Source organism: Pontibacter actiniarum (genome assembly GCF_003585765.1).
Taxonomy (GTDB): Bacteria; Bacteroidota; Bacteroidia; order Cytophagales; family Hymenobacteraceae; genus Pontibacter; species Pontibacter actiniarum.
In genome coordinates this window covers 3,968,204-4,025,358 of the sequence record NZ_CP021235.1, presented here as the reverse complement: position 1 = coordinate 4,025,358, position 57,155 = coordinate 3,968,204, and the positions used below count along the sequence as shown (strand labels likewise).

General features: G+C 52.3%; 51 protein-coding genes (1 of these 51 cut by a window edge). 18 read left to right on the top strand and 33 right to left on the bottom strand.

Annotation, left to right across the window (positions count from 1 at the left end):
* Window positions 1-258: 258 nt before the first annotated feature.
* Window positions 259-735: a hypothetical protein gene (locus tag CA264_RS21930; protein WP_157593733.1), complete on the top strand. Its 477-nt coding sequence runs from the start codon at window positions 259-261 to the stop codon at window positions 733-735.
* A gap of 234 nt (window positions 736-969) precedes the next feature.
* Here the strand turns inward: CA264_RS21930 and CA264_RS17345 are convergent, their stop codons facing one another.
* The 9 genes from CA264_RS17345 to CA264_RS17305 all read right to left on the bottom strand — a co-directional run bounded on the left by CA264_RS17345 (window position 970) and on the right by CA264_RS17305 (window position 11,516).
* The gene (locus CA264_RS17345) at window positions 970-2,580 is read right to left on the bottom strand and encodes an Ig-like domain-containing protein (protein WP_025608660.1); all 1,611 of its coding nucleotides are present in this window, start codon (window positions 2,578-2,580) and stop codon (window positions 970-972) included.
* 74 nt (window positions 2,581-2,654) lie between these two features.
* The gene (locus CA264_RS17340; protein ID WP_025608659.1) at window positions 2,655-3,542 is read right to left on the bottom strand and encodes a class I SAM-dependent methyltransferase; all 888 of its coding nucleotides are present in this window, start codon (window positions 3,540-3,542) and stop codon (window positions 2,655-2,657) included.
* Window positions 3,543-5,405: a tRNA uridine-5-carboxymethylaminomethyl(34) synthesis enzyme MnmG gene (gene mnmG / locus CA264_RS17335; protein WP_025608658.1), complete on the bottom strand. Its 1,863-nt coding sequence runs from the start codon at window positions 5,403-5,405 to the stop codon at window positions 3,543-3,545.
* A 68-nt stretch (window positions 5,406-5,473) separates the two neighbouring features.
* Entirely contained in the window at window positions 5,474-5,902 is a 429-nt protein-coding gene (ybeY, locus tag CA264_RS17330) for an rRNA maturation RNase YbeY (RefSeq protein WP_025608657.1), read from the bottom strand.
* Window positions 5,886-6,311: an ATP-binding protein gene (locus CA264_RS17325; protein ID WP_025608656.1), complete on the bottom strand. Its 426-nt coding sequence runs from the start codon at window positions 6,309-6,311 to the stop codon at window positions 5,886-5,888. Before CA264_RS17325 ends, ybeY begins: the two co-directional genes overlap by 17 nt.
* A gap of 31 nt (window positions 6,312-6,342) precedes the next feature.
* The gene (locus tag CA264_RS17320) at window positions 6,343-9,654 is read right to left on the bottom strand and encodes a DUF4175 family protein (protein WP_025608655.1); all 3,312 of its coding nucleotides are present in this window, start codon (window positions 9,652-9,654) and stop codon (window positions 6,343-6,345) included.
* Between the two features lie 139 nt (window positions 9,655-9,793).
* A complete protein-coding gene (locus tag CA264_RS17315; RefSeq protein ID WP_025608654.1) occupies window positions 9,794-10,555 on the bottom strand; it encodes an exodeoxyribonuclease III in 762 nt (253 codons plus the stop codon).
* 158 nt (window positions 10,556-10,713) lie between these two features.
* On the bottom strand, window positions 10,714-11,076 hold the full coding sequence (locus tag CA264_RS17310; protein WP_025608653.1) for a hypothetical protein: 363 nt from the start codon (window positions 11,074-11,076) through the stop codon (window positions 10,714-10,716).
* Window positions 11,077-11,162: 86 nt separating this feature from the next.
* Complete coding sequence (locus CA264_RS17305) at window positions 11,163-11,516, bottom strand: carboxymuconolactone decarboxylase family protein (RefSeq protein WP_025608652.1); 354 nt, start codon at window positions 11,514-11,516, stop codon at window positions 11,163-11,165.
* Between the two features lie 95 nt (window positions 11,517-11,611).
* On the opposite strand from CA264_RS17305, the gene CA264_RS17300 reads away from it, so the two are divergent.
* Window positions 11,612-12,298: a ComF family protein gene (locus tag CA264_RS17300; RefSeq protein WP_025608651.1), complete on the top strand. Its 687-nt coding sequence runs from the start codon at window positions 11,612-11,614 to the stop codon at window positions 12,296-12,298.
* Window positions 12,299-12,433: 135 nt separating this feature from the next.
* A complete protein-coding gene (locus tag CA264_RS17295; RefSeq protein ID WP_025608650.1) occupies window positions 12,434-13,948 on the top strand; it encodes a malate:quinone oxidoreductase in 1,515 nt (504 codons plus the stop codon).
* Window positions 13,949-14,246: 298 nt separating this feature from the next.
* Here the strand turns inward: CA264_RS17295 and CA264_RS17290 are convergent, their stop codons facing one another.
* The 3 genes from CA264_RS17290 to CA264_RS17280 form a co-directional block, all read right to left on the bottom strand.
* Window positions 14,247-14,723 (bottom strand): DUF4265 domain-containing protein, encoded by a 477-nt coding sequence (locus CA264_RS17290; protein WP_025608649.1) that lies wholly within the window; start codon window positions 14,721-14,723, stop codon window positions 14,247-14,249.
* A gap of 66 nt (window positions 14,724-14,789) precedes the next feature.
* Window positions 14,790-16,019, bottom strand: coding sequence for a gliding motility lipoprotein GldJ (gene gldJ, locus CA264_RS17285; RefSeq protein ID WP_025608648.1), 1,230 nt, complete (start codon window positions 16,017-16,019; stop codon window positions 14,790-14,792).
* Between the two features lie 63 nt (window positions 16,020-16,082).
* Window positions 16,083-17,102: a PorP/SprF family type IX secretion system membrane protein gene (locus CA264_RS17280; protein WP_025608647.1), complete on the bottom strand. Its 1,020-nt coding sequence runs from the start codon at window positions 17,100-17,102 to the stop codon at window positions 16,083-16,085.
* A gap of 137 nt (window positions 17,103-17,239) precedes the next feature.
* Here CA264_RS17280 and CA264_RS17275 point away from each other — a divergent pair, with 137 nt between their 5' ends.
* Window positions 17,240-20,242, top strand: coding sequence for an AsmA family protein (locus CA264_RS17275; RefSeq protein ID WP_025608646.1), 3,003 nt, complete (start codon window positions 17,240-17,242; stop codon window positions 20,240-20,242).
* A 174-nt stretch (window positions 20,243-20,416) separates the two neighbouring features.
* Complete coding sequence (locus CA264_RS17270) at window positions 20,417-21,208, top strand: DUF4382 domain-containing protein (protein WP_025608645.1); 792 nt, start codon at window positions 20,417-20,419, stop codon at window positions 21,206-21,208.
* Window positions 21,209-21,366: 158 nt separating this feature from the next.
* Here CA264_RS17270 and CA264_RS17265 read toward each other — a convergent pair whose 3' ends face one another.
* The 4 genes from CA264_RS17265 to msrA form a co-directional block, all read right to left on the bottom strand.
* Entirely contained in the window at window positions 21,367-21,843 is a 477-nt protein-coding gene (locus CA264_RS17265; protein WP_025608644.1) for a DinB family protein, read from the bottom strand.
* 5 nt (window positions 21,844-21,848) lie between these two features.
* Entirely contained in the window at window positions 21,849-22,253 is a 405-nt protein-coding gene (locus CA264_RS17260) for a DUF6970 domain-containing protein (RefSeq protein ID WP_025608643.1), read from the bottom strand.
* Window positions 22,254-22,325: 72 nt separating this feature from the next.
* Window positions 22,326-22,724, bottom strand: a complete 399-nt coding sequence (locus CA264_RS17255) for a diacylglycerol kinase (RefSeq protein ID WP_025608642.1) — start codon at window positions 22,722-22,724, stop codon at window positions 22,326-22,328.
* A 161-nt stretch (window positions 22,725-22,885) separates the two neighbouring features.
* Entirely contained in the window at window positions 22,886-23,431 is a 546-nt protein-coding gene (gene msrA / locus CA264_RS17250; protein ID WP_025608641.1) for a peptide-methionine (S)-S-oxide reductase MsrA, read from the bottom strand.
* 167 nt (window positions 23,432-23,598) lie between these two features.
* Here msrA and CA264_RS17245 point away from each other — a divergent pair, with 167 nt between their 5' ends.
* A complete protein-coding gene (locus CA264_RS17245) occupies window positions 23,599-24,273 on the top strand; it encodes a peptide-methionine (S)-S-oxide reductase MsrA (protein ID WP_025608640.1) in 675 nt (224 codons plus the stop codon).
* A gap of 7 nt (window positions 24,274-24,280) precedes the next feature.
* On the opposite strand, the gene CA264_RS17240 is transcribed toward CA264_RS17245, so the two are convergent.
* Complete coding sequence (locus CA264_RS17240) at window positions 24,281-24,604, bottom strand: peptide-methionine (R)-S-oxide reductase (RefSeq protein ID WP_025608639.1); 324 nt, start codon at window positions 24,602-24,604, stop codon at window positions 24,281-24,283.
* 38 nt (window positions 24,605-24,642) lie between these two features.
* Window positions 24,643-25,041, bottom strand: coding sequence for a methionine-R-sulfoxide reductase (locus tag CA264_RS17235; protein ID WP_025608638.1), 399 nt, complete (start codon window positions 25,039-25,041; stop codon window positions 24,643-24,645).
* Between the two features lie 341 nt (window positions 25,042-25,382).
* Between CA264_RS17235 and CA264_RS17230 the strand changes: the two genes are divergently transcribed.
* Window positions 25,383-25,823, top strand: a complete 441-nt coding sequence (locus CA264_RS17230; RefSeq protein ID WP_025608637.1) for a hypothetical protein — start codon at window positions 25,383-25,385, stop codon at window positions 25,821-25,823.
* A 210-nt stretch (window positions 25,824-26,033) separates the two neighbouring features.
* Here the strand turns inward: CA264_RS17230 and rlmF are convergent, their stop codons facing one another.
* The 9 genes from rlmF to CA264_RS17185 form a co-directional block, all read right to left on the bottom strand.
* A complete protein-coding gene (gene rlmF / locus CA264_RS17225; protein ID WP_025608636.1) occupies window positions 26,034-27,026 on the bottom strand; it encodes a 23S rRNA (adenine(1618)-N(6))-methyltransferase RlmF in 993 nt (330 codons plus the stop codon).
* A 131-nt stretch (window positions 27,027-27,157) separates the two neighbouring features.
* Window positions 27,158-27,688 carry a GNAT family N-acetyltransferase gene (locus CA264_RS17220; protein ID WP_025608635.1) on the bottom strand — a complete coding sequence of 177 codons (531 nt, stop codon included), beginning with the start codon at window positions 27,686-27,688 and terminating at the stop codon, window positions 27,158-27,160.
* Between the two features lie 208 nt (window positions 27,689-27,896).
* Window positions 27,897-28,826: an alpha/beta hydrolase gene (locus tag CA264_RS17215; protein ID WP_025608634.1), complete on the bottom strand. Its 930-nt coding sequence runs from the start codon at window positions 28,824-28,826 to the stop codon at window positions 27,897-27,899.
* Window positions 28,827-29,403: 577 nt separating this feature from the next.
* Complete coding sequence (locus CA264_RS17210; RefSeq protein WP_025608633.1) at window positions 29,404-29,754, bottom strand: nuclear transport factor 2 family protein; 351 nt, start codon at window positions 29,752-29,754, stop codon at window positions 29,404-29,406.
* Between the two features lie 617 nt (window positions 29,755-30,371).
* On the bottom strand, window positions 30,372-31,703 hold the full coding sequence (locus CA264_RS17205; protein ID WP_025608632.1) for a hypothetical protein: 1,332 nt from the start codon (window positions 31,701-31,703) through the stop codon (window positions 30,372-30,374).
* 124 nt (window positions 31,704-31,827) lie between these two features.
* The gene (locus CA264_RS17200) at window positions 31,828-32,271 is read right to left on the bottom strand and encodes a hypothetical protein (protein ID WP_157593732.1); all 444 of its coding nucleotides are present in this window, start codon (window positions 32,269-32,271) and stop codon (window positions 31,828-31,830) included.
* A gap of 400 nt (window positions 32,272-32,671) precedes the next feature.
* A complete protein-coding gene (gene fumC, locus CA264_RS17195; protein ID WP_025608630.1) occupies window positions 32,672-34,069 on the bottom strand; it encodes a class II fumarate hydratase in 1,398 nt (465 codons plus the stop codon).
* Window positions 34,070-34,438: 369 nt separating this feature from the next.
* A complete protein-coding gene (locus CA264_RS17190; RefSeq protein WP_025608629.1) occupies window positions 34,439-35,155 on the bottom strand; it encodes a hypothetical protein in 717 nt (238 codons plus the stop codon).
* A gap of 24 nt (window positions 35,156-35,179) precedes the next feature.
* The gene (locus tag CA264_RS17185; protein WP_025608628.1) at window positions 35,180-35,662 is read right to left on the bottom strand and encodes an Mpo1 family 2-hydroxy fatty acid dioxygenase; all 483 of its coding nucleotides are present in this window, start codon (window positions 35,660-35,662) and stop codon (window positions 35,180-35,182) included.
* Between the two features lie 270 nt (window positions 35,663-35,932).
* Here CA264_RS17185 and CA264_RS17180 point away from each other — a divergent pair, with 270 nt between their 5' ends.
* The 6 genes from CA264_RS17180 to CA264_RS17155 all read left to right on the top strand — a co-directional run bounded on the left by CA264_RS17180 (window position 35,933) and on the right by CA264_RS17155 (window position 45,573).
* Entirely contained in the window at window positions 35,933-38,854 is a 2,922-nt protein-coding gene (locus tag CA264_RS17180) for a CHASE domain-containing protein (protein WP_025608627.1), read from the top strand.
* 195 nt (window positions 38,855-39,049) lie between these two features.
* Complete coding sequence (gene radA / locus CA264_RS17175) at window positions 39,050-40,429, top strand: DNA repair protein RadA (RefSeq protein WP_025608626.1); 1,380 nt, start codon at window positions 39,050-39,052, stop codon at window positions 40,427-40,429.
* A 189-nt stretch (window positions 40,430-40,618) separates the two neighbouring features.
* Entirely contained in the window at window positions 40,619-42,037 is a 1,419-nt protein-coding gene (locus CA264_RS17170) for a TlpA family protein disulfide reductase (protein WP_025608625.1), read from the top strand.
* Window positions 42,038-42,252: 215 nt separating this feature from the next.
* Window positions 42,253-43,443, top strand: a complete 1,191-nt coding sequence (locus tag CA264_RS17165; protein WP_025608624.1) for a baeRF3 domain-containing protein — start codon at window positions 42,253-42,255, stop codon at window positions 43,441-43,443.
* A gap of 119 nt (window positions 43,444-43,562) precedes the next feature.
* The gene (locus CA264_RS17160; protein ID WP_025608623.1) at window positions 43,563-44,585 is read left to right on the top strand and encodes an SPASM domain-containing protein; all 1,023 of its coding nucleotides are present in this window, start codon (window positions 43,563-43,565) and stop codon (window positions 44,583-44,585) included.
* Between the two features lie 55 nt (window positions 44,586-44,640).
* On the top strand, window positions 44,641-45,573 hold the full coding sequence (locus tag CA264_RS17155) for a mechanosensitive ion channel family protein (RefSeq protein ID WP_025608622.1): 933 nt from the start codon (window positions 44,641-44,643) through the stop codon (window positions 45,571-45,573).
* A 63-nt stretch (window positions 45,574-45,636) separates the two neighbouring features.
* Here the strand turns inward: CA264_RS17155 and CA264_RS17150 are convergent, their stop codons facing one another.
* From CA264_RS17150 to CA264_RS17125, 6 genes are all read right to left on the bottom strand, one after another.
* Window positions 45,637-45,975: a hypothetical protein gene (locus CA264_RS17150; protein WP_025608621.1), complete on the bottom strand. Its 339-nt coding sequence runs from the start codon at window positions 45,973-45,975 to the stop codon at window positions 45,637-45,639.
* A gap of 109 nt (window positions 45,976-46,084) precedes the next feature.
* The gene (locus CA264_RS17145; protein WP_036777221.1) at window positions 46,085-46,264 is read right to left on the bottom strand and encodes a FeoB-associated Cys-rich membrane protein; all 180 of its coding nucleotides are present in this window, start codon (window positions 46,262-46,264) and stop codon (window positions 46,085-46,087) included.
* Window positions 46,265-46,295: 31 nt separating this feature from the next.
* Entirely contained in the window at window positions 46,296-47,099 is an 804-nt protein-coding gene (locus tag CA264_RS17140) for an inositol monophosphatase family protein (RefSeq protein ID WP_025608620.1), read from the bottom strand.
* A complete protein-coding gene (locus CA264_RS17135) occupies window positions 47,096-48,328 on the bottom strand; it encodes an Lnb N-terminal periplasmic domain-containing protein (protein ID WP_036777220.1) in 1,233 nt (410 codons plus the stop codon). Before CA264_RS17135 ends, CA264_RS17140 begins: the two co-directional genes overlap by 4 nt.
* A gap of 1 nt (window position 48,329) precedes the next feature.
* Window positions 48,330-49,040, bottom strand: a complete 711-nt coding sequence (gene rsmI / locus CA264_RS17130) for a 16S rRNA (cytidine(1402)-2'-O)-methyltransferase (protein ID WP_025608618.1) — start codon at window positions 49,038-49,040, stop codon at window positions 48,330-48,332.
* Between the two features lie 127 nt (window positions 49,041-49,167).
* Window positions 49,168-49,422, bottom strand: a complete 255-nt coding sequence (locus CA264_RS17125; protein WP_025608617.1) for a 4a-hydroxytetrahydrobiopterin dehydratase — start codon at window positions 49,420-49,422, stop codon at window positions 49,168-49,170.
* 119 nt (window positions 49,423-49,541) lie between these two features.
* Here CA264_RS17125 and CA264_RS17120 point away from each other — a divergent pair, with 119 nt between their 5' ends.
* The 5 genes from CA264_RS17120 to CA264_RS17100 all read left to right on the top strand — a co-directional run.
* Window positions 49,542-50,408, top strand: a complete 867-nt coding sequence (locus CA264_RS17120) for an SDR family oxidoreductase (protein ID WP_025608616.1) — start codon at window positions 49,542-49,544, stop codon at window positions 50,406-50,408.
* An 81-nt stretch (window positions 50,409-50,489) separates the two neighbouring features.
* Entirely contained in the window at window positions 50,490-50,792 is a 303-nt protein-coding gene (locus CA264_RS17115) for a hypothetical protein (RefSeq protein WP_025608615.1), read from the top strand.
* An 82-nt stretch (window positions 50,793-50,874) separates the two neighbouring features.
* Complete coding sequence (locus CA264_RS17110) at window positions 50,875-51,114, top strand: hypothetical protein (RefSeq protein ID WP_025608614.1); 240 nt, start codon at window positions 50,875-50,877, stop codon at window positions 51,112-51,114.
* Between the two features lie 105 nt (window positions 51,115-51,219).
* On the top strand, window positions 51,220-51,915 hold the full coding sequence (locus tag CA264_RS17105) for a metallophosphoesterase family protein (protein WP_025608613.1): 696 nt from the start codon (window positions 51,220-51,222) through the stop codon (window positions 51,913-51,915).
* A 439-nt stretch (window positions 51,916-52,354) separates the two neighbouring features.
* Window positions 52,355-57,155, top strand: partial view of an IPT/TIG domain-containing protein gene (locus tag CA264_RS17100; protein ID WP_084196276.1) — the 5' portion only. The gene runs 1,049 nt beyond the window's last position; the window shows 4,801 of its 5,850 coding nt (coding positions 1-4,801); the start codon lies at window positions 52,355-52,357; its stop codon lies off the right edge, out of view.

The window sequence follows — 57,155 nt, the reverse complement described above, 5'->3', positions numbered from 1 at the left end:
AAAAAAAGATCAGCCCGAGACTTGGCCGAGGCATTTTCTTCACTGCAGCGACTTTCCCTACAGGTGCTCCTGCCGGCTAGCCATGCCGGCAAGTCACAGTAGCTGTTCTGGCTTTTTGAACTTGTGGAGAAACTATCCTAGGTGGCCGACAGTTTGGCCGTCTTTATGGCGCTGCGGGAGCAGTTTGTAAGGGCTCCGGTACAGGGGAGAAGCCTTCGGAAAGGAAACATCTGCAGAAGGAAGTAAATGCCGCCTTAGGTGAGCCAAGAGCTTTGCCGCGAGAAAAATGTTTTTGAGAGGCCTTTAGGTTGGCTCAAGGAGATGAGGCGTTTTCCTGTAGATCCGGTAAGCTCGCTGATAGCTTTCTGGCTTTCTTGCGACTGGCCTTTATACGATTCTGTCTTCAACTTATTTTTGCAGACACAGCTTGGCTTTCTCGTGGCTAACCGGAGCGCCGCTTTTTTGGGGAGTTGTTTACTTTTTTTGCTGATCTTTTTCTCTTGTACTGCCGGTGCCGCTCTTATGCGCTTTTGCCTTTCTGATCTTTTCCTGTCGAATTTTTCAGCAGCTTTTTGTTTCTCTATTTGTCGGTTTTCTGTGCTGTCGCTTTGGCTATCTTCAGCTACGATACGTGCCTTTTTGCTGCTGTCGTGTATGGAGATTTTTATTCCTTTCTTTTATCCTCTGCTCTTTTGTAGTTGGTTTTCCACCAGCATTTCTGCTCTTATCGGTTGAGCTTTCCACAAGTTCTTTTCGCCTTGTTCCTCGTCATGTCTTACTTAAGCTAATACACCTTTTGATTCTTTTACTTTGTGGATTTGTTCCTCTTTGCTTCTAAACCTTCTCCTCCTTTTTCTTCCATTTAATCACTTCTTGGGGCTTTCTTGTTTAGTTATGCACAGGTACTAAATAAAAAAAGGAGGCAGACTGGTGCCTCCTTTTCCTTGTGTTACTAGTTGCTCTTTTGGTTTAGAATTCCAGGTTCAGGTCTTCTATTTCCCAGTTCGCACGCACTTCTACTGGGCTAGGATAAATGTATACTGGCTCCGGCTTCTGCTTAAACTCTGGATCCGCCTTCTCCCATTTGCCATTGTTGTTTTCGTCTATCAGCACCCGCAGGATATAGTTACCCGGCGCCACATTTCTAAACTTGAATGTGCTTTTCCCCGGTTGCTGCTCTATAACTTTGTACTCGCTGTTTAGGAGCTGCAGTGTGTACGACTTGTATTCCGTGTTAATCTTGCCGCTCAGGCTTCCGGTGCCGCGGCCTTCTGCCACGCTTAACTGCAGTTGTGGAAAGGAGAGAGGCTCGCCCTCCAGCGGCTGAATTGCCGTGCTGTCCAGCACCACCGTTACCTGTTTTATGCGGTTGTTTATGTTCGGTAGATTAAAGCGGAGCTCTGTGTTTGTTCTGTCGAGGCTTACCTGTTCAGGATAGCGCAGCTCCTGTACTACGGTTGTGTCGGCCATTAGCTTTAGCGGTGCATTGCCTGTTATCCTTATAGGTGTCTGTAGCTCCAGCATTACCTCCTGCCCTATTCGGTATCCTCCGTTCTGCCCCGTGTTGATAACCTTCAGTTGCGCGCCCTTTACACGCTGTGATCTTTTCCCTTCAAACGCGATCACAAGAGTGTCTACCGCTATATTCCCTGAGGAATCCACAGCCGTAAGGATGGCTTTGCCTCCGCTGAAGCCAGGCGTTTTAAACAAGGATGCGACCTTTCCGTCCGTGCCTACCTTTGTCGTTAGGGTGTCTTGTGTAGCAAGATCTGTAGCTCTTACCTGCTGCACTCCCTCGTTGTAATTTGCCACAAACCGATCTGTATACTTTTCCCGTGCCAGTAGTATGGGCTTCTTTGTATCGATCCGAACCGTTTGCAGCCTTACAGAATCTGTTGTGGGCGTAATGGTAATTGGTTCCGTCAGGTAGGCTATTCTTTCCTCCTCTGTGTCATAGTAGGTGTTGTTGTTCTTATCTACCAGTGCGTACATGCGGTAGCTTCCTTCCTTCACGTTTTGCAGCGTAAAGTTTCCCTGTGCGTCTGTATTGGCCAGGTAGTAGGGTCTGTTCTTTCGGATGCTCAGCGTATCGCCTGCCTGGTAAAGCGCTACGATTGCATCCTTCTCCGGTGTCTGCTTCAGCAGGCTCACCACGCTGCCGCTCACCCGGCTCGAATCAATAAATGTGCCGGTGCTGAATGAAAGCCGCAGGCCCTGCGCTTTGTTCTTCTCTGTAATATCTGTTATGCCCTCCCTGAAGTTAAAGGTATAGGTCGTGCTATCCATCAGAGGCTTTTCGAACTCCAGGGTCAACGTGTTCTTATCTGTTTTTACCTGGTACGGGTTGTTGATATTCGGGGTGATGAGCAGCTCTTTCTGTAAGCTATTCTGCTGAACCTCTTCATCAAACGTCAGGCTTACCGTGCGTGTATCCACATTCAGCTGCTGGTCTTTCGGGGTGCTGCTTACCAGTGTCGGGGGCGTCTCGTCCTTGGGCCCTCCCTGTGGAGGGTTTTGGGTAGCGCAGGAGGCCATGCCTGTCACCACACCTGCTGCTACAAGTACTTTTAATAGCTTCATGAGTTTTGGGTCTATAAATCAAAATAGGCAAACTCGCGTCTGCCTATTTCATACTGCACGTAAAGTTGGTGCTATTATTTTCTTTTTGCTATAAAAATCAGGCTCGAATAATCGTTGCCGTTCTTTTCTGCATAGCTGTTGGATCGGTAACCGTTCACCACACTGTTAAGCATCTTAGTCTTTCCCTCCTTGTGTTTCTCGCTTAGCATGCTCACGTAGTACGCGTCAAACTTCATCGGGAGTACTTCCTCCAGCTTCATTTTATGCTTCTTCAGGAAGCGCTTCATCGTTCCCTGCGTGAAGTGGTACAGGTGGCGCGGCACATCATAGGCCGCCCAGTTTTCCTTGTACTCCTGCGCATCGTGGGAGTCTGCATTGGGCACCGCTATAATCAGTGTTCCGTCTTCCTGCAGGCACTCCAGTAACTGGGCCATTGTCTCGTTCAGCGTATGGATGTGCTCCAGCACGTGCCACAGCGTGATCACTTCGAACTTCTCGCCCTGTATATCGTCCAGGCTGGCGGCTATGATCTCTCCCGTTTCTTCTGAGGCTATTTCCCTGGCCTTCTGGTTTGGTTCTACCCCCCTTATTTCCCATCCGTCTTTTTTACAAGCGGACAGGAACGTGCCGGTGCCACAGCCATAGTCTAGAATGCTTCCCTTTGCCGGAGACTGCCTGTTGATAAGTTCGACCTTTTGCTTTATGGTAATAGAGCGTACCACGTGGTACGCTCTGTTGATAATTCCCGTTTTGATGTTGCTGTGCGAAATGTAATCCTCAGAGGCATAGTACTGTCCTATGCTTGCGGCTTCTGGCCTTGGATTGGTGAATTTGAACGAGCAGTTCTCGCACTCCACAATCACAAAGCTCTCTTTCGATACAGCGTTGTCATTTACTACTAAAAAATTTTTGAACTCTTCTTTGCCGCAGATTGGGCACTGTTCCAGTCTTTCGTAGCTCATCTATTTTCCTAGGTATACCATTAGCACCGATATGTCTGCCGGCGAAACGCCGCTTATTCTGGAGGCCTGGCCAATTGTTTCAGGCTCTACTTTGAGCAGCTTTTCCTTCGCCTCTTTAGATAACGCAGGTATGTCGCGGTAGTTAATCTTGCCTTTGATGTTATAGTTCTCCAGCTCGCTCATCTTGGCAGCCATGGCGTACTCTTTCTCAATGTAGGTTTCATACTTCACTGAGATACCCGCCTGCTCCACGCTCTCTTTCCTGAATTTGCTCAGGTACTCGCCTATCGCCGGAACTGCTTTTGCGATGTCTTCAATCTCTACGTTAGGCCGCTTTATCAGCTGGCCAGCACGCTGCTTCTCTGTTATCGGAGCGGAGCCCAATTCCTCTAACTTGCTGTTGATATCTCCGGGCTCAAGTGGCTTGTTATTTAAGTAGGCTATGATTTCGGCCGTCTCCGCTACCTTCTTTTCCACTGCTTTCAACCTGCTTTCCTCAGCCAGGCCCAGTTCATATCCTCTTCTTGTCAGGCGGATGTCGGCATTGTCCTGGCGCAGCAGGATGCGGTGCTCAGCGCGGGAGGTGAACATGCGGTACGGTTCGTCCGTCCCTTTATTCACCAAGTCGTCTATCAGTACGCCTATGTATGCTTCGGAGCGCTTCAGTACAAATGGCTCTTTGCCGTTTATCTTATTGTGGGCGTTTATGGCGGCCATCAATCCCTGGCACGCGGCCTCTTCATAACCGGTGGTGCCGTTTATCTGGCCTGCAAAGTAGAGGTTCTCCACTGGCTTTGTTTCCAGGGTCAGGTTCAGCTGGGTTGGCGGGAAGAAGTCGTACTCGATGGCGTAGCCTGGGCGGAACATTTTTGCGTTCTCAAAACCTTCTATTTTTCGTAGCGCCTCGTATTGCACGTGCTCCGGCAATGAGCTGGAGAAACCATTCACATATACCTCTACCGTGTTCCATCCTTCCGGCTCCACAAATATCTGGTGGCGATCACGGTCGGCGAAGCGGTTGATTTTATCTTCTATGCTGGGGCAGTAGCGCGGGCCCAAACCCTGTATGCGGCCCTGGAACATCGGAGATTTTTCAAAGCCGGTCTTCAGGATGTCGTGTACCTCCGGGTTGGTGTACGTGATGTAGCAGCTGCGTTGCTGTGCCAGTGGCTGTGTGTCGGTGTAGGAGAATTTGCTGGGGTTCTCGTCTCCGAACTGCTCTTCCATTTTGCTGTAGTCAAGCGAGCGTCCGTCTACGCGCGGCGGGGTACCGGTCTTCATGCGGCCTGCTTCAAAGCCCAGCTCCACCAGTTGCTCGGTAATGCCTTTTGCTGACTTCTCTGCCGAGCGCCCCCCTCCCATTTGCTTTTCGCCGATGTGGATAATTCCATTCAAAAACGTGCCGTTGGTTAATATAACAGCTTTTCCGCGGATAGTTATCCCCAGGCTGGTGCGTATTCCTACGGCCTTCCCTCCTTCTGTTTCGATGCCTGTTACCATCTCCTGCCAGAAGTCCACGTTCTCTGTTTGCTCCAGGCTCAGGCGCCAGGCCTCTGCAAAACGCATGCGGTCGCTTTGCGCCCGCGGGCTCCACATGGCCGGTCCTTTTGATTTGTTAAGCATGCGAAACTGGATCATGGTCTGATCCGTGATGATGCCGCTCATACCTCCTAGGGCGTCGATCTCACGAACGATCTGCCCTTTGGCCACGCCACCCATTGCCGGGTTACAGGACATCTGGGCGATCGTGTTCATGTTCATGGTTGCCAACAGCACCTTTGAACCCATTTTAGCTGCGGCCGCCGCGGCTTCGCAGCCTGCGTGCCCAGCTCCAACAACAATGATATCGTATTCTGGAAACATGTATTCTGATTGTTTTTCGAGATGTTTCACGTGAAACATCTACAGAGGGTTGGTAATTCCGTTAGAGACTAAAACTTTCGCAAAGATAACGAAGAATCTTCTTCTTTGCGCATAAGTGTCTCTTCCTCTTCGGACTTATCTTTATACCCGAGCAGGTGCAACACGCCGTGTATGAGCACGCGGTGCATTTCATCCGTGAAAGAAGTGTGGTGGTCCTGCGCATTGTCGCGCACGCGGTCTACGCTTATAAAAATATCACCTTCAATGATGCCTTCCTCGTCGGCATTATCGAAGGTGATAATATCTGTTAACGTGTCGTGGTCTAGATACTCCAGGTTGATCTGGTGGAGGTAGTTGTCGGAGCAGAAAACGTAGGTAAGGTTACTTAGTTCATAATCGTGCTGTTCAATTACTGTGGCGATCCACTCTGAAACTTGCTCTGGGTTTTCTAGCTCAAACTCTATATCCTCGCTAAAGAACTCAATTGGTTGATCCATTCTGGGAAGGGAGTATGTTGAAAACTAGCTGTACTTTTTTGCCTTCGTCTAAAAAGTTTACCTCATCGCAAAGGTTACGCATCAGGAAAATGCCGCGGCCACCAGGGTTTTCCAGGTTCTCCGGAGAAGTTGGGTCGGGCAGGTTTTCGTAATCAAAGCCGGGGCCTTCGTCGGCTACTTCAAAAACTAAGGTGTTCTCCTCTACTTGCAGCGTCAGATAAACGTTCTTGTCTTTGTCGAATTTGTTGCCGTGACGTATCGCATTATTCACAGATTCCGTAACGGCCACCATGATGTTGCCATAGATGTCATCTTCAAACTCAAATTCATCTTTAGAGTTGTCGATAAAGCTTTCTATTACTCTGATGTTTTCGATTAGAGAAGGAATCTGAATTTTAACCTGATTCATATTAATCGTTAAGTGTAAAAATAGGTGCTGTTTATTTGCTTATGTTCTGGAAATACTCGCTTACCTTTTGCTTGTAGTACGGTGACAGTGCAGGAGGTATAGTCTTGAGTAGCTCCGTTTGTTTTTCTTTTGCCTTTAAATACTTCTCGAATGACGGCGGAACCTTGCGGGCAATTTCCTGTGCTGTCTTCGCCTCACGCTTATTGTCCAATTCTCTCTCCTTGGCCGCTTTCTCTGCCTCCAGCAAACGCGTCAGTATTTCTCGCTGCCGCATGATCGTTTGCTCGGTCAAACGTTTATTAACGAGATCAGTTTCCGTTTGTTCCATCATCTTGCCAATATTTCCCAGATCGCCATTTTGCCCCTTTTCGCCAGGTTTCTTGCCCTGTTTCTCGAGTTCTTTCATGGCATTCCGGAGAGCCTCCTGCTCCGCAGCCAATTTAGCTAATTCTTCAGAAAGTGCCTTACCCGATTTGCCTCCTTTTTTCAGATCTTCTATTTTTTTGTTCAATTGTTGCTGCAATTCGCCCATGTTGCCGGGGCGCGGCTTGTTGCCCTTCTGTTTTCCGGCCATGCTCCCCTGCATTTGCTGCATGGCCTGCTGCATTTGCTTCAGGGCATCGTTTAGCATCAGAGCCAGGTTGTTCATGCTTGTCATGGCGAGCTGTTGCTGGGCCGTGGCCTTGCCAAGGTTGCGGTCGCGCAGCTCCTGCATGCTGTTGTCCATGCTCTGGTTCATGGCGGCCACCTCCCGGGTAACGAAAGACTCGATCTGGAACACTTTCTTGGAAAGGGCAAAGAGGCTGTCTTCAATCACCTGGGCATTATCGCGGAGGCTCAGCTGCTGCTGAGACAGTTCAATAAAGCGCGGGTCGCTCTGGCTCACGCTGCGTAGCTGCTTCATCACCTCCTCCTGGTCAAAAGACAGGGTGATGAGGTTCTCCAGGATGTCGCGGAGGTTGTCGAGGTTCTGCTGCATGCCAGACATGCTCATGCTGCTCTTCATCTGCTCCATCTGCTGGGCCATCTGCTGCAACTGCTTGCCCGCTTTCTGCTGCGATTCGCTGGCCTTTTTGTTTTGATTCTTCTGGAGCTGCTCCTGGCTCTGCTTCATCTGCTGCTCTATACTTTGCTGCTCCTGCTGTTGCTGCTGCTCGTCCATGCTGTTGGGGTGCTCCAGCTTTTCATTGAGTTCCTTTAGCTCCTTCAGCTGCTCCTTCACATCTTCAAACTCCTGCTGCAGCTCCTGCTGCTGCTCCTGTAGCTGCTCGTTGTTCTCTTGCTTCTGTTCTGTCTTCTGGGCCAGCTGCTGCTCCTTCTCTCCCATCTCCTCCAGCTTTTGGGCAACGTTGTCGAGCTTCTGCTCAAACTGTAGTTGCTTAAACAGCTCCAGTGCCCGCTCCAGTTCGCGCTCCAGGTTCTTCTCCCGGTTGTCCAGCTTGCTTAGCAGTTTCTGCAGCTCCGTATCGTTTGGCTGTTGCTGCTGCAGTAGCTTCTCCAGCTCCTCGTACAGCTTTTTGGTTTCCGGGTCAAGCAGGTCGTTCATGAGCTTCTGCAGTTCCTGCGCCTTTTCGGCTAGCTGCTTGTTAGGCTCGTTAAGCATGTTCTGCTTTTTATTGAGCTCCTCGAACAGCTCCTTCATGGAGTTAATGTCCTGCTCGAGCTGTTTTTTCTTGGTGGCCAGGTCTTCCAGCTGCTTTTTGTCCTGCCAGTTCAGGTCACGCTTCGTCTTGAGTTTATCTTCGGACTTGGCGAGTTCGCGCTTTAGCTGGTTTGCCCGCTCAAGGGTTTTGCTCATCTGGCTGGCCACCGACTGCGAATTGCTGTCGAGTTCTTTCTGTAGCTCGCGCTTGTCAGGAAGGCGCAGCTCGAAGGTGCGCGTGCGCGTGCTTTTGGGGCCGCGGATGCCGTCGTTGTCCCACACCTGCACAAAGTACTCTAGCTTATCACCGGGCTGCATGTTAAGCGCAGCAGTGTTCCACTGGTAATAGTAGGTTTGGCTCGGCTGCTGCCTGTTAAGCGGCAAGGCCTGCGCTGTATACTTAGCCAGCGGGTTCTTCGCATTGCTGACACGATAGAACAGCGCCAGGCGCGTTAGGCCGTAGTCATCCGATACATCGCCTCCCAATACCAGGTAAGAATACAGGGCCGTGTCCTGGAACTGCTCCAGGCTGATCTGCGGGTTGCGGTCAGGGATGGTGGTGATCTGGTAGTTAATTTCGCCTTTATTGGCGCTGTGCTCGTTGCGGAGCGAAATGCTGTAGTTCTGGCTCCGGTTAATGTCTTTGCTGGCTGCAAAGGTGTCTCCGTCTTTCTGCGCTACTATACGTTGGGCAGGCTCCTCAAAAATCAGCTTCACACTGTCGGTTTCGGAGGTGGAGAAATTCCAGGTAATCGTGCTGCCCTCGGGCACAGTGGCATTGCCCGTGTTCTGGATCTCCTCGGGTTTGCGCTTCAGGTACTGCGGGTACTGCACCAGCATGCGGAAATCCTTCAGGTTGGGCCGCGAGAGCAGGTCCAGGGTATAGTTGTCGGAGAAGAAGCCGGAGCCCTCCAGCTGAAAGTCCACAGGGCGCTGCAGCTGCTTAAACGTGTACGTGTAGCTGCCGTCGGCGCGCTGGCTTAGTTGCTGGCGGCGGCCGTTATAGTTGATGTACACTTCGCGGGGGACGGCCTCGCCCACCACGGCCACCTGCAGCTCAAAATCCTCTCCCCTGTAGGTTTGCAGTGCATCGTTCTTTACAAGAAAATTAAACGGGGCCTGTGGGGTGTAGTGCGTTTTATAGTTGATGATGCGCTCGGTGCCCTGCACAAAAATGGCCGGGTACACCAGCATGATCAGCACAGCGGCAAGTGCAGGTAGAGCGATATACTTCAGGAGCGGTTTGTTTTCGCTGTAGGTAACGGCCTCCCTAAACCTGAAGGAGAGCAGTTGCTGGCTACGCTGGTCAATGCTTGCCCGGATAAGTTCGTTGGTGCGGTCCTGGTGCTGCAGCTGGATCGCGTTCAGCAGCTTGTCGCGTATCTCGGGGAAGTAAGCCCCTACCTGCTGTGCCGCCTGCTCGTCGGAAAGGAGCCGCCGCAGCCGCGTAAGCGCCGAAACAGGCAGGGCGATCCACCGCACAAACACATACACAACCGCTGCCACAAAAGAGAACAGCAGGAAGGCGCGTACATACTCCGGGAAGTAAAACATGTACTCCAGCAGGCTGTACACGATATAAACAGAAAGCAGGAGCCCAACCGCAAAGATGCTCCCCCGCAACAGCATGTTGAGGTAGAACTTCTGCTTGAACTCCTGCAATTGATGCAGCAACTGATCGAGTGCATCGGTATGTTTCATATCTCGCTGTTACAAGGTTAAGGCATGGCGGCTGTTTCGTAAGATAGTCAATTACAGCTAAATTGTTGTGTGCCAAAGGGTAGCACCTGCATCAAATTCAAAAGTATAACTGCGACAGAGCTATTTTAGTATGCCTGCCCTACTCCAGCTCCAGCAACACGGGGCAATGGTCCGAGTGTTTGGCTTCGGTAAGTATGGCGGCACGCTTCAGGCGGTCGCGCAGGTTGTCAGTTGCCATGTTATAATCAATACGCCAGCCCAGATTTTTGTTGCGTGCGCCGGCGCGGTAACTCCACCAAGTATAGTTGTGGGGCTCCTGGTTAAAGTGGCGGAACGTGTCGATAAAACCGGTATCCACCAGCTTGCCCATCCACTCGCGCTCCTCCGGCAGGAAGCCGGAGCTCTTGGCGTTGGATTTCGGGTTATGGATGTCGATGGGTTTGTGGCAGATGTTGTAGTCGCCGCTTACCACCAGCCCTGGCAGCGTCTGCTTCAGGTCGCCTACATAGCCGTGGAAATCATCCATCCACTGAAACTTGAAGCCCTGGCGCTCCTCTCCGCTGGAACCGGAAGGCATGTATACGCTCATCACCGACACATCGCCGTAATCGGCGCGGATCACACGGCCTTCCACATCGTAGCAGTCCATGCCGCAGCCAATCTCAACGTGCTGCGGCTTGTCTTTGGAAAGGATCGCTACGCCACTGTAGCCTTTCTTTACAGCCGGGTGCAGGTATACATGGTAGCCCATATCCTCAAACAACGCTTTGTCGAATTTAGATTCATCGGCTTTTATTTCCTGCAGGCACAGCACATCCGGGTTCGCGGCTTTGAGCCAGTCGCCAAAGCCTTTGGTAAGGGCGGCACGAATGCCGTTAACGTTATAGGTAATAATCTTCATGGGTGTATATAATGGCGTAGCACGTACTCTGTATCAAGTATCACGACCTTTGCTCTTCTCCGAGTCTCCTGTAAGAAGTAAGAGGGATGAGAGGAGTATAAACTTCAGAACTTTGTTTCTCATAAAGTATACCGGCAGGCCGTGACAGGAAAGAGGTGCTACGGATTAGGCGTGCGAATTTCGTCGGCACGGTTAAAGTACTCGATTACGTGCCACTTCAGCATCTTCTCCTGCTCTTTCAGGTTTGCGAAAGGAAGTGGCTTAACAGCCTTGAAGTGCGGCCAGCCATCCTCGTCGCGGCCCGAGAACTCGTAATAACCGGATTCGGCGAAGACGCGGCAGGTGGCAATGTGCATCAGGTCCTGCTTCTCCTCTTTGGTAAACTCCCGAACGCCCATGCCAAGTTCCTGAATACCGATCAGGAACAGGATGGCGTTCATGTCCGGCTTTTTGCCGAAGCGCTTCATCAGGTCAGCCCGCAGCTGTGTCCAGTTATGTTCCAGGTTGTCGCTATCGTACATGTTTTGCTTGTTAAGTTGTTTGGCTGTTGGTGCCTGAGTGGCTAAAGCAGGCAGACCAACAACCAAACTCTGTCGCCGTTAAGAACCTATTCTGCTGAGCCGCGCTCCTTCAGCTCTTCCCAATACTCTACGGCACGGCGGAAGTGCGGGATCACGATGGAGCCGCCCACCAGGTTAGCGATGGAGAAAACCTCCATGATCTGCTCGTCGGAAACGCCCTCTTCGTAGCATTTGCCAACGTGGTACTTAATGCAGTCGTCGCAGCGCAGCACCATAGAGGCCACCAGGCCCAGCATCTCCTTCGTTTTTACATCCAGGGCACCCTCCATGTAGGTGTTGGTGTCGAGGTTAAAGAAACGCTTTATCACTTTATTGTCGTAAGACATAATGCGCTCGTTCATGCGCGTACGGTAGTCGTTGAATTCTTCTACTAAGCTCATTGTTAGGTATTCTTGTTATGGATGGCTTTTAATTTAGTCCAAGTATAAAGTTACGTCAAAATCATTAGAATACCTTAAACCGCACACGCTGGCCAATGTTCGAAGACCTGCTCAGTTTGCTGTTCCCGGAAAGCTGCTACGCCTGCAGCGGATCGCTGGCGCGGGGTGAGCACTACGTCTGTACCAATTGTAGTGTAAAGCTGCCGTACACCGATTTCCACGTGCATGGGGCAACCGAGCTGAACCCTTTGCAGCGCAGGTTCTGGGGTAAGGTGCCGGTGCGGTTTGCCTTCTCCTACCTGCACTTTATACCGAAGGGGCGGGTGCAGCGGCTCCTGCACCAACTCAAGTACAAAGGCGCCCAGGAGCTGGGGGAGCACCTGGGGCAGCGCTACGGCTCCCTCCTCTCCGACTACGCCTACAGCCAGCACTTTGACCTGATCGTGCCGGTGCCGCTGCACAAGCACAAACAGCGCCGCCGTGGCTATAACCAGTCCGAGTGCTTTGCCCGCGGGCTGGGCCAAAGTATGCAGCTGCCCTGCCATGGCCAGGTGCTCGCCCGCACTGCCGACACCGGAACCCAAACCCGCAAAAGCCGCTTTGACCGCTGGCAGAATGTGGAGCAGGTGTTTCGGGTGGCAAAGCCGGAGCAGGTGCAGGGCAAGCGCGTGCTCCTGGTGGACGATGTGATGACCACCGGCGCGACGCTGGAGGCCTGTGCCGTGGCCTTGCTGGCGGCAGGAGCCGCAGAGGTAAGCGTAGCCACCATCGCGGCAGCCTAACCTTTCTTTTGGGTGCTTGTGCCCGTGGCTGGCAAAGCGGTTGGGCCGGTTCTTATCAAAAAAGGCTTTTTTCCCGTAATCTATTCTAAAGCTGTTGCTGCCCTTGCGGGCGTACTTTAAACCTGAGGAACTAATATGAGACAACAAGACGATACAGAGAATATGCCGGATGTCGTGCTGATCGGTGCGGGAATTATGAGCGCCACGCTGGGCATGATGCTGAAGGAACTGCAGCCAAACCTTAAGCTGGAGGTTTTTGAACGGCTGGACGTAGCTGCCGCCGAAAGCTCCGATGCCTGGAACAACGCCGGGACCGGCCACTCTGCCTTCTGTGAACTGAACTACACCCCCGAAACACCCGATGGCTCCATCGATACGACCAAGGCTGTGCGCATTGCCGAGTCCTTTGAGATCTCGAAGCAGTTTTGGGCTTACCTGATCCAGCACAACATTATAGAGCTGCCGACATCGTTTATTAAGAACATACCGCACATGAGCTTCGTGTGGGGCGAGGATAATGTGAACTTCCTGCGCAAGCGCTATGAGGCCATGGTAAAGTGCCACCTGTTCGACGACATGATCTATTCCGAGGACCGGGAGCAGCTAAAGGAGTGGGTGCCGCTGATTATGGAGGGGCGCGACGCATCGGAAAAAGTGGCCGCCACGCGCATGGACCTGGGGACGGATGTGAACTTCGGCGCCCTGACACGCAGCATGTTTAAGCACCTGCAGGAGGAAGCGGGCGTTAAGATGCACTTTAGCCATGAGGTTCGGAAACTGCGCCAGCGGGAGGACGGGCGTTGGCGCGTGAGGGTGAAGGACCTGAAAACAGGTGAGAAACGGAACGTGTACGCCCGGTACGTCTTTATTGGTGCCGGAGGAGGAGCCCTGCCGCTGCTGGAAAAATCAGACATTCCGGAGGGCCAGGGCTACGGCGGCTTCCCGGTAAGCGGGCAGTGGCTGAAGTGTACGAACCGCGAGGTGATCGAACGCCACCGCGCCAAAGTATACGGTAAAGCTGCCGTTGGCTCGCCGCCTATGTCGGTGCCGCACCTGGACACCCGCTACATCAATGGCCGCCGCGAGCTGCTGTTCGGGCCCTATGCCGGTTTCTCTACCAAGTTCCTCAAAAAAGGCTCCTTCTTTGATTTGCCGAAGTCTATCAAGCCAAACAACCTGCGCCCCATGCTGTCGGCGGGGATAAAGAACCTGGCCCTGACCCGCTACCTGATCGACCAGGTGCGACAGTCGCCGGAGGACAGGCTGGAAGCTTTGAGGCAGTACTTCCCGGATGCCAAGGCAGCGGATTGGGAGCTAGAGGTTGCCGGGCAACGGGTGCAGATCATCAAAAAAGACCCTGAAAAAGGCGGGGTGCTGGAGTTCGGTACAGAGGTGGTGAGTGGTGCCAACTGTACGCTGGCTGCTTTGCTGGGTGCCTCCCCTGGCGCGTCTACGGCTGTGTCTATCATGCTGGGGCTTCTGGAGCGCTGCTTTATGGAGCGCCTGAATACGGAGGAGTGGCAAAAGAAGATGAAGGAGATGATTCCTTCCTACGGGCAGTCGCTTGCCGATAACCCGCAGCTGCTGGAGAAGATAAGAGGCTATACTAGCGAAGTGCTGGGCTTGGTGCCGGCGGTGGAGAAGAAATAACCGCCTTGCCTGCAGGCCTGAGCTTACAAAAGGGGATGCCGCTACCGGCATCCCCTTTTGTAGTTTCTTTTGTTTCGTGTGGCCGTTTCTGCCGGAACGCCTGCTTGGCCTACTTGTACAGAACTAACTTTACGCATACTTCACCAAGGCGGTGTGATGTGGCATGCTCGTACGTTTATGCCTTCGCAAATGGCTTTTACACAAGCCACAACAGCCGTTGCTGCATCCGAGCAGGTATACTTTCACCACAGCGGTAAGCGGCACGAGCGGACGCTTGCACCAGAGGCGGTTCCTATGCTTATCCGCCTGTTTGCTCGCGGTGCACATCAGAAAGCGATGGCTCTGCATACTCTACCTCTTCCTGCTCCTCCAACTCATCCAGCACTTCCTTCACAACGGCGTAATTCACGTTCATTGGCACCTCCAGCACAAAAAAGTCTTCGTTCACCTCTTCTGACACGCAGCCTAGCTCCGCAAAGCGTTTGCGCAGGTCCAGCAGGGGCGTGTCTTCGTTCTGGCGGATAACCTGTATGGTGGAGTTGCCCGACGGGGTTACTGTTTCCTTGTAAAGCAGGCCCTCCTCCATGGCGTCAAACTCAGCGCGCACAACATCCTCGGTGGCTATAAGTGGCGCAAACGTCGGGATGCTGTCTATCTGGTAGAGATTTTGGCTGGCGTCCACCTCCAGTGCCCAAAGCGTTTCGGTGATTTCTTTGCCAAACAAGTCGCTGTGGAAGCGGAAGATGATTTTATGCCCTTGTGTGTTCTTGCTCATGTATTGTATAAATGTAAAAAGCCCGGAACTGCTTCCGGGCTTTTTGTATAGTATGTTACTGTGGTTCTATCTGTTTGAGCCTGCGTTGATCATGGCGCAACGGAAACCGATAGTAGCGGTAGACGAGTCCTGCGCCATGAAGCGGCGTGTGCCCGGAGACAACCAGTATGCTACGTCTTTCCAAGAACCTCCTTTGTACACGCGAACCTCATCGTTAACCAAAGAATGGTAGCCTTCGCTGGAGTCGTAGTTGTTGGACTCGTCCAGGTAGCCATCGCGGCGGAAAGGGTTCAGGTCTTCTACGTCCTGGTAAGAAAGCGGGCGGTAAACGTCCTGTACCCACTCGTTTACGTTGCCGGCCATGTTATACAGACCAAAGTCGTTTGGCGGGTAAGCGTAGATATAATCCGTGATCATCGCACCGTCGTTGAGGGAACCGGCGATACCGGCATAGTCACCGCGGCCACGCTTGAAGTTAGCCATAAACTTACCCATCTCTTTGCCATACGGGTTACGCACCTGGTGGCCATCCCATGGGTACAGGCGGCGGTTGTTCTGGTTTTCGTCTTCAGAGTACTGCGTACCGATCATGGCCTGTGCAGCGTACTCCCACTCTGCCTCTGTTGGGAGACGGTAGTTCGGCAGTACATAGCCAGACTCGATAGACGGCTTTTCGCCTTCTACCGCTTCGTCGCCGCCACCGCGGCCAAACAGGCCTCTTCTGCCACCACCGCCAGTGGCCTCTTTAGCAAGGTTTTCGTTTACTTTAGCCGTACGCCATACGCAGAAGTCGTTTGCCTGCAGCCAGCTCACACCCACTACAGGGAAGAAGCGGAAGCCTGGGTAGCGTAGGTAGTACGTTACGTAAGGGTCGTTGAAAGACAGTTGGCGAGACCACACAGTTGTGTCTGGCAAAGCCGCCTGGTATACTTCTGGCAGAGAGTCACGCTTCAGGTCGTGCAGGTACTCCAGCCAGTGAATGTTTGCTACCTCGGTTTCGTCCATATAGAACGAGGCTACCGTTACCGTACGCTCCACGTTGTCGCGGGTCATGGCAATATCCTCTTCCATAGAGCCCAGCACCGTACGGCCACCTTCAATAAAGATCAGGCCCGGCCCCTGCGGAAACTCAGCATAGTCGGCAACATCGAAAGCCTCTTCGTCCTCGCCATACTCAGCGCCGGTGGCAGAGCTATAGTCTCCTGGGTTTGTGCTTGTCGGTTGGCCGCCCTTTGAGCAGGCGGTCAACAGGAAGCCCCCCACAACCGCAGCCGATAAATACTTGATTAACTTCATAAAATAGTAACCAATTAAGATAAGGTTCTTGTAACGTAGATTAATGTGCAATTATAAATAATATTAGAATGCCGGACAAACAATGTTTCTGTTAAATTTGTCGCTTAAGCGGCTTCTAAACAAATTGTTAATAGCCCTGCGTTCAAAAATGAGTGAAATTTCGTTTGTTCCGCCTACTTCCCTGCTCAACCCTTTCAGGCCAACATCATGGCTAAAGCCCACCTTTAGCTGCTTTAGCTGCAGGCCTGCTATTACTGACAAGGATTGGTCTTGGTTAGTTCCCCCGATGACGGGTACTCCTTTGTATATAAAACCTAACGTAAGCGGTGTGTAATTAGTATACAGCCCTAAATCTAATCTTTTAGAACTTTGCTGATGTATGTAGGTGGCGGTGGGAGAAAAGCTCAGTTCAAACAGATTTCCCTGCTCTACGTATGACCTGGCGTAAAATTTATAGCCTGCAATGGCCGTAAAGCGCAGGGGCAGCTCCGTTTGCTCACCGAAGCCGTAGGAGGGTTTGTTCAGGTGTGCCGCCGTTAGGCCGGCCCAGAACTGGTCGGAGTACACGAGGCCGCCTACCGTGAAATCCACATAAGTATTTGGCTGAAACTGATTTACTTCTGCCGAGGTTACGGCCACCATGCCGTTGTCGGAAAGCTGATCGCCGAAGACCAGGTTGCCGTAGTTTACCCGGAGCGACGCCACGCTTGCCTGCAGGCCCGCGGAGGCCGACCAACTGCTGCTGATGTTCGTATGGTAGGCGTAGGCGAGGCTGCCCTGTAGTTTTTGTAGTCCTCCGATGCCGGTGCGGTCCTGCTGCAGCAGTAGGCTAATTGCACTTTTCGAATCAGGTATGCGGAGGTCTGCCGCAAGGGAGTTGGTGATGAAGGAGCCGTTGAGGGCGGGCCACTGCTTCCGGTGCGAGAGCGCTACGCTCCAGCCACTGTTGATGCCGGCAAAGGCGGGGTTCAGGTACAGGCGGTTTGCGTACTGCTGCGTATACTGCACATCCTGCGCGGCGGCACAGCAGGCGCTCAGGCAGGCGATGTACAACAAAAATAATTTCTTTAAACCTCTGCCCATGCTGTGCAATCTATTCTTCGCGCTACAGTTAAAGTATGTACAAATTAAAAGCTAAACGTAATTAGCACGGTTTTAGCTATAAATTAACTAGTTTAGCTATAGTATCAATTTCAACACCCAAACTACTGCCACAAAACATGAAAAAAGTAGTCATAGGCTTTTTTATCTTCCTGGCCCTGCTGTTTGCCGCAGCGGCGCTGGTGCCGCTTCTTTTCAAAGATAAAATCAAGCAGGCCCTAGACAAAGAGATCGCAAAAAATATCAATGCCAAAGTTTTATACAAAACAGAAGATGTGAGCCTCTCGCTGCTGCGCAACTTCCCGAACCTTTCGCTGGGCGTGGAGAACCTCACGGTGATAGGGCAGGATTCCTTCGCTACCGACACGCTGGCCAAGATCCCCTCCTTCCGCATGGGGCTAAACCTTTTCAGCGTTTTCGGGGATGAGGTAAAGGTAAACTCCATCGAACTGGAAGAGCCCGTAATCCGGCTCCTGGTGCTGAAAAGCGGCAAGGCCAACTGGGATATCTTTATAGAAGACACCACGGCCGCTACAGCGGCTGATACCGCCGCCTCAGACTTCAACATGGCCATTAAAGGCTGGGAGGTCAACAACGGCACCATCTTTTACGACGACCTGAGCATTCCGTTTGGCTTTGCCGCCTACAACGTGCAGCATACCGGCAGCGGTGACTTTGAGCAGGATGTGTTCGACATGGTGTCGGAGACGACCTCAGACCGCGTGACGGTGACCTTTGACGGGGTGAACTACCTCGAGAACGCCAAGCTGGACGCCGATGTGACCATGGCCATAGACCTGGAGAAATCGCTTTATACTTTCAAGGACAACAACATCCGGGTAAATGCCTTTCCGTTTAAGTTCGACGGTACTATCCTGATGCCGGAGGAGGCCATTGACTTTGACCTGACCTTCAGCGCTACCGAAACAGATTTCCGAAATGTGCTGTCGGTGGTGCCGGGTATGTACAGTGAGCAGTTTGAGGATATTAAAACAGCGGGCAAGCTGAGCTTCGACGGCTTCTTGAAGGGCCGCATGATCGACACCCTGATGCCCGGCTATGGTGTGGACCTGAAGATAGCGGAGGGTATGTTCAAGTACCCGGACCTGCCGGAGGCGGCCCGCAACATTAACGTGGATATGAGTGTGGTGAGCAAAGACGGCACACCGCAAAACACCAACATCGCCGTGCGCCAGTTCCACGTGGATCTGGGCAAGAACCCGATCGATGCCAGGGTCCTGATCAATGGCCTGGATGTGATGCAGGTGGACGGCAACGTGAAGGCCAACGTGGACCTGGCCGAACTGACGAAGGTGTACCCGATTGAGGGCTTGACGCTGCGCGGACTGCTGAAAGTGGATGCAGACGCCAAAGGCACCTACTCCGAATCGCGCATGCCGGTCATCGACGCGGACCTGAACCTGATCAACGGCTACATCAAGTCCAAAGATTTTCCGGCGCCTATTCAGAACCTGAACATGGTAACCAATGTGGTTAACACCACCGGCAACACCGACGACACCCGCATCAACGTGGAGCGCTTTAACATGAGCCTGGATGGGGAGCCGCTGGAGGGCCGTATGTTGATTGTGGGGGTAGACAAACCTGCTTTCGACGGCCGCATCAAGGGTATCCTGGACCTGACAAAGCTAACGAAGATCTTCCCGCAGGAAGGCATGACGGTGTCCGGCCGTATTAAAGCCGACATCGCTGCGAAAGGTAAGTTGAGCGATGTGGAGGCTGAGAAGTACAACAACATCACGGCAAACGGTACCATGGCCATCAATGACCTCCACTTCGTGAGCGAGGAGCTGCCGCAGGGGATGAAGATCTCCAGCGCCAACGCCAACTTTAACAACGAGCGCATTAACCTGCAGAACATGAACGGCTACCTGGGCAAGAGCGATTTCGCGGCTAGCGGCTCTGTGTCGAACTACCTGGGCTATGCCCTGGCCGATAACCAGTCGCTGCGCGGCAACTTCAACATCAGCTCCAACCGCTTCGATGTGAACGAATGGATGGTGGATGATGAGGGAGCCCCTGCGGATGCATCTACAGAAGGTGTGGTGGAGGTGCCTGCCAACATGGACGTGACCATGAATATCGATGCCAAGCAGGTGCTGTACTCTAACCTCAAGCTCAACAACGTGAGCGGCCAGGTGCAGGTGAAGGACAAGGTGGCCAGGCTGAATAAAGTAACCTTCAATACGCTGGGCGGTACCTTTGCCACCAGCGGAAGCTATAACACGCAGGACCTGCTGCGCCCGCTTTTCGACATGAAGCTGGATATCCAGAACCTCGGGTTTAAAGAGGCTTTCAGCGCCTTTAACACGGTGCAGGCCTTCGCTCCTATCGCCAAAGTGCTGGAGGGTAAGTTCTCTACCAACTTTGCCTTTGCCGGTGAGCTTGGGCAAGACATGGTGCCGGTCTTCCAGACCTTGGACGGTACCGGTGTTATTAAGGTGCTGCGGGCCGCTGTGCGCGATGTGCCGATTGTAGAGAAGATCAGCAACCTGACCAACTTTGAAGAGCTCCGCAGCTTTGTGGTGGAGAACAAGGTGATAGACGCGGAGATTGTGGACGGAAAGCTGGTGGTGAAGCCTTTTGACATGAACGTCGGAAACATGGGTATGACGGTGGGCGGCAGCACGGCGGCAGACGGCAGCATAGACTATGTAACCGCGCTAAACGTGCCGACCGGAAAGGTAGGCCAGCAACTGAATGCCAGCTTAACGAACCTGCTGGGCGGCCAGAGCCTGGGTAACACTGAGCGCGTTACCCTGAAGCTGAACGTGGAGGGAACCTACAGCAACCCTAGAATATCCCTGGCTGGCGGCTCTGTAAAAGAAAAGGCAACCGACATTGTGAAGACGGTGGTAGAAGACAAACTGAACGTGGTGAAGCAGGAGGCGGCAGAGCGGAAGCAGCAGCTGCAGGATAGCGTGCAGGCCGAGCTGAACCGAAAGAAGCTGGAGGCAGAGCAGAGGGCGCGTCAAGAGCTGGAGAAGAAGCGCCTGGAGGCAGAGCAGCAGATAAAGAAACAGGCCGCCGATAAAGTGGGGGGCTTTCTGAAGGGCCTGACCAAACCTGCCGCGCAGCCGGACACAACTAAAAATCAATAGGCGACACCCGCAAGCCTGCCCTGCCTGCGGGCGTTGCCCTGACCCCAGCAGAAGAATTTCTTCTGCTGGGGTTTATTTTTTGTTCACTATATATTAAAGTGCAACTTTCCTCCGTTTAGGTCTGTAAAAGGAGCTTTCCTTTAAGCATAGTGTGTTTAACTAGTGCAATTACTTATGAAGAAAAAGTATTTTTTCCCTTTGCTGCTGAGCGGGCTGATGGGGTTCAGCTCTTGCGACAGCGACAGTGATAGCGACGGCACAGCCCGTATGGAAGTACGCATGACCGACGCGCCGGGCGACTATGCCAAGGTTAACGTTGAGATCGAATCGGTGCAGGTGCACAAAGGCGATGGCGATGAGGAAAACGGCTGGATAACGCTGGATGAGATTCACCCGGGGGTATACAACCTGCTGGACTTTGCCAACGGCCGCGACACGCTGCTAGCCAGTGCAGAGCTGCCTGTGGGCCGCATTTCCCAGATCCGGCTTATACTTGGCGACGATAACTCTGTGGTGCTGAAAGACGGCACGGAGGTGAAGCTGAAAACACCAAGCGGCCAAACCTCAGGCGTAAAGCTGCAACTGAATGCCGACCTGGAGGATGATGTAACCTACATGGTGCTGCTCGACTTTGATGCAGCCAAATCTGTGGTGCCGAAGGGCAACGGTGGCTATAACCTGAAGCCGGTGGTACGCACCATTACCAAGGCGATTGCCGGAGGCATTAAAGGCCAGGTAACCCCTGCTGCATACAAGCCCGGCATCTACGTTATCTCAGCTGCCAACGACACCATCGGCGGGTACGCCAACGAAAACGGCGATTTCCTGATCAAGGGCGTTCCGGCGGGTACGTATACCGTTAAGTTCTACACCGAGGGCGACCTGCACAACAAAACGGTGGAGAACGTAAGCGTGTCGCAGGACCAGATCAAAGACTTAGGCGTGGTGGAGCTGCCACAGGAGTAGTGCCTTTGGCAAAGGACTAATAGACAAAGAAACTTGGCTTTGTAGAACACGTTGAAATTCTGCCATAAAATAAAAGAGGGCTCTTCTCAAAGAAGAGCCCTCTTTTATTTTTCTCTTTTGTCCTTTCTCCTTCATCAAGGAGTTCTTTCGTCAAATACCTAGTATACCTGGCCCATCAGCTCACGCACGTAGGTAACGTAATCTGTGTTGGGAGGGGTATGGCCGTTTTTGCGCAGGTCGGTGGCAACCTGTGCGCGGTGGTAGGTGGCGTGGTTAAAGGCGTGCGTCAGGATATCGAGTACGCGCGTGCTGTACTTGTGCCCCTGGCTGTTAGTGTAGTCGATGAGGCGGTTGAACTCTGCTTCGTCTGCGTTGGCCACCAGCTCCGCGATTCTGTAGGAAGCACTTTCGTGCAGTTTCTTCAGCTCCTCCAGGTTGTGCTCCTGCCATACTTTCACAGGGCTTTCGGTGCCGGTAATGCGAGCAATCCAGATGGCCTGCGCGTTTAGGGCGTGGCTTTGCAGGCGCAGCGCGTTGGCAGGTACCTCAGGCAGGCTGCTGAATACATCCAGCATGGTTTTGTTTGCCCAGATGTTATATTCTGATAGGTTCTTCAGTACGTCGTTTCCGGTCATGTGTGTTAGCTTTTTCTTTTATCTTCCCAAACTATGGTTTCATTCTGGCGTTGCTCAAAAAAATCGGTGCAGCGGCCGTCTCCCCTACCCGTTATGCCTCCGTCCGGCTCGCACAGCACGTTGCCTTGGGCATCGTACAGCTTGCTGGGCACATCGCAGCACCTGCCGGTGAGGAAGTATACTTGCTGGCCGTTATAAGTATAGCTGTAAATTCTGGCCGGCGGATTGGCTGGCATCTCCAGCTCCAGCTCCCCGATCAGCTTGGTTAGCCAGTCCGGGTGTGCCTGTGCAGCAGTGGCGGTGCTTGCCGTTGTGTCGGCAGGTTTGCAACCCGCTACAGCCAGGCAGGCACTAAAGGCTACTGCCCAGAGGCTGCTTCTGAAGGAGGGTGCCTGTTGCTCTTTGTTCATACGGGTGCAATTTAGGCAATTTGAGGTTTAAAACATCTTTTTCTCCCGACCAGTACTGTCGCCGCTTAACCGTTACACTGTGGTTTCGGCCCCGAAGTACAGTTCGGCAAAAGACAGAACGTAAGGCAGGAAAACGATGAGGCCTACAATTGCCGCCGCAATAGCGGCTATCAGCACGGCAGCGGCTGCCAGGTCCTTTGCCCTGCCTGCCAGCGGGTGAAACTCCGGGGACACCAGGTTCACCACCGTTTCGATGGCCGTGTTGAGCACCTCTGCCGTTACCACCAGCCCGATGCACCCCACCACCAGGCACCACTCCGTTTTGGTGATGCCGAAGGCAAAGCCGGCCGCCGCCACACCGACTGCCGAAAGCAGGTGCAGGCGCATGTGCGGCTCTGACCTGACGGCGGAGACAAGGCCCTGGAAGGCAAACTTAAAGCTGTTGTAGCGTTTCTTGAAGTAGGTGCGCAAGGGATATCAGAAGTTAGTCGGAGTTTTGCCCGGGTTATACTTGTGCAGGGCCGCTGGAGTTAAAGCAACAGCCTGTGCCTCCAGCGGGCGCCAACCTGGCAGCAAACAAAGTACCGCTCCCGGTGCTGCCACAGGGGTAAAACAGTACAGCGGCGGCAGCGCTAGCTGCCGCTGTGCTCAGCCTTTAGCTTGTGCTTAAACACCTGTCTGAACTTCTCCACTTTCGGGCGAATCAGAAACCGGCAGTAGGGCTCCTCGCCGTGCGTGTTAAAGTAGTTCTGGTGATAGTTTTCGGCTGGCCAGAACTTGGTCATCGGCTCTATGGTCGTCACGATGGGATCGGGGAAGGCACCGGAGGCATCCAGTTCCTGCTTGTACTTCTCGGCCAGTTGCTTTTGCTCCTCGTTATGGTAGAAGATAACGGAGCGGTACTGCGTCCCCACATCGTTCCCCTGGCGGTTGAGCGTGGTAGGGTCGTGGGTCTTCCAGAAGATCTCCAGCAGCTCCGCATAGCTGATAACCTGCGGGTCGTAGGAAATCTGGAGTACCTCTGCATGCCCTGTGGAGCCGGAGCACACCTGCTTGTAAGTAGGGTCCTCTACCTGGCCACCGGCATAGCCCGAAACCACCTTCTCCACCCCGTTCAAATCCTGAAAGATGGCTTCTGTACACCAGAAGCACCCGTTGCCGAATGTTGCTATTTCCATGTATCTGTATCGTTTTAAAGTACAGCAGCCCCGTTGCCTGCGCAACAAAGCTAGGTGTACCAGGTTAAATTAAGTATACGGTGCGGCAGCCCGGCCTAGTTATACTTTGCCGGCTCCTGCACTAAGCTAAAGCGAATGAAGCAGAAAAGTATAATCCCAAGGTATAAATGAGTTCTAAACCCGAGGCCAGTATCTTTCCCGCAGCTGTAGCTACCGAGGCAGCCACGTTTGCAATGGGCTGCTTCTGGAGCCCCGATGCCCTGTTTGGTGCCATGGCAGGTGTCGTGCGTACAAGGGTGGGCTACGCCGGCGGCACCACTGCAACCCCCACCTACTGGGCGCTGGCAGATCATATGGAAACCCTGCAGTTGGATTTTAACCCCGGCGAAATCTCTTACGCTGACCTCCTGCACGTTTTCTTCGCCAACCATAACCCCACAAAGCCACCCTGGAAGCGGCAGTACACCTCTGCCGTTTTTTACCACACCCCGGCGCAGGAAGCGTTGGCCTGGGAGCACAAAAGGCAACTGGAGGCAAACAAGGCCCAACAGGTTTATACTGCCATTTATCCCTTCAAAGAGTTTTTCCTGGCAGAAGTACGGCACCAGAAGTACAAACTGCAGCGGCAGCCGGACATCCTGGGGGAGCTTCAGGAGCTGTACCCGGAGACGGAGGATTTGCTAAACACGACAGCTGCAGCACGCGTAAACGGCTACCTCTACGGGTACGGGTCCAAAGAGCAGCTTCTGCACGAGGTTAGCAGCCTCGGCCTGTCGCCTGCTGCCCAGGAAGTGCTGCTCCGGAAGGCCGGGAGCCGCCGCCAAATTAGCTGTGCCGGTTAAGCCGGCGTTATTTCTCTTCCCTCTCCTTCTCCAGTGCCACGGCCTCCCGGTTAATACAGTAGCGCACCAGCGAGGGCGTTCGGGCATCGTCGAAGAGGTGGCCCAGGTGCTGCCCACACTGGTGGCACAGGAGCTGGATGCGCTCCCGGCCGTACGTGTCCAGCGGCTTGTGCTGTACGTTCGCTCCTATCTGCGCCCAAAAGCTGGGAAAGCCGGAGCCAACGTCAAACTTTTTGCTGGCTTCAAACAAGGCTTCCCCGCAGCACGTGCACGAGTACACACCCTGCTCCTGTTGCCGCTCCGCCGAATTTATCTTCTGGTTCCGGACCATGCTTTATGCCTGTAATTTGCAGCAGCTACCCGTACCGGCTACTGCTTTTCCAGCTGTTCCACGGGCACAAACTTCATGGAGAGGGAGTTGACGCAGTGACGTATGTTTTTCGGGGTCAGGTACTCGCCCTCAAACACGTGGCCCAGGTGCCCTCCGCAGTTGGCGCAGACGATCTCGGTGCGGCGTCCGTCGGCATCCGGCACGCGCTTTACGGCCCCGGTTATCTCATCGTCGAAGCTCGGCCAGCCGCAGTGCGACTCAAACTTGTACTCTGACGTGTAGAGCGGGTTGTTGCAGCGGCGGCACAGGTACACTCCTTCGGCTTTGTTGTGCTCATACTCTCCGGTGCCCGGGTACTCCGTGCCTTTGTTAACGATAATGCGGGCTTCCTCCGGGGTAAGCTTGTTATACTCTGAGGGGGCTTTGGCTATTTTCATGGGTTATTTTTCTGGTTTGCTTTTTATACGTGTGGTTTTAAGAACAGCGATGAAGGCCGGAAAGTTTTGGCCCTTGCCCTATGCCCTGCTCACAGGCGCTAAACACAGGGTGTAGGAATGCCTTATAACACAGGGTGCCGTTTGCCGTTGTTTTTGCTCCGTTCGCATCAAAAAACTGATACATAATCACTTATAGAGGTTCAAGAAGAACAAGAGCAGAAGTATGCCCGTTCTCAGAAAATAAGCCCGGTACACAGCGGCAGCGTGCGGCAACATCAACCTGATGCATGACGAAGGCAGTTGATCCAATCAAATCAAGTTATACCTTAAAGTTAAGCACTATGAACATTTACACTTCTTTTTTTAGAAATCTATTCGGTGCCAAGGATCAATCTTCAGGTGGCCGAGAGCCAAGGCAGGTAATTATTACGTCTTCTTCGCAGCCGGAGGTGTTGCAGAAGAGAATGCAGGAAGGGGAACTCTCTCACGGTGAAACAGTGATGGCGAACCTGTCTCCTGTGCGCCTGGAGAAAAGCCGCGGGAAGATGGTGCTGTACTTCTGCCCCATGAAATCCATTGAGGTGCTGGAAACCATGACGAGCGGCGACGGGGCCGGCATTCCGCCGCAGGCCAAAGTGGAAGGCCTTTCCATACCCGCCGACCTTAAAGAGGGGCTCTACACCCTCAAAAACGTGACCCTGACCTCTAACGGTACCATGCAGGTGAAAGCAACCGATAAGACTACCTGGGAAAACGTGCCCTTTGAGCTGTACCACTGGTAGTAAAGTATGAGACAGGCGTGCTGCGCGCGCCGGAGCAAAGAGTACCCGTGCCGCATAAAGCGTGCGACGCACAAAGGCCTGCCAGGCGGTAGTATGGTGTTCTGCCACTACCGCCTGGCAGGCCTTTGTTGTGCTGTTTACCCAGGTGCCGCTTGGCTGGTGCGCCACCTGGGTTCCATGAAACAGGCTCTCCGTAAGCTTTGAAAGCCTTTACCGGTGCTCAGACGCCCTTGCCTCTGCCTGCCACCGCTCCTTTGCCCACTCTTCCTGTTGGGCCTTGTTTTGGAACGTCCAGGCTACAAGGCGGCTCGTTTTGTTGCCCTGGCTCATGGTTATTGTCTGTACCTCAAAGGCCTTTACCTGCTTTAGTGCCTGCAAAATGCCTTTGATGTTTGCTTGCTTCGAAACCAGTGTGGTAAACCACAGGCAGGACGTTGCCAGGTGCCGGCTCTGGAACACCATATCCCGCACAAACCGTAGCTCCCCTCCCTCACACCACAGTTCTGCTTTCTGCCCTCCGAAGTTTAAGGTTGGCTTTGCCACCTTCTGCTGCTTCAGGTTAGAAAGCTTGCGTACGCTACCGGCCTGTGCCTCTGCCAACGAGGCATGAAATGGAGGGTTACAAACCGTAAAATCAACCTGCTCCCCTGGCTTTAGCACACCCTGAAGGACATCTTTCGGGTTCTTTTGAAGCCGTAGCTCCACATTGCCGCTTAAAGCAGTATTAGCCTCCACAATTTTACGGGATGATTGAACAGAAACAGGGTCAATGTCTGTGCCGATAAAAGACCAGCCGTACTCCCTGTTGCCAATGATCGGGTACACGCAACTTGCCCCTACCCCAACATCCAGGCCTGTTACTCTGCTGCCCTTAGGGATTTGCCCTTTGTGGGTGGCAGCCAGCAAATCTGCGACATGATGTATATAATCGGCTCGGCCAGGTATGGGCGGGCAAAGGTAACCCTTCGGGATGTCCCAGTTGCGGATACCGTAGAAGTGCGCCAGCAGCGCCTTGTTCAGTAGTTTAACCGCTTTGGGGTCAAAGAAGTCGACAGATGCATCGTTGTAAGCGTTTACCTGCACGAAGGGCCTTAGCTCCGGACAACTTTTAACAAGCTCCTTAAAGTCATAGCGGGCGCGGTGCCTGTTGCGCGGGTGCAGGCCGGATTTCTCTTTCGGGTGAGATTTCTTGTTAGGAGGCATGAGGGTAAAAGAGCCTGAATGGGAACGTCGCAGCAGGCTAAATGCAACGGTAAAAAATTTAACAACGCAAATATAAGTATAAGCAGCTTCTGTACAGGGCAGCGCCAACTATAGGTACAGTAAAAAGCTTTCTACTGTGCTGTACGGTAAATGAGCGGGTGGTGCCGGCGCGCAAAGGCAGCTGCCTCCCCGGCCGTGATAGGTGTGGGGTAAGACATGAGTCGCAGCGTTAACGGTGGTTGCCCCTGGTGGTAAGGAGGCTGCTGGTAAAAGTGGTGGTTCAGGCAGAAGCCGTTACGCTCGTAAAACCTGATGCGGCGGCGGTTGACCTTGCTTTCTGGTGGCTCAACCTCCAGCAGCACGGGGCGAGTGTCGCGGTCTGTAAACGCTTGTAGTATGACCTTGCCGTACCCCTTGCCACGCAGCGCCGGAGCAGTGGCAAAATGCTCTACGTAGCGTACCTCGTCAAAGCCCCACCAGAGCAAAATACCGATAAGCTCCTCCTCTTGTAGTATCACCTCAAAGTGGTAGCTGGCATGGGGCATAATCTCAAGCTGCCAGGGCAAAGGCCGGCGTTCCTCCAAAGGAAAAGCCTGCTCATACAGCGCCCACGCCTCATAGAACAGCCTGTGTAATGCGTCGGTTAATCTGGTGTGCTTCATAGTAAAAGGTGAGAGCAGGAAGTCAGCACAAGTGTAGCTGCCATTCTTGCTTGTCTTGGTGCCACATCCGTCCCGCAAGTATGAGCATAGCGCTAACCTGTGGCGAAGTATGGCCGCAGATTTTCAGCTTGCGGAAGTATAAAGAAGGCAGCGCCAGGTACAAACTACCATCAATCCATAACAACCCAGGGCAAGAGCAAAGCAGTTCCTACCCTTCCAGAAAACGTACCTGCGACTTCAGCGCCTGTCTGCCTTCCTTTAGCATGTGGACCAAAGCAAACACATGAAACATCTCAGCGTATTCCTCATACTGCACTTCTACATTTGCTTCGGTTAGCTTCTGGACAAACTTGCGGTTGTCCCACAAAAACGCTTCGGCCGTGCCGAGCTGGATAAGTGTTGGCGGCAAGCCTGCTACGTTTCCATAGAGAGGCGACACCAGCGGGTTCTGAAAGTCTCCATCCGGCACATACTTTTTAGCCGAGTTTTTAATCTCTTCCAGCGGAAGCATGATGTCTTTATCCGCTGTAAACGCTATGGCTGGGTTACGCATCGAAAGGTCCAGCCATGGCGACATCAGGATCAGCTTTTCAGGGAGAGGTGCCTTTTTCTCCATCAGCAGGTTTGTTGCAGCTATTGCCATGCCTCCTCCGGCACTATCGCCCAACATATAATACGCTCCGGGTATGGCTCCTTCAGCCTGCAACGTGGTAACGATCTTTTCCACGTCGTGTAGCCCCGCCGGAAAAGGATGCTCCGGGGCCATTTTATAATCGATGACCACCGCGGCCATGCCCACTTCGTCGCTCATCCTGGCAATGTATTTCCACTGTACTTCCAGGGGGCCGAACACGTAGCCGCCGCCGTGTAAGTATACCAAAACGCCTTTACTAGCCTTTGCCTTGTTTATCCAGTAGCCGCGGGCGCCGCTTATATCTATTTTTTCAAATGTATACTTCTTGTGCAGGCTTTCAGGTGGGTCAGGGAAGTTTTTGATAAAGCGGTTGTAATCTCCTTTTTCTTTTTGCCTTTTTATCAGCGCCTTTACAAGCTCAGTTTTCCAGGTGCTCCACTTATAGACCACTGCTGCTCCAACAAGCGGTAAAGCAGCTACTAAAAGGTTCTTGTTTATCTTCATTGTTTCCCGTTGTATGATGCCGTTCACAGTTACTAACCCACTGGCCTCGGGGGATAAGCCGGTTTGTTAATTTATGATTTCTCAAACAATAACGGTACAGCTCCTTAATTGTTGAAAAGCCGGTGTGAAGCGTACCCTACTACAGGTATCAGCTTTTGCAGGAGGTCAAGCATAATACTTCTGCCCAAAGCCCCTGCTTTGAAAGGCTGCTAATCTTGTTTTAGTCAGCGTATTGACTTCCCAAACCGCTCTTGAGCATCTCTTTACATCCTCTTTATATCCCGCAAGTTTGAGTGCAACGGTAACTTGTGGGGGAAATGGAGGCAAGTTTTCAACTTGCGGAAGTATAAAGAAGGGAATGAAATGCCAGTTACAAACTGGCTGCAAAGTATACCCATAAGTTACGCCGTTGCTAAACTTGCGGGATGTATGTTATCGACTTGAATTTTTGTTTTTGCTGGGGCAGACTTTTAGCTCGTGCTTCTTCTTTTGATAGGAATATGAATACGATCTACAAGCTCGCATTAGCGGGAGTGGCTATTCCTAATTGCCTACGCCCCGTCATGAGTGTTCACCTTTACTCTGTTTTGATGACGAAGGCTCTAAGCTCTGTCATCTTACCGTCGCGAAACCTCCATACATCGCAGTATGAGTAGCCAGCCGTTTTTCCGTTCTCGTCTTTCAACCTGATCGTGCCAAGAGCCGTAACAAAATCACCTTCGGCAATTAAGTTCTCTACATTAAATTTTGGAGGCTCTATATATGCCGTTGCCATCCACTGTCGAACGGCCTCCTTCCCTTGTATGGTTTTGTCACCTACAAATGTCCACTCTATATCTTCGGTGCAGAAAGATAGAAACCCCTCATTGTCGCCTGCAGTAACTGCCGCGTTCGCTTTTTCTAGTATCGTTTTATTGTTCTCAGTCATGAGGATGTGAGCTTTATGTTCAGGTAGATGCCTTGATGGAGTGGCCTCTCTTAACCAAGTTCTATGGTATGCTGTACGAATTATCCTAGGTTAATACTGATTTTTCAGGTGATACATTGCCTTCAATAAGAACTACTTCTTATTCTTTACTTTAAAGCGGTTTAGAGCTCAGTAAAGAGGCTCCAGCAGTGTTGGGTATGAGGTTTTACTTAAACTGGTCCTGCAACTTAATATTGATCTCAAGCTTTATGTAAGAGTTCAAGCACTCGTTTTGGATAGTTTCTATCGGGGTGAAAGGCTTTAATAGTAAGCTTTTGTGAAAGAAGTTTAGCGCTACTTTCCCATTCTCATGTACTCCAAAGTCATTGTCAAAGCTTATAAAGTCTGAAAGTCTATGTGATCGAACATAGTTTATAAGTTAATGATACGTCCTAACTACATCAAACTCTTTTTCTATAGCCTTATCATAGACCATATCTACGGCTCTTATATCATCTAAAAGAGCTTCTTCATTATTTATATGATGCTTAACGGTTGGGCTAAAAAGCTTTTTAATGCTTTTTGGGTGGTGTTGGCGGTTCGCGCTTTTTGCTTATTCCATTTCTTTGTCATAAATATTAGAATAAGTATTCAACTTGATGAAAAAAGCTATCAATAAATCTCCATTGCCCACCCTTATCTCCAAATATTAGGATTTCATAATTATCTCCTTCATAGATGAGCCGAAGAGTGATTTCTTTTTCAAATAGCTCATTATTAAATAAAATTGAGATTCCTAAAGTAACTTCTGAAATTGCTGGTGAGCAGTCAATAATTTTTACTATTCTGTAATCTTTGATTGATTTACCCTCTAAAGCTTTTCTTACCTTACCTGCCTCCTTTTTGAGATTAATGGGAGCCTTTGAGAATTGATGAATTTGTTGGGCAATACCACCAAAATTTTTCTTATTCCAAAGTTCTATGAATTTAATGGCAGCCTGTTCTGGTGTAAAGCTTTCATAATCAGAGGAGCTGCCATTTTCAGGAAGGTCAACACCAACAGTTAATTGCCTTGGCTTCCATTCTCCAACCTTTCGACTGACTACCTCTGTTTTCTTTTTACTCTCCGAATAATCATTTATCGATTGCTTCAATTGAGAAAGACTTTCAGTAAATGATAAATTAGGTTCTGGTGGTGGTGGATTTCCTTTTCCCTGCTTTAAGGCGAATGCCCAATCTTTTATTGCAAAAACAGCTGCCCAACATTTAGCTGTAATTGTTTTATTTGCAAATCCTAAATCTCTGCCGTGTAAGATGCCGTGCCTATATGGTAAAAGCATTTCTTCAGTTGTTGTTTTTTTTCTGCTATCGCTAAATATAGTCTTCAGTGCCGTTAATCCAGTACTGTGAGCCGCTATAGAGTCCCAAGCTGTTAAATTTGTTTTCTCGGCAAAAAATCCTTTTTCTTTGTCGATGTCATTAACTGCACCGTCAATCATCATTAGTAAATTTGGAACTACTGAATGATATCGTTCTGCTAATGTATCTTCATAAGCAAGTAGAAAGAAATTATATCTAATTGAAAAAGCTTCGATTCTTCTAAGTTGATGCACCAGCCATTGCATTTTATCTGAGCTGTAGTAATCTACTAATCCTTGCTCTGCTACTTCAAAACAACCTTTTTCAGCTAACTCAATTGAAGTTAGCATCAAATCTGAGTTCATAGATTCGTGTGCAATCCAGCCACTCTTAGAAAAGTGTTCGTTAAATCTATCAGGGCTTTTTGAGAGAAGTTCCAGTTGCTTTTTCATTTCTGGCAAAGCACTAAACGCTTCGTCTACCTTTTCATTTTTAATTCCTAAAACAGAAAGGAACTTTGCAATTGTATGAAAAGCTTCTGCTCCCTGTAAGTCCTTCTTTAGTTTCTGATAAGAAGGGTTATTTTCAATTTTATCATTACCCATTTCCATTTGAATTATAGCTTTAGCATGACCGCCAACGTCTCATATAAAAACTGTGCGAGCCGGCGAGCTTGATTGTCCGCAGAACAATCAGGCGTTGCAAGCAAGCACGGACTTTCGATTCGAGACAGGTTTAAGCATTGTTTTTATATATTGTTACCCAACGTTTTTTTGATTTTACCGATTTAAAGAAAACTTCTTCCATAACTTCTTTTTCTTTTTCAGAGTTATAATTAATTGAAGCACTAAAAATTTTATTATCAACTAAAGAATTATAAATGTCTTGCTTAATAATTAATTCACCTGTAGTTTTATCGTAAACCTGGATTTGTATTTTATTGAAACTTATATCTCCAATTGTGGTTTCTGATGTCTGTAATTTGTATTGTGTGTTCTTCAAATTAGAATAAGTCTGATTTATAGTCCTGACTAAAGCTTCTTGTAGTTTTGGAAAAGTCAGATTTGTATTGTTCATTGAAGTTACTGAAGAACTGAAAAAGTTGTCCTGACCTTTTCGAAACGTGATTAAATTTAAGTCAGTGGGCACGTTTTTAAATCCTTCTGGAGCTGTAATCATTCTATTTCTCAGATCCGTACTTTGTTCCAGTTTGTCGTCAGTTTCAACAGTATATTCTTCTGGAATATCAATATTCTAATCAAGCTGATTGGAATAATAGGTCCGATCAATTATTTCACCAGAGGCTATAATCCTCTTTTCCTTGGAGTTACATCCAAGAATCAAAAGCATTAATATTAGTATAGTCTGTTTCATCAAATGTTGGGTAACTAAAGTATATAAGTAATAATATACGGTTTACTGTTGATTTCTGCAGATAACCGTAATCGTATTACCGAATATACTATTATGTATATTCAATTAGTACCTTTTAAAACAAAAAAAGACAGCCCCTGTGGGGCTGCCTTTCCTTTATCCGCACAAGTATAAATCTTTTGTCTAACGTCTACTATCTAACGTCTTACTTCTTCAAGCTGCCGATCATGTCTTCTGGCTTCACCCACTCGTCGAACTGCTCGTTGGTAAGCAGGCCAAGGTCGATGGCTGCCTGGCGAAGCGTAGTACCCTCTTTGTGGGCTTTCTTCGCGATCTTGGCGGCGTTGTCGTACCCGATGTGCGGGTTAAGGGCAGTTACCAGCATCAGCGAGTTCTCCAGGTTGTGCTTGATGCGCTCTCTGTTTGGCTCGATACCCACGGCACAGTGCTTGTCGAAAGAGTCGCAGGCATCGCCGATCAGCTGGGCGCTCATCAGCAGGTTGTAGATCATCACCGGCTTAAACACGTTCAGCTCGAAGTGGCCGTTCATGCCGCCAACCGAGATGGCCACGTCGTTACCGATTACCTGGGCGCAAACCATGGTCATGGCCTCAGCCTGCGTTGGGTTTACCTTACCCGGCATGATAGAAGAGCCCGGCTCGTTTTCCGGGATCGTGATTTCCGCAATACCAGAGCGTGGGCCAGAAGCCAGCAAACGGATATCGTTGGCGATCTTCATCAGGGAAACAGCCAGCTGCTTCAACGCGCCAGAAGTTTCTACCATGGCATCGTGTGCGGCCAGCGCCTCGAATTTATTTGGAGCCGTACGGAACTCGTGGCCCGCGTACTGAGAAATCTTCTTCGCTACCAGTTCTGCATAGCCCTCCGGCGTGTTTAAGCCTGTACCTACGGCAGATCCGCCCAGCGCGAGGTCTTTCAGGTGATCAAGCGTGTTGTTGAGCGCCTTCATCCCGTACTCCAGCTGCTTCACATAGCCCGACAGCTCCTGGCCCAGCGTCAGCGGCGTGGCGTCCATCAGGTGCGTGCGGCCAATCTTCACCACGTCCATAAACTCCTCAGACTTCGCTTTCAGCGTGTCGTGCAGTTTCTGTACCATTGGCAGCGTGTGCTCCACCACTTTTTTGTAAGCGGCAATGTGCATGGCTGTCGGGAAGGTGTCGTTAGAAGACTGCGACTTGTTCACGTCGTCGTTCGGGTGAATTTTCTTCTTCTCATCCATCAGGTCGCCGCCCAGCAGTACGTGTGCGCGGTTGGCTACCACCTCATTCACGTTCATGTTCGACTGTGTGCCTGAGCCTGTCTGCCACACCACCAGCGGGAACTGGTCGTTCAGCTTGCCCTCCAGAATCTCATCGCATACCTGAGAGATGATCTCGGCTTTGTCCTGCGCCAGTACGCCCAGCTCAGCGTTAGCCTGTGCGGCTGATTTCTTAAGTATAGCAAAGGCCTCTACCACCTCCTGCGGCATACGCTGGCCGCCAATGGTGAAGTTTTCTTTCGAACGCTGTGTCTGCGCGCCCCAGTATTTGTCTGCAGGCACCTCGATAGGGCCCATCGTGTCTTTCTCTACGCGAACTTGCATGTCAGTTTATGTTTGGTTTATAGGATTACTCTGTACGTAGCAAAACTATAAAATATTCTGTAAAGAGGCTTTTCGAAGGAAAGAGAATTGTGGGGCCTTGTGCCAGCGGAGGCAGGTGCTGGAGGTATTGCGCCCCTTCTCTACTAGTCGGCCCGGTCTGGCGCGCTAACCGGGAGGTGACCAGGAAGGAACTGCCGGTACGGTGCTGAACTACTGTAGCGTAGGCTCCATGCTTTACAAATAGCAAAGGCCACACCGCCAAGGCACCCGGGCAACAGGTGAAAAGAAGCGGCACCTGGATGAGGAAAAAAGAAAAGGCAAGGCCCCAAAAGCAGCCTTGCCTTACTTGCCTGGTTGGCAAAGAATGCTTTACCGGATCACCCGCTGCCCAGACTGCTGCGACAGCAGCGCTATCATCTCCAGCGGCACAGGCTTCAGGTAAGAGGTGTTTACGGTGGTCTGGTCGTTAAAAGTGATCAGGTAAGCCCCTTCCTCTCCCAGGAAATGAATCGTCTGGATATCCTGCATCTGGTAAGAGCGCTGCTCCAGCAGTAGGTTCGATATCTTCACCTGCTGCTCATTTATGGTTACGTGCCAGCGCATGGCATACCAGGCTACCAAACCCGAGATTACCAGCATCAGTGCCAGCAGTACGTTGTAGATTCTATTCGACCTGTGGCCCTCCACACTGCTCATGTAGCTTTTGTACAGGTCATAGTCGTGGCCTAACAGGGCGCTTTGCACCAGGCGCAGCGGCAGCACCGCCAGTGTCAGGCCCAGCAGCAGCCCCGGGGCAAAAAGAGCCCGGAAGTTAGGCGTGAGCACGTACAGCTGCTCTTTGGAGGCGTGGATGATGCTGGCGAGCAGCGCCAGCGATCCGGAACTGAACACCGCCAGAAGGCAGGCGAAAAAGAAATAGGCAATAGTAAGCTTTAGCTCCTGCTTTTGGAGATACTTCGCCTCATCGGCAGAAACAGCCGGTGCATGAGGTGCCGGTGACAGGCGGCGCAACGCGAAACGAACAACCGGCAGCAGTACGGCAACGGCAAAAAAGGCAATCAGCAAGCTTTTGAGAATCTCCAGCATAGGGTAAGTGTTGACACCGCAAAGTTAATACGGTATCCCCAATTTCCGATAGATAAAACCCAGTAACCACGCCGGGCCAATCATCAGGAACTGCAGGTCCTTTAGAAAGGACGGTTTTTTGCCCTCTACTTTATGCCCGTAGAACTGCCCGGCCCAGGCCAGCACGAAGATAACCAGGCAGATAAGCCAGAGCGGCGTGTCGAAGCTCGCCTGCACCGCGTGCACGGCCCACAGTACCACTGCGCAAACCAGCGCCATGCCCAGAAACATCCCTACCGACAGGCGCAGGTAAAACAGCAGCCCCAGCGCCACCACCACCGTGCCGAAGTGCACATACGGCTGCACCTGAGGCGGGAAAGGCGCTTTCAGGGCCCCGCTTGGGATACTGGCCAGCAGCCCAATAACGCTGAAGAAGATCAAGGGCACGCAAACCCAGTGGATAAGCTTGTTCGTATGGTTCTGGTGGCTTTGGCCGTACTCGTCAAACCATTGTTGCATTGTTCTCATAGGGGAGTTCTTAAAGCTGTTCGAAACTGCCGGTGGCTGGCTGCTTAAGCTAAAAGAAAAATACGCAATTGCGCCCACATATCAAACTGGGTACAGGCTATTTATCAGGAGCCTAGGTTTTATTTGAGCCCCTGAATTGAACTTTTTGTATTGGCTGTGGATTTGAATTTTCATACATTTGAAGTAGAACAGAAACATATGCCGGGTGGCCTGCAACAGCTGTTGCGGTTATAAGATTTCTAATAATCCCTTGGCATTAATCCGAAACGCATGAAATTCGCCAGACTGGCTTCCTTTATAAGAGATTATTTTATTGCGGTTTTCTCTTTCCTGCTCATTTTCCTGCTTACCTTTTTTATTTATTCTGAAACTAAGAAGAAGGCAGAGGAGCGAAGCGCCAAAATGTTCTCCCTCCGGGCCGAGCAGGTGACGGAGTCCATCAATAAGCGGATGCGCGACTACATTCAGATCCTGATCGGAGGCAAGGCGCTGTTTATTTCTGCTGATACGGTTACGCGCAAGGACTGGCACACCTATTACAAAACCCTTAACCTGGAGGAGAACTACCCGGGCATGCAGGGCTTTGGCTATGCGGTGGTGCTCAATGCAGACAACGTTCCGGCGCACGTTAAGATGATTCGGAAAGAGGGCTTTAAGAACTACGGCATATACCCGGAGGGTAAGCGGGATGTGTATACTTCCATTGTTTACCTGGAGCCGTTCTCTGACCGCAACCTGCGGGCCTTCGGGTATGATATGTTCAGCGAGCCCGTCAGGCAGTCGGCCATGCGCATTGCCCGCGACACCAGGCAGCCGGCCATGTCAGGCAAGGTAAGGCTGATGCAGGAAACAGGTAAAGATGAGCAGGCGGGCTTCCTGATCTACCTGCCCGTGTATGAGAATAATGCAGAGCCGGAGTCTATCCAGGAGCGCCAGCGGCTGATCAAAGGCTATGTGTACAGCCCCTTCCGGGCCAAAGACCTCATGATGGCCGTGCTCACGGATGATTTCCAGGACCTGGATGTGGAGGTGTACGATGGCAGCAAGCTGGCCAAAGAAGACCTGCTGTTCAGCACCGACTCCACTCTCTACTACCACACCGACCACGACAGGGAGTACAGCGAACTGAACACCATCACGATCGGGAACCATACCTGGCGCCTCTACATATCGGCCAAAGCCGGCTTTAGCAGGTCCGCAGACTCTGAGCTCCCATACTTTATACTTCTGGGAGGCAGCATTATCAGCTTCCTGATGTTCTTTATCATCTGGTCGCTCTCCAACACGCGCCGCTCCAACCGCCTGAAGCAGACCATTACCGACAACGCCACGGCCGCCCTCTTCATCATAGACGAGAAAGGGTACTGTACTTTTATGAACCCGGCAGCCGAGGAAATGACCGGCTTCACGTTTGAGGAGATGCAGGAGAAAACGCTGCACGACATGGTGCACTACAAGTACGCCGACGGCTCGCCTTACCCGGTGTCCATGTGCCCGATCCGTAGCGCCCTGACTATAAACAAGCCGATGCGCGCCTATGAGGACATGTTTGTGCGCAAAGACGGGACGATGTTCAATGTGATGTGCGCCGTGCAGCCGATCGTGGAGAGCGGCAGCGAGAGCTATGCCATCATAGAGGTGCGCGATATCACCGATGAGAAGCAGGCGCAGCAGGCCATTATCGAGAGCGAGGCCCGGTTCCGGAACATGGCCGACAGTGCCCCGGTGATGATCAAGGTCATGGATGACGCCTCCAACTTCCTGTACGTTAACAAGCAGTGGCTCGACTTTACCGGCATCAGCTTCGAAGACACCATTAACATGAGCTGGAAAGAGGTGGTGCACCCGGACGATATCGAGGAAAAGGAAAGGCTAACAAACGAAGCGATAAAAGAGCAGGTGGTGTTCCGGGTGGAGTACAGGATGCGCCGCTTCGACGGGGAATACCGCTGGGTGGTGGGCACCAACACGCCTCGTTTCGGGGCAAACGGCGATTTCCTGGGCTACATCGGCTCTGTGATCGACATTACCGAGATAAAGGAGGCGGAGCGCAAGGTAAAGCAGAACGCCGAGCTGTTGCAGAAGCTGTTCCTGGAGGTGCCGGCAGTGGTGGGCCTGGTGCGCCACCCGGACTTCCAGTACGTGCTGGCCAACCCGCAGTACCGCAAACTGTACGGCAACCGCCCGCTGGTGGGCAAAACCATTTACGAGGCGCACTCCGAGCAGGAGGGGCGCGGCTTCTTTGGGCGCTTAGAGGAGGTTTTCCGGACAGGGCAGCCGTTTATCGGCAACGAGGTTTCGACGGCGATAGACCGCAACAACAGCGGAGAAGTGGTGTACGGTTACTTCAACCTGGTGTACCAGCCTCTGATTGACCCGGACGGGAAGGTGGAGGCCGTGCTTGTGTTTGCCGTAGAGGTAACCGAGCTGGTAAATGCGCGAAAAGAGCTGCTGCTGACCAATGACGAGCTGAGCGGGAAAAACGACGAGCTGCTGCGCATCAACAACGACCTGGATAACTTTGTCTACACCGCCTCGCACGACCTGAAGTCGCCGATCGCCAACATGGAGGGGCTGGCCACGCTCCTCCGCGACATCCTGCAGGGCAAGCTGGAGGCGGAGGACATGCAGGTGCTGGATATGGTGCAGAACGCCATCAACAAGCTAAAAGGCACCATCGCCGACCTGGCAGAAATCACAAAGGTGCAAAAGGAGCTGCACTCATCCGTGGAGCCGCTCTCGTTTGAGCACATGCTGCAGGACATTACCGCTGATATCAGTGGCATGGTGCAGGAAGCCGGCGCTGTGTTTAAAACAGACCTGCAGGTAGAGAATATCCTGTACGCCCGCAAAAACCTGCGCAGCATTATCTATAACCTGGTCAGTAACGCAATCAAGTATAAAGCGCCGCAGCGAAAGCCTGAGGTGTGCATCAGCACCTACCTGCAAGAGGGCTATGTGGTGCTGGAGGTGAAGGACAACGGCCTCGGCATTAAGAAAGAGCAGCAGCACAAGCTGTTCAGCATGTTCAAGCGCCTGCATTCGCATGTGGAGGGCACGGGTATCGGCCTGTATATTGTGAAGCGCATTATCGAAAACAACGGCGGCAAGATTGAGGTAGAGAGCGAGCTCGGCAAAGGGACCACGTTCAGGGTATACTTTAAGGAGGCGGCTGTGGTGCAGGAAGTATAGCCGCCAGGCTTGCACGGGTACGTACTTGCAGCAGGGATATCTGCCACGCCTGCTGGAGCAGAAGGAGATGCATGCGTAAGGCAGAAAACCTGCGCAGCAGGGGCAGGAAACTGATCTTTCTGCCCCTTTATTTTGTTCTGGATAGATGGGGATACATCTGAGGAACGATCACCGAAACACGACTAACAACATTTAATGGCTAAGATAAAAACATCCTACTTCTGCCAGAACTGCGGCGCACAGTCAGCCAAATGGATTGGCAAGTGCCCGGCCTGCGGCGAGTGGAACACCTATGTAGAAGAGGTGGTGCAGCGCGAGGAGGTAACTCCTACCACCGCCTGGAAAGTGGGCACCAGCTCTGCGCAGGTGTCCAACAAACCCAAACCCATTGCCGATATCAGTTATCAGGAGCAGCAGCGCATTGTTACGCAGGACCAGGAACTGAACCGGGTACTGGGCGGCGGCATTGTGCCGGGCTCCATGGTGCTGATCGGCGGCGAGCCGGGGATTGGCAAAAGTACCCTGATGCTGCAGATCGCCCTGAGCCTGCGCGGCCTGAAGGTGCTCTATGTGAGCGGAGAGGAGAGCGAGCAGCAGATTAAAATGCGCGCCGAGCGCCTCCTGGCCCAAACCTCCGACTGCTTTATCCTCACCGAAACCGGTACGCAGAATATTTTTAAGCAGGTAGAGCAGATTCGCCCGCAGGTGCTGATCATCGACTCCATCCAAACCCTCCACTCCTCTTTCATAGAGGCGGGTGCGGGCAGCGTCAGCCAGGTGCGCGAGTGTACGGCCGAGCTTTTGAAGTTTGCCAAAGAGAGCGGCACGCCGGTTTTCCTGATCGGCCACATCACCAAAGAAGGGAATCTGGCCGGCCCGAAGATACTGGAGCACATGGTGGATACGGTGCTGCAATTTGAGGGCGACCGCCACATGACCTACCGTATCCTGCGCACCACAAAAAACCGCTTCGGTTCCACCTCCGAGCTGGGTATTTACGAGATGATGGGCTCAGGGCTGCGCGAAGTGAGCAACCCGTCGGAGATCCTGATTTCGCAGCGCGAGGACGCCTTTAGCGGTATTTCTATCGGGGCCACGCTGGAAGGCAACCGCCCGTTGCTAATAGAGGTGCAGAGCCTGGTAAGCCCTGCTACCTACGGCACACCACAACGCACCAGCACCGGTTTCGACGCCAAGCGCCTGAACATGCTGCTGGCCGTGCTGGAGAAGCGCGGCGGCTACCGCCTGGGGGCGCAGGACGTGTTCCTGAACATTGCCGGGGGCCTGAAAGTGGAAGACCCGGCGCTGGACCTGGCGGTGTGTGCCTCCATCCTCTCCTCGTTTGAGGACATGCCGATCTCGAACACCGCCTGCTTTGCCGCAGAGGTGGGCTTGGGGGGCGAGGTGCGGGCTGTAAACCGCGTGGAGAACCGCATCACAGAGGCCGAAAAGCTGGGCTTCACAGACATCTACATTTCCAAGTATAACAAGAAAGGTGTGGATTTGAGCAAGTTCTCCATTAACGTGCATGCCTACGGCCGCCTGGAGGAAGTCTTTAGCAGCCTGTTCGGGTAGAGCGGCTTGTGCTTAAAGAAGGTGCTATTTGGATTTTCTGATAAAGTATAGAAAAACGCAACGCCCCGGAATTATCTTCCGGGGCGTTGCTGTTCAAGGGCTTGTTGTTGCGGCTGCCGTGCGGCGCCAGCGCGCGCAACTAGTAGTAATCCAATAAATCTTACGCCAAAGCGATAATACCTCTGCCCCATGAAAAAGCTCTCTCTGCTGCTGCCTGCCCTGCTCCTGCTCTTTGCTACCCAACTGCTGGCCCAGGGCAAAGCCGTTATCAGCGGCAAGATCAACAAGCCCCTCTCCGATTACCTGGAGCTCATTACCTACCCTAACCCGCTGATTCCGGAGGAGGTGAAAACGGAAGTAGCACTGCAGGGCGACAGCTTCCGGATGGAAGTACCGCTGGAGGGTGCCATGGTGGCCGAGTTGCTACACGGCGACGAGGTGGTGCAGGTGTACTTGGAGCCGGGATATGCCCTGGAGCTCACCTTTAACGGCGAGAAGTTTCTGAAAACACTGAAGTACAGCGGCAAAGGGGCGAACGAGAACAATTACCTGGTGGCCTACACCAACCGTTTCGACGAAGAGGAGGATTACCAGGTACTGCCCGAGAACATCAAGCTGAATGAGCAGGAGTTCACCGAATTTCTGGACTACCGCCGCGAGGACCAGCTGAAGAGCCTGGAGAAGTATGCCGCCAAGAGCCCGGTGTCGGGCCAGTTTAAAGAGTACCTGCTGGCTGAGATGGAGTTTAGCTACGCCAAGGATAAACTGAGCTACCACCCGCTGCGGCAGCAGTCGCTGCAGGTGGCTCTTTCCAAGCCCTCTGCAGGCTTTTATACTTACCTGAACAACCTGGACATGCAGCGCCCGGCCAACCGGCTTAGCCCCTCCTTCGTGAGCTTTCTCCGCAGCTACACGGGTTACTTTGCCCAGGAGGCCGGCTATGGCGAAGCAAACGCGCAGTTTTACAAAGCCAGCTACGAGGTTGCGGCGCAGAGGCTGCAGGGCCAGGCACGCCTGATGGCACAGGCGCAGATCCTGAAGCAGTCTATCCTGTTTGGGCACCTGGCCTATACAGAGCAGATGTTACAGGATTTTACCTCCAAGAGCAAGGATGCCGCCCTTAACGCGTATTTGGCCGAAAGCTACAGTGCCAACAAAAGTTTCGCCATCGGCAGCCCTGCCCCGGACTTTACGCTCCGGCGCATAAGCGGTGACACGGTTTCGCTGAGCGACTTTCAGGGCCAGCTGGTGTATTTAAACTTCTGGCGCAGCGACTGCGGCCTTTGCCAGATGGAGCTGCCGAACCTGCAGCAGCTCATCGCCAGGTTGAAAGGGAAGAAGGCCGTGGTGCTGAACGTGGCCCTGGATACGGATGAGGCGCAGTGGCGGAAGAAGGTGCAGGACAGGAAGCTGCAGGGAGAACAACTGTTTGCCGGGGGCGCGGCTGCCGAACTGCAGCAGCGCTACAACCTGAAGGATGTGCCGGCATACTTTCTGATCGACGAGAAAGGACGCTTTATCAGCCTGAAAGCGCGCCGCCCCAGCAGCCCGGAGGCTGTGAACGACATGCTGCAGCACCTGGAGCTGCGGCAGGCCTCCCTGCACTAGCGGCTATGTTTGGCTTTGACCGGTACTGGCCCGGCCCCTGAGAAGGAGCCGGGCTTTTTTGCGTGCGCTGCCCAGTTGCCAGCCCCGTAAGTAGGGTTCCAATAACCGTTGCTTGTTTTGCTGCGTACTTAAATCCTACACCTCTGCACGTTTCAGAGGTTATTTTATACAGGATTTAAAACAAGTAATGATACTCTACTTTAACCACTAAACATATGGCATTAATCAATAAGAATGACATTGAGACGCTGCTTAATGTGCAGAACAACACACAGAACGCCTTGTGCATCTCTATATACATTCCCACGCACCGGGCAGGCAAGGAAACACTCAATGGTCAGGACCATATTCTCTTCAAGAACAAAATCAGAGAAGCCCGCAACCTGCTGCAAAGGCACGACGTGCCGGAGGCAGAGATCGAGGAATACATGAAACCAGCCGAAGAGTTGCTGAACGATAACAATTTCTGGCGCCACCAGGCGGAGGGGCTGGCCGTGTTTATCACCAAAGGCTACTCGGCGCATTACACGCTGCCTATCACCATGCCGGACGTGGTGTACGTGCTGGATCAGTTCTACATCACGCCGATGCTGCCGATCCTGAGCCAGAACGGGCGCTTCTTTATTCTGTGCCTGTACCGCGAGAAGATCGGCTTCTTTGAGGCGACCATCGAGAAAATCAGGCCGATTGACATCAGCTCGTTCGTGCCTGAGTCGATGAACGAGTCTCTGAAGTTTGACGTGAAGGGCAACGACCAGGACTTTAACACCAGCAGAACCACGGTAAACGGCACCAACATTCTCGGCAACCCCAGTGGTTTCTCTAAGGGCGACCAGCAGCATGACCGCGTGCGGGAGTTCCTGAACGATGTAGACAACAGCCTGCAGAAGATCCTGCATGATGCCCACGAGCCACTGGTGCTTGCCGGTATAGACCATTACTGCGCTATCTACCGCAAGACCAGCAACTACAAAAACATTGTGCCGGAGAACGTGCCGGTAGACGAAAACGCGGACCTGATCAATATCAAGAACATCCACGAGAAAGCGCTGGAGATTGTGAAGCCGATGATGCAGCAGAGCCACACGGAGTCGCTGACGCGCTACCAGAACGTGGCCGGAACCGGGGCGACTTCCGAAGACATTGCCACCGTGGCCGCCGAGGCAGTGCATGGCCGCGTGGACACGCTCTTTATCGCACCGAGCGAGCCGGTGTGGGGCAGCTACAACGCCAAGAGCGCCACTGCTGAGATACACAGCGAGTACCAGCGCGGCGACGACGACCTGATAAACCTGGCTGCCACGAAAACGCTGGCGCAGGGAGGTAAGGTCTTTGTAAGCAGCTACAACGGGCTGGCCGAAAGCTCCAACGGGGGTGCTAGTGTAAAAGCACTTTTCAGGTACTAAATTGCCGCTTTTTTGGCCATTAGCGCCAGATAGTATAAATTAGGGGGTAGCCACTGTGGCTACCCCTAATTCTTTGGCGGTGGCTGTTGGTTAGCCGCTGCCTCTCCTGCGTCCTGTATATGGCACTTCAACTAACGGATGGGTTTAACTTTCTATCGAAGCTGACACCGCTGCGCGCGTTTAACGCACTGCAGGTGGTGGCTAGCTACCTGTACTCCAAACTTACCGGAAAAGCCAGGCATTGGGGCTACCCCCTTAGCATTTCGCTGGAGCCGACTACCTCCTGCAACCTGCGCTGCCCCGAGTGCCCCAGCGGCCTCCGCTCCTTCTCCCGCCCCACCGGCATGCTGCAGGACGAGCTGTTCAAAAGCACCATCGATGCCTTGCACCGCCGCCTGATGTACCTGATCTTCTATTTTCAGGGGGAGCCGTACTTGCACAAGAGCCTGCTGGAGCTGGTAAAGTACGCCTCTGACCGGGGCATCTACACGGCCACATCTACCAACGCGCACTTTCTGGATGACGAGACGGCCCGCAAAACAGTGGAATCCGGCCTGGACAGGTTGATCGTATCTATAGACGGCACCACGCAGGACACCTATGCCGCCTACCGGGTGGGCGGAAAACTTGAAAAGGTGCTGGAGGGGACAAAAAACGTGGTGAAGTGGAAAAAAGCGCTGAACTCGAAAACACCGCACATCATGTTTCAGTTCTTAGTGGTGCGGCCCAACGAGCACCAGCTGGAGGACGTAAAAGAGCTGGCAAAGGAGCTGGGCGTGGACGAGGTGGTGTTTAAAACCGCGCAAATCTACGATTACGGCCAAGGCTCCCCGCTCATCCCCACCATCGACTATTACTCCAGGTACCGCAACAACGGCGACGGCAGCTACAGCATAAAGAACAAGCTGCTCAACCACTGCTGGAAGATGTGGCACTCCTGCGTAATAACCTGGGACGGGCTGGTGGTGCCCTGCTGCTTTGACAAGGATGCTGAATACAGGCAGGGCGACCTGCAGCAGCAGAGCTTTACCCAAGTATGGCGCGGCGAGAAGTACGGGCGGTTCCGGCAAACGCTGCTACGCTCACGCAGCGAAGTAGAGATGTGCCGCAACTGTACGGAAGGCACAAAAGTATGGGCCTGAACCTCGTGCCGGTTAACGGGTGCTGGCTAAAAGAGAAACAACCTTTTCGAACTATATGAAAGATCTGAATGAAACGGTAGCGCTGCTGTGGAGCAAGCTGGAGGACTGGAGCGATGATATCATCCTGATGCTGCCAAACTTGTTTGTGGCCCTCGTTCTGCTCATCCTCACTTTTTACATTGCCAAAGTAGTGCGCAACACCGTGGATCGCGTGATGGGGCGCTTCTCGCACAGCGCAGCGCTAAATAACCTGGTGACGACGCTGGTGTATCTGGGGGTGCTTGTTCTGGGTTTCTTCTTTGTGCTGAATGTGCTCAACCTCGACAAGGTCGTTATCTCGCTCTTAGCCGGTGTCGGTATCATCGGTTTGGCGTTGGGTTTCGCCTTTCAGGATATCGCGGCCAACTTTATCTCCGGGGTGATCATTGCCATGCAGAAACCTTTCGGTGTGGGCGATATGATTGAAACCAACGACTACTTCGGCATCATTGAGCGCATCACTCTCCGCACCGTGGATATCCGCAAGGTGACAGGGGAGCTGGTGAAGCTGCCGAACAAAATGGTGTTCGAAAACCCACTGACCAACTTCTCGGTCCATGGGGTGCGGCGGGTAGATGTGGAGGTAGGCGTTTCGTATGCCGAGGACCTGGAGCAGGTGCAGCAGGTTGTGATAGAGGCGCTGCAGGATGTGAAGAACCGTGTGAAGACGCGTGACGTTGAGGTGATGTACGATGCCTTCGGCGACAGCTCCATCAACTTTAAAGCCCGCTTCTGGATCAGCTACAGCCGCCAGGTGGACTATGTTGGGGCCAAAAGCGATGCCATCATCCGAATCAAGAAAGCCTTCGATGCCAATGATATCCTGATCCCGTTCCCGATTCGCACCCTCGACTTCGGTATAAAGGGCGGCGAAAAGCTAAGCGAGGAGCTCAAAACCATTTCCGCTTCCATAAAAAATGGCCAGGGCCTGAGCGGCAATGGCCAATAAGGTTCGCTGATGCAGAAACAGTAACAACAGAAAGGGCCGATATCGTATCGGCCCTTTCTGTTGTTACTTATCGTCTTTATCCAGGTTTTTGCCCAGGTCCTCTACCTGCTTCAGAAACGTGTCCACTTTTTCGTCGGCATAAGGGCCGAAGGAGTTTGAAATGGTGCCCTTCAGGCCAGACTTCGTCTCCAGCGCATACAGGATCGACATGTCATCCGGGTTGCTTTCGCCTTCGAACCGGTAGTGGTCTACAATACGCACCTCCTCTGGGCTGTACTGCTCCTTTTCGTCCATCGTACGCAGTTTGCCATCGTCCGACACTTTAAAATCATGCTTAAAGCCGTCCTTGCGGAGGCGGTTAAGTACGTTCACTAAAGATCTTTCTTCAACTTTATCTTGCATAGTATCTTATTTAAGTGGTTACAAACTCAAGTACTGAACTATACGCAAAAAGAAAGTTTAGATACAAAGGGATGCACGAAAACTGTATCTGGAGCAACGGTCAGGGGCTTTAGGCCTTTGCCTGCTGCTTCTCCAGGTCCTTCTGTATTTTCTTGAAATCAATGGTGGAGCAGGCGCCGCCGCAGCCTTTGGCACAGCCGCTTTTGGCTGCGAAGCTGCGGTAAAGCATGCGGCCCATATAGGCCACTGCTACCAGAAATATGAGCAGTATGAGGAGTTGCTGTATCATAACATTAAAACTCTGCTGAGGTATAAAAAGTTTAGTCCAGGTCTTTTTTCCAGAACTCGGCGATGGTCTGCTGCATCTCCGGGTGCACATGGCCGTTGCTGGCGATAATCTCCCGGCCAAACACAAAGTCCCCGTCTTCGGTAAACTTGCTGACCCTGCCACCTGCCTCCTGCACAATTACGGCGCCTGCCGCAACATCCCAGGGGTTCAGGTTATATTCGAAGAAGCCTTCGAACCGCCCGCAGGCTACATACACCAGGTCAATGGCGGCAGACCCCATCCGGCGGACCCCATGCGATTTAGACATGAAAGAGCCCAGCACCTGCAGGTACTGCTGCGTCAGCCCGAAGTCATGGTACGGGAAGCCGGTGGCGATGAGGCCGTCTTTCAGCGCGGGCGCGTCAGACACCTTAATGGCGGTGTCGTTGCAGTAGGCGCCGCCGCCTTTGTAGGCCCAGAAGCACTCGTCGCGGTTTGGGTCGTACACAGTGCCCAGCACGACTTTGTCGCCGTCCAGCAGGCCCACGCTCACGCAGTAAACCGGCAGGCTGTGGGTAAAGTTGGTTGTGCCGTCCAGCGGGTCGATGACCCAGTTGTAGCGCTCGCCGCGGGTGGTGGCGGTGCCCTCCTCAGTGATAAAGCCAGCCTCGGGCAGAATGCTTTGCAGCCCGTCCACCAGTTGCTTCTCCGCCTCCTTGTCTACATAAGACACGAGGTCGTTAAAGCCTTTCATTTCCACCTTGGAGCGGTCGAAGCGCTCGCCCTCTTGGCTTATAAACGTGCCGACGCTGCGGCAAAGTATGTTTAGTTTGTTCGCTGTTTCCTGTAGGTTCATATTTTCTGTTCTACACTTTGGTTTGTGACTACGGCCGTGGCCTTTTTAGAGAACCATACGGTATAAGCCGCCCGAAGTGCCAGTGCCACCACTAATGGCAGAAAGGCCGCGTGGTACAGCTGTGGCCACAGCGGCCAGCCAATAAGCACCACAGCGGCAAGTATGGCCGTTACCAGCATGTACTTCCGTACCCATTCGCGGAGCACCTGGCGGCCCAGGAAAAAGGCTACCACCGCATGTGTCGGCACTGCCCAGAGCAGGTTAAAGTTGTAGGCTGTCGCCTGGTGGTCGGTGGCAAACCAAAGCAGGAGCAGCACGATGCCCAGCAGGCCCATGAGAAAGAACAGCACCATGTCGAACACGCGGCTGCGCCGGCGCTTCACAAAATCCGCCACCGTGAGGGCCACTGTTACGAGCAGGAAAGCCCACAGCAACAGCTGCGGTGTAAACCACCCGGCCTCCATCGGTATGGGGTCGCGCTCAAAAATAACCCTGCGCTCCAGGGTCAGCGGCTTGGGCTGGCCGCCTTGGGCCAGTGTGGCGTTGGCAAACCCTTTGGAGAGGTACTCCGGCAGAAACATGTACTGGTACGGGGTGGCCTCCTGGTCAATGCGGGCGCCCAGAGCCAGGTCTATCCCAAAGTCGCCCCAAGGCTGTGGGCCCAGGTACAGGTCAATGAGGTTACGGAAGCTGTAGTCCTTGTCGAACTGGCTGATGTTGAAGGCCAGCTGGTTCGGGAAGGTCGCCTCCAGACCGTCGCGGATGCGGGTGGCGCAGTTATCGAAGAAGAAGTCGTAGAGGTAAAAGCGGTTGGCCGGAAGGTAGTTGTTTGTCAGGAAGGCCCAGTATTTTTGCTTTTCGGCCTCCGTCAGGTTCAGCTCCTGCTCATACACCGAGCGGTTATCCATGGAGTAGCTGTACACAAAATCGCGGAAGTACGCCACCGAGAGCTTGTACCTGAGCTTGCCCCGCGCGAACTTGAGGTAGAAGTTCGGCTCGTTAAAGTCGAAGGTGCCGTAGTTGAAGATGATGTCCAGGCCGGAGGCGGGGTCGTTAACGCGCACGGCGCTGTGCCCGAAGATCGCGTAAAGCTCCGGCCCGCTGGAGCAGGTGATGAGGCTGATCTTTGCCTGCGGCGAAAGCTGCATTTCCTCAAACTGTGCCCAGCTTGGCAGGGTAAAAAGGCTGAGCAGCAAAGCCAGCGTTATTTTTTTGATGTAGTTCTTCATGTTACTCCTTATCGGCTTTTCCGCCCTTGGGCGCCCCGGATACCACCAGTACAAACTCTCCTTTGATGGCTTTGTTATTGAAAATCTCAATCAACTCCTCTAAAGTTCCGTTGATGGTTTCCTCGAACATTTTCGTGATTTCACGTGAAACAGAGGCCTCGCGCTCGGCTCCGAAGTACTCTTTAAACTGCGTGAGCGTCTTGAGCAGGCGGTGCGGGGACTCGTAGAAAATCATGGTTCGCTCCTCTTCCGCCAGGCTCTGCAGGCGCGTCTGGCGTCCTTTCTTCAACGGCAGGAAGCCTTCAAAGGTGAAGCGGTCGGTGCTAAAGCCGGATTTCACCAGCGCCGGCACAAAAGCCGTGGCCCCCGGCAGGCACTCCACCTTCAGGTCGTGCTTGAGGCACTCCCGCACCAGGTAAAAGCCGGGGTCCGAAATGCCCGGCGTGCCCGCGTCAGAGATCAGGGCCATCACCTCCCCTGCCTTCAGGCGGTCCACCAGGTGGGCCGTGGCCTTGTGCTCGTTGTGGAGGTGGTGGCTGTGCATGCGCTTTTCGATGCCCAGGTGCTGCAGCAGCTTACCGCTGGTGCGCGTGTCCTCGGCAAGTATAACATCCACCTCTTTAAGCACCCGAATAGCGCGTAGGGTGATATCCTCCAGATTGCCGATGGGCGTCGGCACCAAGTATAAATTCGTTTTTTCCTGTTCCTGCATGGGGTAAAGATACGAAAAGGAGTGCTGAGTTTCGAGTTCCGGGCGCGCGGCCATGTGCGTAAGGCAGGCGATTGGCCGGCAATACGCTCCTGCTGCTACGCCAGGCGCTGCTACGCCGGCTCAAGGTTTAAGCCTCAGAGCCCGTGATGTCCCTGTAAATCTGCTCGATCCGCGCCGCCAGCCGGTGGTCCTTTTCCGTGACGGTGTTGCCGGTGTCGTGGGTAGTCAGCTCTATCTCCACCTTGTTGTACACATTGCTCCACCAGGGGTGGTGGTCCATCTCTTCGGCTACGTCTGCCACTTCGTTCATAAAGGCCATCGCCTGCTTAAAGTCTCTGAAGGTAAGGCTGCTGCTGAGCTTATTGTCCTGTTCCTGCCACATCTTTTTTATGTCGTGTTTATACTTTGATTCGCGTTTATACTTTGCGCCGGCCGGTAACATGGCTTTTGTTGCCGGCGTATAGCTATAACGTTACCCCTGTGGGGTATGTGTTTAAAGCTATGAAAACTATGGAAAACAAACCGAAATCTTTTCCGGGGCAGCGGCAGGAGCAGCCCGGCGATCAGTATAAAATGACTCCGGAGCCGGAGATTATCAAAGACTCTTACAAAGGCAGCGGCAAGCTTAAAGATAAAGTGGCCCTGATTACGGGGGGCGACAGTGGCATCGGGCGCTCGGTGGCCGTGCATTTTGCCCGCGAAGGGGCCGATGTGGCCATCGTGTACCTGGAGGAAGACAAAGACGCACAGGACACCAAAAGCATGGTGGAGAAGGAGGGCCGAAAGTGCCTGCTGATCGCCGGAGACGTGGGCGGTGAAGACTTCTGCAAAGAGGCCGTACAGCGCACGGTAAAGGAGCTCGGGAAGCTGGACATCCTGGTGAACAACGCCGGGGAGCAGCACGAGCAGCATGATATCCGGGACATAAGCGCGGAGCAGCTGCAGCGCACCTTTACTACCAACATCTTTGCCATGTTCTACTTCGTGAAGGAGGCCCTCAACCACATGAAAGAAGGCAGTGCCATCATCAACACGGCATCTGTAACGGCTTACCACGGTAACAAACTGCTGCTCGATTACTCTTCTACCAAAGGAGCCATCGTGGCCTTTACCCGCACACTGGCGCAGATGGTGGCAGACAAGAAGATACGCGTAAACGGCGTGGCCCCCGGCCCGATCTGGACGCCGCTTATCCCGGCCTCTTTTAACGAAGACAAGGTGAAGAGCTTTGGGCAGAGCACACCGCTGAAGCGCGCGGGGCAACCGTCAGAAGTGGCGCCGGCCTATGTATACCTCGCGTCAGAGGATTCTACCTATACTATTGCCGAAATGCTGCACGTTAACGGCGGCGAGATGGTAACTACCTAAACCTAAGCAGCCAGAAAAGAGTAAAACTACTTACAGGCGCTCTGCCAACAGGGCGCCACCTTAACCAAAAGAAGTACAATTATGGCTGAAGATAGAAATAAGAAGGAAGATCTAAAGAACCAGAGCCCAAACAAGAGGGGCTTCCGAGAGATAGACGAAGATACCGGTGAGCAGGAAATGCGCGCCGGGCACATAATACCGGGTGCAGACCCGCCTAAGAACGAGCACCAGCGCGGTGGTTTCGGAAACCGCGACGGCAAGGAAGGCTTTGGCAGCGATACAGCTGGCAACGGCCCCAGCGCCACCGGAGTAAACGACTTTTCCGACGACGGTGTCCCGCCAAAGGATAACCTGCGGACGGAGGAAGAAGGCCGCGGCTCGTAAATAGATTTTGAAGTAGAAGAAAGGCCGGGCAAGTATAACTGCCTGGGCCGTGATGTTGAATTAAATAAGAAGGAGGAAAAAAATGCCATCATATAAGCACACACAGCCAAGCTCAGAAAACGAAGGAAAACCAACAGGCCGCGGTCAGGACAAAGCCGCTGGCGGAAAGCCGGTGGACCCAAGCCAGACACGCGCTGAGCACGAAGAGCTGAAGAAAAAGCATACTAACGGACCGGACGATGCGGCGGGTGAAAACACCATGAAGAACAACCCGAACCGTAACACCAACAAGCCCGAGATTGACAACGGCAAGTATAATTAGAAGTACCTAACACAGATGAAAGGACAGGCACCTGCAAAAACAGGTGCTTGTCCTTTTTTTATGTGCTATCTTTGCCTGCCGCTCTGGCAGCGCAAAACATAAACCATGGCCCGCTACGCCCTTACCGACATACATGGCTGTGCCCGTACCCTTAAGGCACTGGTGCAAGACCAGCTTCAACTACAGAAGACAGACGAGCTGTACCTGCTCGGGGACCTGGTAAACAAAGGCCCGGACTCAAAAGGTGTTATCGACTATGTGCTGCACCTGCAAAGCCAGGGTTACCAGGTGCACTGCCTGCGCGGCAACCACGACCAGATGCTGCTGAAGTCTGCCAAGAAAGGCGAAAAGGCGCTCAGCCTGACGGCTACAGAGAAGAAACTGCTGCTGCAGAGCTTTAGCATCGATGCTTTCGAAGACTTGCCCAAGAAGTATGTGCGGTTTCTGAAAAGCCTCCCCTATTACATTGAGCTGCCCGACTACTACCTGGTGCACGCTGGCTTCGATTTTAGGCAGGGAAATATATTCTCTGACAAGGATGCCATGCTTAATATCCGCGACTACAAGGTAGACTGGGGTAAAATCAACAGCAAAAACCTGCTGCACGGCCACACGCCCACGGCCCTTCATGCCATCAAAAAGTCGGTGGCGCACAAAAGCCGCCAACTGAACCTGGACGCTGGCTGTGTTTACTACAAAAACGCCGCCTACGGCAACCTGGTTGCGCTCGACCTGGACTCTCAGGAGCTTTTTGTCCAGCCCAACCTGGATCGCCCTTATGCTGTCGCACGGAAGAGCTAACCCGTTCCGGCTGCTGCTCCTCGAAAAGTTTAATTCATTCTGAATAACATTGCGCGTATAGCTTTTTCTTGTAATCCCACAAGAAGGCTCCTAAAAAATTGTGCTACAGTATATTGTATTCTTCTGAGAGAAGTGATAAATTTAAATTTCACTATATTTTTACCTCTAAATAGACGTTTAAAACAGATGTATAAACACTGGTGCTGGCCATGTGGCGGGTATGTGTGGTGCTGTAGTTCTGTCTGGCAGAAAATGCAGCAGTTGTGATGTAGTAAGCGACCAAGATTAATATATGCTTTTATAAAGATGTTACTAAATTTCACATAAAAATTGAACAATAAATTGTCAAAATGAAAGATAAATTATCTTATTTTGTGGCAATTACAGAAATATAGATAAGCACAATAAAGAATTTTAATTACATATTTTAACTCGAGCTATGGCACAACTCTACAATCCCCCTATTCACCGACTCCTCAGGGCGCTGCTGCTGCAGTGTTTGTTCTTGACTGGTCTCATAACCCAGGGCTTCGCACAAACAGCGGCACCGGCTTTGGCTTCCTTTGATGGCCCCTGGGCTAAGGGAGCACAGGCTGGCATTGCTACAGCGGGCCTAAGCGCGGATGGCGCCGAACTGGACCCGAGCACAAGTGGCGGCTCTGCGCAGTTTAAGAGCACTTCGTCTGTCGTGACAGTAAACTTTGGTGCCGTTCCTGCTGGGGCACGCCTAAGCTTCTCACTGAAAGCGGCGACCACGCAAGAGACGTATAGCACGAGCATGACTGTGGAAAGCTCTACAGACGGTGTGGACTACAGCAGTACGCTGGCCACTATCTCCGGGCAATCGAAGGATGAGCAAAGCCGCTATTCCTACTCACTGCCTGAAAACACAACGCATGTGCGATTCAGGATGACAGGGCGGACGGATGCTAACTTATTGTTAGATGCTATCAAAGTTGCCGTGGCTCCGGAGATTTTCTCTTTTTCTCCCGCAGAGGGCGGGTTTAACACCCCAGTAACGATCGTAGGTAGCGGCTTTACAGGTGCTACAGCAGTGTACTTCGGAGGTGTGGCTGCCACTGTAGTGAGTGTTAACTCAGACACAGAAATTATAGCTAATGTGCCTGCTGGTGCCCCAACAGGTAAAATTGCGGTAGAGCTGCCAAGCGGCACGAGCGAGAGCTACACTGACTTTACAGTGTATGCGCCTGTTATCACAACAAAGCTGTCGCCGTTGTCTGGTGCGGCCGGCACCATTGTTACTATTAACGGTCAATACTTCTCAGGGGCGACAGAAGTCGCCTTTAACGGGGTGACAGGCTCCATCGTAGCGGGTTCCGTTTCCGATACACAGTTAAAGGCCGTTGTTCCTTTGGGTGCCACAACCGGAAAGGTCTCTGTTACTACTCCGGCAGGCACAGGTAAAAGCATTGCGCTCTTCACAGTACCTGCCCCGGCATTTACTGCTCCAGAGTTTACCCCTGCTACGGCTGCAACTGATGCTGCGCTTACCATTTCAGGCACAGGCCTGTCAAGTGTTACAAAGGTTACTTTCCTGGGTGTTGAGGCGGATGCCTCGGACGACGTTACCGTGGATGTTGCCTCCCCAGCAAGCAGCGATACAGAACTGGTGGTAAATGTGCCCGCTACTGCTAAAACAGGTAAGCTGAAGCTTACAAGCCTGAACGGTACTGCAACCAGTACCGGTACCTTCACCTTTATCCCTGCTCCGGTAATCGCCAGCTTTAGTCCGGCTGTTGGCTTGGCAGGCACAGAAGCGGCTCCAGGCACTGAAGTAACCATTACAGGCAGAAACTTCGAAGGTGTAACGCAGGTGGCGTTTGCAAATAATGCTACGATAGATGTAACAGGTGCTGCACTGGTAGACAACGGTGATGGAACCTCAAGCTTTAGGGTAACGGTGCCACAGGGTGCTGTTACAGGGCCGCTAAGCGTTACCACTCCGGGTGGCACAGCCACTAGCACAGAAAATTTTGTTGTGTATCAGACTCCTGTTATTGCCAGCTTCACTACTACGGCACGCCCGGGAGATGTCATTACCATCACAGGGTCAGGGTTTACCGGAGTTGAGCAGGTAACCTTCTTAGGCCTGAGCGAGAACGGTGCGGACGACCTATCAGTGGCGACCACCTCTGTAACAGATACAGAAATAACGGTGGTGGTGCCAACAGGGGCCGTTACTGGTGAACTGGCTGTTACGAACGCTGCCGGTACAGGAACCACAGGTGCCCTAACGCCAAGTGAGTTTACGGTAGACCCAACACCATACATTAGCAGCCTTTCTCCTGCAGAGGGAATCGTAGGAGATAACATCACGATCATAGGTCAAAACCTGTCGGGCGCTACGGCTGTAACGTTCTTCAACGATATTCCTGCTGATCTCACAAACGTTACGGTTGTAACAGAAGAGAACGGAATTCAGAGCCTGACAGTGGCTATCCCTGCGGGTGCGACGACGGGTGCTGTAAGTGTAACGACTGATGCAGGCACAGCCACAAGCACAGAAGAACTGACGGTAATACTTGACCCGATAAACATAGCCTTCGCTACGACAGAAGGCCGTGCCGGAGATACGTTCTCCATCACTGGCGATAACTTTACGGGCGTTACAGCTGTGACTGTTGGAGGTGAGGCCGTAGATTACACGTTTGTAGATGATAAGGAAATAAAGGTAACACTTACCCCGAACGCAGTGACCGGTGTAATAGCCGTAACAAACGCAGCCGGTACGGGTGTTAGCGAGGGTGAGTTTACTGTTCTGACGACGCCATTAATTACCGGATTCAACCCAGTAAAAGGATTGGTGGGTACAGAGGTAACGATTACCGGTAAACTGCTAAGTCAGATTGACGGTGTCACCTTTGGCGCCAGCGCTGCCGTTGCCCCAGTGTCTGCTTCCGCAACGCAGGTAGTGGTGCTTGTGCCGGCAGATGCTACCACAGGTACAATTACTATATCAGGAGCAAACGGAACGGCTACAAGCACAGAAAGCTTCACTGTTGTTCTGCCGCCACAAATTGCCGACTTCAGCCCTAAAGTTGGGCCGGTAGGTACAGAGGTAACGATTACAGGTAACAACTTCACGGATATCTCCGCTGTTAAGTTTAACGACTTAGATGCTGTTTCTTACACTGTTACCGCAGATGGCGATAGCATAACGGCAATCGTGCCTGAAGATGCAGCAAAAGGCTTTATCACCATCACCAACCCTGCCGGTACTGCTAGCACAGAAGGCATGGAGGGTATAGAGTCCACTATGTTTGAGGTGCCGGCACCGAGCATCACCGGGTTGGATAAAACAGAAGGATTTGTAGGAGAGCCGGTGGTGATTGCGGGGCAATACTTTACTGGTGCCGACTCTGTAATGTTCAACGGTGTAACGTCTGCAAGCTTCACTGTAGACAATGACGGACAGATTACAGCTTACCCGCCAGCAGGCGCAGGTGAGGGTGTGATTACGGTTTATACCACAAGTGGCAGTGGCAGTAGCGAAAGCCTTTTCAAAGTACTGTCTCCTGAAATCACAGATGTCTATGTAAATGTTCCGGAGAACACCGTTAATGAAGGCTATGCTGGAACAGAGGTGACGATTGTTGGTAACTACTTCCAGGGAACCGACATAGAGGTGAAGTTTGGCGAAGTGACAGCAACGTTTACACCAGTGGCCGGTGAAGAGACAACAAAGCTAGTTGCCATGGTGCCGCAAGCCAGGTTTAACCAAAGCGTAGCTCCAATCTCTGTAACAACAGAAAGCGGTACCGGAGAAAGCGAAGAGACGTTTAAAACCTTGGTTCCGGAGCAGATTACGTTTACTCCTGCACAGGGAAGAGTTGGAGATGAAGTTACAGTTAGTGGCGTGTACCTTAAAAATGTTGTCTCTATCAACTTTAACGGAGCATCTGTTGGTATATCAAGCGAAGGACAAACTAACCCTACGGGGGACGAAGTAACGTCGTTTACAGTACAGGTGCCGGTAGACGCAAACACCGGGGTTATCTCGGTTACCACAACAAGCGGAACGGGTGCCTCGGCAACTAACTTTACCGTGCTTGCGCCAGATGTAATGACAATCGACCCTACCGAGGGCCGCGTGGCGTTAACTGTTGTAAAAATTACTGGCCAGTACTTTGATCAGGCATCAAAGGTAACGTTCCTTGGTGACGTGACGACCAGCGCTGACGATGTGGTGCTGAGCACTGGAAGCTTCTCGGTTGTAAGTGATACAGAGATAAGTGTAGAAGTGCCGGCAGGAGCCAAGACAGGACCAATTGCGGTAACAACTCCAAGCGGCACAGATAACAGCCCAACCTTCACGGTGCTAGCGCCGGTTATCACGAGCTTCTCTCCTGAGAAAGGCCAGGTAAACAGAACAATGTTTGCTATTAATGGGCAGTACTTTACAAATGCAACGAAAGTAACGTTCCTGAGTGGCAGCGCGCCAGATGTAGATGCGACAATGTTCTTTGTAAACACTGATGGCCAGCTTACTGTTGCTGTGCCTGTCGGGGCTAAAACAGGAAGAATCAGTGTAACGACTCCAAGCGGAACAGCCATAAGCGAAATGGACTTTACAGTTCTAACTCCTTTTATCACGAGTATTGAACCAACAGAAGGAAGTAAGGTCGGAGAAACAATTACAATCACTGGATCATACTTTGAAGATCTCATCAAAGTCGTTTTCAGAGGACCGAATGCAGCCTCTACAGCTGATGATGTAGAAGTGCAGGCTGCAGACTTACTATCCAAATCTGGAACTGTGCTTACACTGGCAGTTCCACAAGGAGCCAGAACAGGCTCTATTGGTGTGGAGACACTGAGTGGCACAGGAGTAAGCGCCAGCTACAAAATCATACCAGAGCTCTATGACTTCTATGTAACCGGCGAACCGGGTGTCAAAGAAGGTCCTTTTGGGACAAGCATCACGATAAAAGGTATGTCACTGATCAACGCGACTCGCGTAACTGTGAATGGTGTAACAGCGACAAACCTGGTTAGAGTAGACAATGAGACGTTAACGGCAAGGATCCCAACAGGCTCCCGTACCGGCAAAATTGCCGTTACCACGCCAGGAGGCACTGTGACCAACACAGAAGACTTTGTTGTAACAAGCCCGATCATTGATAACCTGACTCCTACGTCAGGCAAGATTGGCTCTACATTGGTCATTAAAGGTGTGAACCTGCACGATGTTGGTAAGGTGGAGTTTGGCAACGGCGTTG

What these genes read in the sequence shown, in the direction of transcription:
- CA264_RS17295 (WP_025608650.1), top strand. Translation starts at nt 12,434, where the DNA reads ATGAGACAACAAGACGATACAGAGAATATGCCGGATGTCGTGCTGATC.
- CA264_RS17220 (WP_025608635.1), bottom strand. Translation starts at nt 27,688, where the DNA reads ATGAAGCACACCAGATTAACCGACGCATTACACAGGCTGTTCTATGAG.
- CA264_RS17340 (WP_025608659.1), bottom strand. Translation starts at nt 3,542, where the DNA reads ATGAGCTACGAAAGACTGGAACAGTGCCCAATCTGCGGCAAAGAAGAG.
- CA264_RS17265 (WP_025608644.1), bottom strand. Translation starts at nt 21,843, where the DNA reads ATGACCGGAAACGACGTACTGAAGAACCTATCAGAATATAACATCTGG.
- ybeY (WP_025608657.1), bottom strand. Translation starts at nt 5,902, where the DNA reads ATGGATCAACCAATTGAGTTCTTTAGCGAGGATATAGAGTTTGAGCTA.
- msrA (WP_025608641.1), bottom strand. Translation starts at nt 23,431, where the DNA reads ATGGAAATAGCAACATTCGGCAACGGGTGCTTCTGGTGTACAGAAGCC.
- CA264_RS17305 (WP_025608652.1), bottom strand. Translation starts at nt 11,516, where the DNA reads ATGAGCTTAGTAGAAGAATTCAACGACTACCGTACGCGCATGAACGAG.
- CA264_RS17325 (WP_025608656.1), bottom strand. Translation starts at nt 6,311, where the DNA reads ATGAATCAGGTTAAAATTCAGATTCCTTCTCTAATCGAAAACATCAGA.
- CA264_RS17245 (WP_025608640.1), top strand. Translation starts at nt 23,599, where the DNA reads ATGAGTTCTAAACCCGAGGCCAGTATCTTTCCCGCAGCTGTAGCTACC.
- CA264_RS17140 (WP_025608620.1), bottom strand. Translation starts at nt 47,099, where the DNA reads ATGAACCTACAGGAAACAGCGAACAAACTAAACATACTTTGCCGCAGC.
- CA264_RS17110 (WP_025608614.1), top strand. Translation starts at nt 50,875, where the DNA reads ATGCCATCATATAAGCACACACAGCCAAGCTCAGAAAACGAAGGAAAA.
- rlmF (WP_025608636.1), bottom strand. Translation starts at nt 27,026, where the DNA reads ATGCCTCCTAACAAGAAATCTCACCCGAAAGAGAAATCCGGCCTGCAC.
- CA264_RS17165 (WP_025608624.1), top strand. Translation starts at nt 42,253, where the DNA reads ATGGCATTAATCAATAAGAATGACATTGAGACGCTGCTTAATGTGCAG.
- CA264_RS17145 (WP_036777221.1), bottom strand. Translation starts at nt 46,264, where the DNA reads ATGATACAGCAACTCCTCATACTGCTCATATTTCTGGTAGCAGTGGCC.
- CA264_RS17115 (WP_025608615.1), top strand. Translation starts at nt 50,490, where the DNA reads ATGGCTGAAGATAGAAATAAGAAGGAAGATCTAAAGAACCAGAGCCCA.
- CA264_RS17345 (WP_025608660.1), bottom strand. Translation starts at nt 2,580, where the DNA reads ATGAAGCTATTAAAAGTACTTGTAGCAGCAGGTGTGGTGACAGGCATG.
- CA264_RS17215 (WP_025608634.1), bottom strand. Translation starts at nt 28,826, where the DNA reads ATGAAGATAAACAAGAACCTTTTAGTAGCTGCTTTACCGCTTGTTGGA.
- CA264_RS17155 (WP_025608622.1), top strand. Translation starts at nt 44,641, where the DNA reads ATGAAAGATCTGAATGAAACGGTAGCGCTGCTGTGGAGCAAGCTGGAG.
- CA264_RS17190 (WP_025608629.1), bottom strand. Translation starts at nt 35,155, where the DNA reads ATGCTGGAGATTCTCAAAAGCTTGCTGATTGCCTTTTTTGCCGTTGCC.
- CA264_RS17320 (WP_025608655.1), bottom strand. Translation starts at nt 9,654, where the DNA reads ATGAAACATACCGATGCACTCGATCAGTTGCTGCATCAATTGCAGGAG.
- CA264_RS17185 (WP_025608628.1), bottom strand. Translation starts at nt 35,662, where the DNA reads ATGAGAACAATGCAACAATGGTTTGACGAGTACGGCCAAAGCCACCAG.
- CA264_RS17150 (WP_025608621.1), bottom strand. Translation starts at nt 45,975, where the DNA reads ATGCAAGATAAAGTTGAAGAAAGATCTTTAGTGAACGTACTTAACCGC.
- CA264_RS17315 (WP_025608654.1), bottom strand. Translation starts at nt 10,555, where the DNA reads ATGAAGATTATTACCTATAACGTTAACGGCATTCGTGCCGCCCTTACC.
- mnmG (WP_025608658.1), bottom strand. Translation starts at nt 5,405, where the DNA reads ATGTTTCCAGAATACGATATCATTGTTGTTGGAGCTGGGCACGCAGGC.
- CA264_RS17120 (WP_025608616.1), top strand. Translation starts at nt 49,542, where the DNA reads ATGAAAACTATGGAAAACAAACCGAAATCTTTTCCGGGGCAGCGGCAG.
- rsmI (WP_025608618.1), bottom strand. Translation starts at nt 49,040, where the DNA reads ATGCAGGAACAGGAAAAAACGAATTTATACTTGGTGCCGACGCCCATC.
- CA264_RS17280 (WP_025608647.1), bottom strand. Translation starts at nt 17,102, where the DNA reads ATGGGCAGAGGTTTAAAGAAATTATTTTTGTTGTACATCGCCTGCCTG.
- fumC (WP_025608630.1), bottom strand. Translation starts at nt 34,069, where the DNA reads ATGCAAGTTCGCGTAGAGAAAGACACGATGGGCCCTATCGAGGTGCCT.
- CA264_RS17135 (WP_036777220.1), bottom strand. Translation starts at nt 48,328, where the DNA reads ATGAAGAACTACATCAAAAAAATAACGCTGGCTTTGCTGCTCAGCCTT.
- CA264_RS17205 (WP_025608632.1), bottom strand. Translation starts at nt 31,703, where the DNA reads ATGGAAATGGGTAATGATAAAATTGAAAATAACCCTTCTTATCAGAAA.
- CA264_RS17180 (WP_025608627.1), top strand. Translation starts at nt 35,933, where the DNA reads ATGAAATTCGCCAGACTGGCTTCCTTTATAAGAGATTATTTTATTGCG.
- CA264_RS17105 (WP_025608613.1), top strand. Translation starts at nt 51,220, where the DNA reads ATGGCCCGCTACGCCCTTACCGACATACATGGCTGTGCCCGTACCCTT.
- CA264_RS17270 (WP_025608645.1), top strand. Translation starts at nt 20,417, where the DNA reads ATGAAGAAAAAGTATTTTTTCCCTTTGCTGCTGAGCGGGCTGATGGGG.
- CA264_RS17160 (WP_025608623.1), top strand. Translation starts at nt 43,563, where the DNA reads ATGGCACTTCAACTAACGGATGGGTTTAACTTTCTATCGAAGCTGACA.
- CA264_RS17240 (WP_025608639.1), bottom strand. Translation starts at nt 24,604, where the DNA reads ATGGTCCGGAACCAGAAGATAAATTCGGCGGAGCGGCAACAGGAGCAG.
- CA264_RS17275 (WP_025608646.1), top strand. Translation starts at nt 17,240, where the DNA reads ATGAAAAAAGTAGTCATAGGCTTTTTTATCTTCCTGGCCCTGCTGTTT.
- gldJ (WP_025608648.1), bottom strand. Translation starts at nt 16,019, where the DNA reads ATGAAGTTAATCAAGTATTTATCGGCTGCGGTTGTGGGGGGCTTCCTG.
- CA264_RS17300 (WP_025608651.1), top strand. Translation starts at nt 11,612, where the DNA reads ATGTTCGAAGACCTGCTCAGTTTGCTGTTCCCGGAAAGCTGCTACGCC.
- CA264_RS17290 (WP_025608649.1), bottom strand. Translation starts at nt 14,723, where the DNA reads ATGAGCAAGAACACACAAGGGCATAAAATCATCTTCCGCTTCCACAGC.
- CA264_RS17310 (WP_025608653.1), bottom strand. Translation starts at nt 11,076, where the DNA reads ATGTACGATAGCGACAACCTGGAACATAACTGGACACAGCTGCGGGCT.
- CA264_RS17230 (WP_025608637.1), top strand. Translation starts at nt 25,383, where the DNA reads ATGAACATTTACACTTCTTTTTTTAGAAATCTATTCGGTGCCAAGGAT.
- CA264_RS17170 (WP_025608625.1), top strand. Translation starts at nt 40,619, where the DNA reads ATGAAAAAGCTCTCTCTGCTGCTGCCTGCCCTGCTCCTGCTCTTTGCT.
- CA264_RS17260 (WP_025608643.1), bottom strand. Translation starts at nt 22,253, where the DNA reads ATGAACAAAGAGCAACAGGCACCCTCCTTCAGAAGCAGCCTCTGGGCA.
- CA264_RS17235 (WP_025608638.1), bottom strand. Translation starts at nt 25,041, where the DNA reads ATGAAAATAGCCAAAGCCCCCTCAGAGTATAACAAGCTTACCCCGGAG.
- CA264_RS17210 (WP_025608633.1), bottom strand. Translation starts at nt 29,754, where the DNA reads ATGACTGAGAACAATAAAACGATACTAGAAAAAGCGAACGCGGCAGTT.
- CA264_RS17200 (WP_157593732.1), bottom strand. Translation starts at nt 32,271, where the DNA reads ATGATTACAGCTCCAGAAGGATTTAAAAACGTGCCCACTGACTTAAAT.
- CA264_RS17125 (WP_025608617.1), bottom strand. Translation starts at nt 49,422, where the DNA reads ATGTGGCAGGAACAGGACAATAAGCTCAGCAGCAGCCTTACCTTCAGA.
- radA (WP_025608626.1), top strand. Translation starts at nt 39,050, where the DNA reads ATGGCTAAGATAAAAACATCCTACTTCTGCCAGAACTGCGGCGCACAG.